The 54,852-nt window shown below is 64.7% G+C and carries 55 protein-coding genes, 1 tRNA gene and 1 pseudogene (2 of these 57 running past the window's edge); 21 read left to right on the top strand and 36 right to left on the bottom strand.

Translation table 11 applies throughout. The features are described 5' to 3' along the window. The 3 genes from rpsI to ACVWY3_RS09145 form a co-directional block, all read right to left on the bottom strand. Positions 1-405, bottom strand: partial view of a 30S ribosomal protein S9 gene (gene rpsI, locus ACVWY3_RS09155; RefSeq protein WP_018642439.1) — the 5' portion only. Its footprint begins 75 nt before the window's first position; only the first 405 of its 480 coding nucleotides appear in the window; the start codon lies at positions 403-405; its stop codon lies beyond the left edge, outside the window. Between the two features lies 1 nt (position 406). Beyond that, positions 407-871, bottom strand: a complete 465-nt coding sequence (rplM, locus tag ACVWY3_RS09150) for a 50S ribosomal protein L13 (RefSeq protein ID WP_018642440.1) — start codon at positions 869-871, stop codon at positions 407-409. A gap of 158 nt (positions 872-1,029) precedes the next feature. Continuing rightward, positions 1,030-1,458 carry a PaaI family thioesterase gene (locus ACVWY3_RS09145; RefSeq protein WP_283086642.1) on the bottom strand — a complete coding sequence of 143 codons (429 nt, stop codon included), beginning with the start codon at positions 1,456-1,458 and terminating at the stop codon, positions 1,030-1,032. An 86-nt stretch (positions 1,459-1,544) separates the two neighbouring features. On the opposite strand from ACVWY3_RS09145, the gene ACVWY3_RS09140 reads away from it, so the two are divergent. The 4 genes from ACVWY3_RS09140 (at position 1,545) to ACVWY3_RS09125 (ending at position 5,074) form a co-directional block, all read left to right on the top strand. Beyond that, complete coding sequence (locus ACVWY3_RS09140) at positions 1,545-2,369, top strand: enoyl-CoA hydratase (protein ID WP_456838152.1); 825 nt, start codon at positions 1,545-1,547, stop codon at positions 2,367-2,369. 147 nt (positions 2,370-2,516) lie between these two features. Next, entirely contained in the window at positions 2,517-3,101 is a 585-nt protein-coding gene (locus ACVWY3_RS09135) for a CoA-binding protein (RefSeq protein ID WP_456838151.1), read from the top strand. Positions 3,102-3,251: 150 nt separating this feature from the next. Beyond that, the gene (locus tag ACVWY3_RS09130) at positions 3,252-4,538 is read left to right on the top strand and encodes an O-acetylhomoserine aminocarboxypropyltransferase (RefSeq protein WP_456838150.1); all 1,287 of its coding nucleotides are present in this window, start codon (positions 3,252-3,254) and stop codon (positions 4,536-4,538) included. A 191-nt stretch (positions 4,539-4,729) separates the two neighbouring features. Further along, complete coding sequence (locus ACVWY3_RS09125; protein WP_456838149.1) at positions 4,730-5,074, top strand: hypothetical protein; 345 nt, start codon at positions 4,730-4,732, stop codon at positions 5,072-5,074. An 18-nt stretch (positions 5,075-5,092) separates the two neighbouring features. Here the strand turns inward: ACVWY3_RS09125 and ACVWY3_RS09120 are convergent, their stop codons facing one another. Continuing rightward, positions 5,093-6,175 carry a COX15/CtaA family protein gene (locus tag ACVWY3_RS09120; protein ID WP_456838148.1) on the bottom strand — a complete coding sequence of 361 codons (1,083 nt, stop codon included), beginning with the start codon at positions 6,173-6,175 and terminating at the stop codon, positions 5,093-5,095. A gap of 98 nt (positions 6,176-6,273) precedes the next feature. Between ACVWY3_RS09120 and ACVWY3_RS09115 the strand changes: the two genes are divergently transcribed. Then, the gene (locus ACVWY3_RS09115) at positions 6,274-6,495 is read left to right on the top strand and encodes a DUF2842 domain-containing protein (RefSeq protein ID WP_456838147.1); all 222 of its coding nucleotides are present in this window, start codon (positions 6,274-6,276) and stop codon (positions 6,493-6,495) included. Here the strand turns inward: ACVWY3_RS09115 and ACVWY3_RS09110 are convergent. After that, positions 6,479-7,528, bottom strand: coding sequence for a polysaccharide deacetylase family protein (locus tag ACVWY3_RS09110; protein WP_456838146.1), 1,050 nt, complete (start codon positions 7,526-7,528; stop codon positions 6,479-6,481). The genes ACVWY3_RS09115 and ACVWY3_RS09110 overlap by 17 nt on opposite strands. 129 nt (positions 7,529-7,657) lie before the next feature. On the opposite strand from ACVWY3_RS09110, the gene ACVWY3_RS09105 reads away from it, so the two are divergent. Then, on the top strand, positions 7,658-8,836 hold the full coding sequence (locus ACVWY3_RS09105; protein ID WP_456838145.1) for a GNAT family N-acetyltransferase: 1,179 nt from the start codon (positions 7,658-7,660) through the stop codon (positions 8,834-8,836). A 171-nt stretch (positions 8,837-9,007) separates the two neighbouring features. Here ACVWY3_RS09105 and ACVWY3_RS09100 read toward each other — a convergent pair whose 3' ends face one another. Continuing rightward, positions 9,008-11,284: a GumC family protein gene (locus ACVWY3_RS09100; protein ID WP_456838144.1), complete on the bottom strand. Its 2,277-nt coding sequence runs from the start codon at positions 11,282-11,284 to the stop codon at positions 9,008-9,010. 200 nt (positions 11,285-11,484) lie between these two features. Here ACVWY3_RS09100 and ACVWY3_RS09095 point away from each other — a divergent pair, with 200 nt between their 5' ends. From ACVWY3_RS09095 to ACVWY3_RS09085, 3 genes are all read left to right on the top strand, one after another. Beyond that, a complete protein-coding gene (locus tag ACVWY3_RS09095) occupies positions 11,485-12,618 on the top strand; it encodes a glycosyltransferase family 4 protein (protein WP_456838143.1) in 1,134 nt (377 codons plus the stop codon). 119 nt (positions 12,619-12,737) lie between these two features. Further along, on the top strand, positions 12,738-14,282 hold the full coding sequence (locus ACVWY3_RS09090) for an undecaprenyl-phosphate glucose phosphotransferase (RefSeq protein ID WP_456838142.1): 1,545 nt from the start codon (positions 12,738-12,740) through the stop codon (positions 14,280-14,282). A 108-nt stretch (positions 14,283-14,390) separates the two neighbouring features. Further along, on the top strand, positions 14,391-15,644 hold the full coding sequence (locus ACVWY3_RS09085; protein ID WP_456838141.1) for an O-antigen ligase family protein: 1,254 nt from the start codon (positions 14,391-14,393) through the stop codon (positions 15,642-15,644). Here the strand turns inward: ACVWY3_RS09085 and ACVWY3_RS09080 are convergent. Beyond that, positions 15,616-16,089, bottom strand: a complete 474-nt coding sequence (locus ACVWY3_RS09080; protein WP_456843322.1) for a MarR family transcriptional regulator — start codon at positions 16,087-16,089, stop codon at positions 15,616-15,618. The genes ACVWY3_RS09085 and ACVWY3_RS09080 overlap by 29 nt on opposite strands. A gap of 147 nt (positions 16,090-16,236) precedes the next feature. On the opposite strand from ACVWY3_RS09080, the gene ACVWY3_RS09075 reads away from it, so the two are divergent. Beyond that, entirely contained in the window at positions 16,237-17,433 is a 1,197-nt protein-coding gene (locus tag ACVWY3_RS09075; protein WP_456838140.1) for an FAD-dependent oxidoreductase, read from the top strand. Positions 17,434-17,591: 158 nt separating this feature from the next. Here ACVWY3_RS09075 and ACVWY3_RS09070 read toward each other — a convergent pair whose 3' ends face one another. From ACVWY3_RS09070 to ACVWY3_RS09060, 3 genes are read right to left on the bottom strand one after another with little or no spacing between them, the layout of a single operon-like run. Continuing rightward, on the bottom strand, positions 17,592-18,770 hold the full coding sequence (locus tag ACVWY3_RS09070; RefSeq protein WP_456838139.1) for a saccharopine dehydrogenase family protein: 1,179 nt from the start codon (positions 18,768-18,770) through the stop codon (positions 17,592-17,594). A 9-nt stretch (positions 18,771-18,779) separates the two neighbouring features. Next, positions 18,780-19,562, bottom strand: coding sequence for a DUF169 domain-containing protein (locus ACVWY3_RS09065; protein WP_456838138.1), 783 nt, complete (start codon positions 19,560-19,562; stop codon positions 18,780-18,782). A gap of 60 nt (positions 19,563-19,622) precedes the next feature. Continuing rightward, positions 19,623-20,390, bottom strand: a complete 768-nt coding sequence (locus tag ACVWY3_RS09060; RefSeq protein WP_456843321.1) for a YdcF family protein — start codon at positions 20,388-20,390, stop codon at positions 19,623-19,625. A 176-nt stretch (positions 20,391-20,566) separates the two neighbouring features. Here ACVWY3_RS09060 and ACVWY3_RS09055 point away from each other — a divergent pair, with 176 nt between their 5' ends. From ACVWY3_RS09055 to ACVWY3_RS09045, 3 genes are all read left to right on the top strand, one after another. Further along, on the top strand, positions 20,567-21,508 hold the full coding sequence (locus ACVWY3_RS09055; protein ID WP_456838137.1) for an acetamidase/formamidase family protein: 942 nt from the start codon (positions 20,567-20,569) through the stop codon (positions 21,506-21,508). A gap of 199 nt (positions 21,509-21,707) precedes the next feature. Then, entirely contained in the window at positions 21,708-21,905 is a 198-nt protein-coding gene (locus tag ACVWY3_RS09050; RefSeq protein WP_456838136.1) for a hypothetical protein, read from the top strand. A 72-nt stretch (positions 21,906-21,977) separates the two neighbouring features. Beyond that, positions 21,978-22,469 (top strand): GcrA family cell cycle regulator, encoded by a 492-nt coding sequence (locus tag ACVWY3_RS09045; RefSeq protein WP_456838135.1) that lies wholly within the window; start codon positions 21,978-21,980, stop codon positions 22,467-22,469. Between the two features lie 335 nt (positions 22,470-22,804). Here ACVWY3_RS09045 and ACVWY3_RS09040 read toward each other — a convergent pair whose 3' ends face one another. After that, positions 22,805-24,361: a porin gene (locus ACVWY3_RS09040; RefSeq protein WP_456838134.1), complete on the bottom strand. Its 1,557-nt coding sequence runs from the start codon at positions 24,359-24,361 to the stop codon at positions 22,805-22,807. A gap of 402 nt (positions 24,362-24,763) precedes the next feature. On the opposite strand from ACVWY3_RS09040, the gene ACVWY3_RS09035 reads away from it, so the two are divergent. After that, positions 24,764-25,270 carry a MarR family winged helix-turn-helix transcriptional regulator gene (locus ACVWY3_RS09035; RefSeq protein ID WP_167380687.1) on the top strand — a complete coding sequence of 169 codons (507 nt, stop codon included), beginning with the start codon at positions 24,764-24,766 and terminating at the stop codon, positions 25,268-25,270. Positions 25,271-25,284: 14 nt separating this feature from the next. Here the strand turns inward: ACVWY3_RS09035 and ACVWY3_RS09030 are convergent, their stop codons facing one another. Both ACVWY3_RS09030 and ACVWY3_RS09025 read right to left on the bottom strand, forming a co-directional pair. Then, positions 25,285-26,391 (bottom strand): alpha/beta hydrolase family protein, encoded by a 1,107-nt coding sequence (locus tag ACVWY3_RS09030; RefSeq protein WP_456838133.1) that lies wholly within the window; start codon positions 26,389-26,391, stop codon positions 25,285-25,287. A gap of 275 nt (positions 26,392-26,666) precedes the next feature. Then, positions 26,667-27,638: an SDR family oxidoreductase gene (locus ACVWY3_RS09025; RefSeq protein ID WP_456838132.1), complete on the bottom strand. Its 972-nt coding sequence runs from the start codon at positions 27,636-27,638 to the stop codon at positions 26,667-26,669. Between the two features lie 458 nt (positions 27,639-28,096). On the opposite strand from ACVWY3_RS09025, the gene ACVWY3_RS09020 reads away from it, so the two are divergent. After that, on the top strand, positions 28,097-28,336 hold the full coding sequence (locus ACVWY3_RS09020; RefSeq protein WP_027559556.1) for a hypothetical protein: 240 nt from the start codon (positions 28,097-28,099) through the stop codon (positions 28,334-28,336). Between the two features lie 120 nt (positions 28,337-28,456). Here the strand turns inward: ACVWY3_RS09020 and ACVWY3_RS09015 are convergent, their stop codons facing one another. After that, positions 28,457-29,431 (bottom strand): alpha/beta hydrolase fold domain-containing protein, encoded by a 975-nt coding sequence (locus ACVWY3_RS09015; RefSeq protein WP_456838131.1) that lies wholly within the window; start codon positions 29,429-29,431, stop codon positions 28,457-28,459. A 120-nt stretch (positions 29,432-29,551) separates the two neighbouring features. Between ACVWY3_RS09015 and ACVWY3_RS09010 the strand changes: the two genes are divergently transcribed. Next, positions 29,552-30,184 (top strand): TetR/AcrR family transcriptional regulator, encoded by a 633-nt coding sequence (locus ACVWY3_RS09010; protein WP_456838130.1) that lies wholly within the window; start codon positions 29,552-29,554, stop codon positions 30,182-30,184. Between the two features lie 397 nt (positions 30,185-30,581). Here ACVWY3_RS09010 and ACVWY3_RS09005 read toward each other — a convergent pair. The 7 genes from ACVWY3_RS09005 to ACVWY3_RS08975 all read right to left on the bottom strand — a co-directional run bounded on the left by ACVWY3_RS09005 (position 30,582) and on the right by ACVWY3_RS08975 (position 35,310). Continuing rightward, positions 30,582-30,659: transfer RNA gene (locus ACVWY3_RS09005), tRNA-Pro, on the bottom strand. A gap of 126 nt (positions 30,660-30,785) precedes the next feature. Beyond that, on the bottom strand, positions 30,786-31,358 hold the full coding sequence (locus tag ACVWY3_RS09000; protein WP_456838129.1) for a MerR family transcriptional regulator: 573 nt from the start codon (positions 31,356-31,358) through the stop codon (positions 30,786-30,788). A gap of 27 nt (positions 31,359-31,385) precedes the next feature. Beyond that, positions 31,386-31,727, bottom strand: coding sequence for an integration host factor subunit alpha (locus ACVWY3_RS08995; RefSeq protein WP_018456841.1), 342 nt, complete (start codon positions 31,725-31,727; stop codon positions 31,386-31,388). Positions 31,728-31,855: 128 nt separating this feature from the next. Next, complete coding sequence (locus ACVWY3_RS08990; RefSeq protein WP_027559561.1) at positions 31,856-32,836, bottom strand: beta-ketoacyl-ACP synthase III; 981 nt, start codon at positions 32,834-32,836, stop codon at positions 31,856-31,858. Continuing rightward, a complete protein-coding gene (gene plsX, locus ACVWY3_RS08985) occupies positions 32,833-33,894 on the bottom strand; it encodes a phosphate acyltransferase PlsX (RefSeq protein WP_456838128.1) in 1,062 nt (353 codons plus the stop codon). Before plsX ends, ACVWY3_RS08990 begins: the two co-directional genes overlap by 4 nt. 298 nt (positions 33,895-34,192) lie before the next feature. Further along, positions 34,193-34,762, bottom strand: a complete 570-nt coding sequence (locus tag ACVWY3_RS08980) for a YceD family protein (protein WP_456838127.1) — start codon at positions 34,760-34,762, stop codon at positions 34,193-34,195. Continuing rightward, positions 34,759-35,310 (bottom strand): ubiquinol-cytochrome C chaperone family protein, encoded by a 552-nt coding sequence (locus ACVWY3_RS08975; protein ID WP_456838126.1) that lies wholly within the window; start codon positions 35,308-35,310, stop codon positions 34,759-34,761. Before ACVWY3_RS08975 ends, ACVWY3_RS08980 begins: the two co-directional genes overlap by 4 nt. Before the next feature lie 98 nt (positions 35,311-35,408). On the opposite strand from ACVWY3_RS08975, the gene ACVWY3_RS08970 reads away from it, so the two are divergent. Beyond that, a complete protein-coding gene (locus ACVWY3_RS08970) occupies positions 35,409-35,894 on the top strand; it encodes an outer membrane protein assembly factor BamE (RefSeq protein WP_456838125.1) in 486 nt (161 codons plus the stop codon). Positions 35,895-36,011: 117 nt separating this feature from the next. Next, on the top strand, positions 36,012-37,013 hold the full coding sequence (locus ACVWY3_RS08965; RefSeq protein WP_456838124.1) for a Bug family tripartite tricarboxylate transporter substrate binding protein: 1,002 nt from the start codon (positions 36,012-36,014) through the stop codon (positions 37,011-37,013). 277 nt (positions 37,014-37,290) lie between these two features. On the opposite strand, the gene ltrA is transcribed toward ACVWY3_RS08965, so the two are convergent. The 13 genes and pseudogenes from ltrA to ACVWY3_RS08900 all read right to left on the bottom strand — a co-directional run bounded on the left by ltrA (position 37,291) and on the right by ACVWY3_RS08900 (position 49,868). Continuing rightward, positions 37,291-38,670, bottom strand: a complete 1,380-nt coding sequence (gene ltrA, locus ACVWY3_RS08960) for a group II intron reverse transcriptase/maturase (protein WP_456837647.1) — start codon at positions 38,668-38,670, stop codon at positions 37,291-37,293. Between the two features lie 473 nt (positions 38,671-39,143). Continuing rightward, on the bottom strand, positions 39,144-41,264 hold the full coding sequence (locus tag ACVWY3_RS08955; protein ID WP_456838123.1) for a sodium-translocating pyrophosphatase: 2,121 nt from the start codon (positions 41,262-41,264) through the stop codon (positions 39,144-39,146). 234 nt (positions 41,265-41,498) lie between these two features. Further along, entirely contained in the window at positions 41,499-42,497 is a 999-nt protein-coding gene (thiL, locus tag ACVWY3_RS08950) for a thiamine-phosphate kinase (RefSeq protein WP_456838122.1), read from the bottom strand. A gap of 175 nt (positions 42,498-42,672) precedes the next feature. Then, the gene (gene nusB / locus ACVWY3_RS08945) at positions 42,673-43,170 is read right to left on the bottom strand and encodes a transcription antitermination factor NusB (protein WP_456838121.1); all 498 of its coding nucleotides are present in this window, start codon (positions 43,168-43,170) and stop codon (positions 42,673-42,675) included. A gap of 3 nt (positions 43,171-43,173) precedes the next feature. After that, positions 43,174-43,665, bottom strand: a complete 492-nt coding sequence (gene ribH, locus ACVWY3_RS08940) for a 6,7-dimethyl-8-ribityllumazine synthase (protein ID WP_456838120.1) — start codon at positions 43,663-43,665, stop codon at positions 43,174-43,176. 155 nt (positions 43,666-43,820) lie between these two features. After that, positions 43,821-44,432, bottom strand: coding sequence for a riboflavin synthase (locus ACVWY3_RS08935; protein ID WP_456838119.1), 612 nt, complete (start codon positions 44,430-44,432; stop codon positions 43,821-43,823). Between the two features lies 1 nt (position 44,433). Further along, the gene (gene ribD / locus ACVWY3_RS08930; protein WP_456838118.1) at positions 44,434-45,582 is read right to left on the bottom strand and encodes a bifunctional diaminohydroxyphosphoribosylaminopyrimidine deaminase/5-amino-6-(5-phosphoribosylamino)uracil reductase RibD; all 1,149 of its coding nucleotides are present in this window, start codon (positions 45,580-45,582) and stop codon (positions 44,434-44,436) included. Continuing rightward, positions 45,579-46,061, bottom strand: coding sequence for a transcriptional regulator NrdR (nrdR, locus tag ACVWY3_RS08925; protein ID WP_011087793.1), 483 nt, complete (start codon positions 46,059-46,061; stop codon positions 45,579-45,581). The genes ribD and nrdR overlap by 4 nt, the downstream gene beginning before the upstream one ends. A 15-nt stretch (positions 46,062-46,076) precedes the next feature. Beyond that, positions 46,077-47,376: pseudogene (glyA, locus tag ACVWY3_RS08920) on the bottom strand (serine hydroxymethyltransferase). A 273-nt stretch (positions 47,377-47,649) separates the two neighbouring features. Further along, entirely contained in the window at positions 47,650-47,871 is a 222-nt protein-coding gene (locus ACVWY3_RS08915) for a hypothetical protein (RefSeq protein ID WP_027559576.1), read from the bottom strand. A gap of 37 nt (positions 47,872-47,908) precedes the next feature. Beyond that, complete coding sequence (locus ACVWY3_RS08910; protein ID WP_456838117.1) at positions 47,909-48,139, bottom strand: hypothetical protein; 231 nt, start codon at positions 48,137-48,139, stop codon at positions 47,909-47,911. Between the two features lie 203 nt (positions 48,140-48,342). Then, positions 48,343-48,861: a transcriptional regulator LdtR gene (gene ldtR, locus ACVWY3_RS08905; RefSeq protein ID WP_018320040.1), complete on the bottom strand. Its 519-nt coding sequence runs from the start codon at positions 48,859-48,861 to the stop codon at positions 48,343-48,345. 515 nt (positions 48,862-49,376) lie between these two features. After that, positions 49,377-49,868 carry a DUF6163 family protein gene (locus ACVWY3_RS08900; RefSeq protein ID WP_456838116.1) on the bottom strand — a complete coding sequence of 164 codons (492 nt, stop codon included), beginning with the start codon at positions 49,866-49,868 and terminating at the stop codon, positions 49,377-49,379. A 122-nt stretch (positions 49,869-49,990) separates the two neighbouring features. On the opposite strand from ACVWY3_RS08900, the gene hemB reads away from it, so the two are divergent. Further along, positions 49,991-51,052 (top strand): porphobilinogen synthase, encoded by a 1,062-nt coding sequence (gene hemB, locus ACVWY3_RS08895; RefSeq protein WP_456838115.1) that lies wholly within the window; start codon positions 49,991-49,993, stop codon positions 51,050-51,052. 302 nt (positions 51,053-51,354) lie between these two features. On the opposite strand, the gene ACVWY3_RS08890 is transcribed toward hemB, so the two are convergent. Beyond that, positions 51,355-51,990, bottom strand: a complete 636-nt coding sequence (locus ACVWY3_RS08890) for a DUF6151 family protein (RefSeq protein WP_456838114.1) — start codon at positions 51,988-51,990, stop codon at positions 51,355-51,357. Between the two features lie 180 nt (positions 51,991-52,170). Between ACVWY3_RS08890 and ACVWY3_RS08885 the strand changes: the two genes are divergently transcribed. Together ACVWY3_RS08885 and ACVWY3_RS08880 are read left to right on the top strand one after the other, a co-directional pair. Beyond that, a complete protein-coding gene (locus tag ACVWY3_RS08885; RefSeq protein WP_456838113.1) occupies positions 52,171-52,722 on the top strand; it encodes an RDD family protein in 552 nt (183 codons plus the stop codon). Between the two features lie 138 nt (positions 52,723-52,860). Continuing rightward, complete coding sequence (locus ACVWY3_RS08880) at positions 52,861-53,637, top strand: arginyltransferase (protein ID WP_456838112.1); 777 nt, start codon at positions 52,861-52,863, stop codon at positions 53,635-53,637. A 131-nt stretch (positions 53,638-53,768) separates the two neighbouring features. On the opposite strand, the gene ACVWY3_RS08875 is transcribed toward ACVWY3_RS08880, so the two are convergent. Then, positions 53,769-54,852, bottom strand: partial view of an Nramp family divalent metal transporter gene (locus ACVWY3_RS08875; protein WP_456838111.1) — the 3' portion only. It continues 269 nt past the right edge of the window; 1,084 of the gene's 1,353 nt are visible here — the last part of the coding sequence; the start codon falls outside the window, past its right edge; its stop codon occupies positions 53,769-53,771.

The following is a 54,852-nucleotide window of genomic DNA, read 5'->3' as shown; positions in this document are numbered from 1 at the left end:
GCGGGTGAGAAAGCCGCCCTTCTTGAGCACCGAGCGAAGCTCCGGCTCGAAATAGGTGAGCGCCTTGGAGATGCCGTGACGGACGGCGCCGGCCTGGCCGGACAGGCCGCCGCCGGCGACGGTGCAGATCACGTCGTACTGGCCCGAACGCTGGGCCACCGAGAACGGCTGCTCGATCATCATGCGCAGCACGGGACGGGCGAAATAGACCTCGACCTCGCGCGAATTGACCGTGACCTTGCCGGCACCCGGCTTGATCCAGACGCGAGCGACCGCGTCCTTGCGCTTGCCGGTGGCGTAGGCGCGGTTGAACTTGTCGACCTTCTTCTCGTGCTTGGGCGCCTCGGGCGCGGCCGCCGTCTTGAGCTGCGAGAGCTGGTCGAGCGACTGGATGGATTCGGCCATGTTATGCGGCCCTCGTGTTCTTGCGGTTCAACTTGGCGATGTCGATCTTCTCGGGCTGCTGCGCCTCGTGCGGATGATCGGCGCCGCCGTAGACACGGAGGTTGCCCATCTGCACGCGCCCGAGCGGACCACGCGGGATCATGCGCTCGACGGCCTTCTCGAGCACGCGCTCGGGATGACGGCCCTCGAGGATCTGGCGCGCGGTGCGCTCCTTGACGTGGCCGACATAGCCGGTGTGCTTGTAATAGGTCTTCTGCTCGCGCTTGCGGCCGGTGAGAACCGCATGCTGCGCGTTGATGATGATGACGTTGTCGCCGCAATCAACGTGCGGGGTGTAGGTCGGGAGGTGCTTGCCGCGCAGGCGCATGGCAACGATGGTGGCGAGACGGCCGACGACCAGACCCTTGGCGTCGATCAGCACCCACTTCTTCGTCACCTCAGCCGGCTTTGCCGAAAAGGTTTTCATGTCGGAGTTTCCGTGGACGGGAGATTTCGGCGCGAACACCGCACCGGACTGCGCGGTTTTCTAGAGAAGAGACGCGCCACGGTCAATGCCCGAAGATCAAAATTATGCCATCCAAAACAGTAGGTTAGAAATATGGTGCGATATTACCTGCGAAAAGCTCAAACATTTGGAATGGAATAGGTCGAGGTGACATGGGCGATCGGATCGGGCGAGGTGCCGGACAACAGGTTCACCTCCCCGACCGCCAGACGCTTGCCGAGCTTGAGCAGCCGGGCTTCCGCCAGCACGTCCTGCCCGGGCTGGCCCTTGCGCAGGAAATTGATGTTGAGATTGGTGGTCACGGCGAGCCCGATCGGTCCGATCGCGGACAGCAGCACCACATACATGGCGAAATCGGCCAGTGCCATCAGAGTCGGGCCGGAGACGGTTCCGCCCGGCCGCAGCATCCTTTCGCTGAAACGCTGGCGCAACAGGCAGGTCTGACCATCCGCGCTCTCAATCGTGATGTCGTCGCCGCTGAAGGCCTGGGGAAACTCGTCGCGGAGAAACTGCTCGACCTCCGCCACGGTCATTTTCGCTGCCGCCATGCTGTTCCCCACCCTCGCTTCACTTGCCCTGTTACATTAAGTTATCTGCGTCATCCCATTGCAATCATCCAACGGAAACCGCGTCAATGTCCGTTCAGGCCGCCCGCGCCCCCTCCCCGCACCCGCCGATCCTCCTGCGCGAGATCGTCGGCAGCGTTGCCGTGCTGACGCTGAACCGCCCCGCAGCGCGCAACAGCCTGTCGGAGGCGATGATCGGCCAGCTGCATGCGAGCTTCAACGCAATCTCCGAGGACAAGCGCATCCGCGCCGCCGTCATCGCGGCCAACGGCCCGGCCTTTTCCGCCGGCCACGACCTGAAGGAGCTCACCGCCCGGCGCACTGACCCGGATCGCGGCCGCGCCTTCTTCGCCGAGATGATGCACGCCTGCAGCGCGATGATGCAGGCGATCGTGCGTCTGCCCAAGCCCGTGGTCGCTGCCGTCCAGGGCATCGCGACCGCGGCCGGCTGCCAGCTCGTCGCAAGCTGCGATCTTGCGATCGCCTCGGAAGACGCGAAGTTCGCCACGCCCGGCGTCGACATCGGCCTGTTCTGCTCGACGCCGATGGTGGCGCTGTCGCGCAACGTTCCGCGCAAGCAGGCCATGGAGATGCTGCTCACGGGTGAGCCGATCACCGCCGACCGCGCCCGCGAGATCGGCCTCGTCAACCGCGTGGTGCCCGCCGGCACCGAGCTCGGCGCCGCGATCGAGCTTGCGCAACAGGTCGCGCTAAAGTCCGCCTACACCGTCAAGCTCGGCAAGGAGGCGTTCTACCGCCAGGCCGAGATGAGCCTTGCGGATGCCTATCGCTATGCCGCCGAGGTGATGACCGCGAACATGATGGCGCGCGATGCCGAGGAAGGCATCGGCGCGTTTATCGAGAAGCGTCAGCCGACATGGCGGGATGAGTAATGGGCGGCGTCATCGCTGCTCAACCCACATCGTCATTCCGGGGCGGCTCGCAGAGCCGAGCCCGTAATCTCGAGAGTCTCAGGTGCGCAATTGCGCACCATAGTTCGATGCTGGGCATCGCCCCGGAATGACGAACGAAAGAAAAAGATGAATCACGACGCCTATCCTGACAATTACATCCGCAGCATCCTCAACAGCGTGAAGTCGATCGCGATGGTCGGCGCCTCGCCGGTCAATGTGCGGCCGAGCTATTTCGCGTTCAAATATCTGGCGCAGCGCGGCTATGACATGATCCCGATCAATCCCGGCCATGTCGGCAAGGAGCTGCTCGGAAAACCCTTCGTCGCCTCGCTCTCCGACATCGGACGCCCGGTCGACATGATCGACATTTTCCGCAACTCCAGCCACATCATGCCTGTCGTCGAGGAGGCGCTGACGCTCGATCCGCTGCCGAAGGTGATCTGGATGCAGCTCGGCGCGCGTGATGATGCCGCTGCGGAAAAAGCGGAAGCGGCCGGGATCAAGGTCGTGATGAACCGCTGCCCCAAGATCGAATATGGCCGACTCTCGTCCGAAATATCCTGGATGGGCGTGAACTCGCGCACGCTCAGTTCCAAGCGTCCGCCGGCGCCGATGCAGGGCATGCGGCTCTCCCTCAATCGGATGAGCGTTGGCGGCGGCGACACAGCGGCCTCCGACCGCGCCGCCAAAAACAAGACCGAGCAAAGCTGAGACAATCGCGAAGGTTTCTTTTCGCGGACACGACAATGCGTAGCAAGATCGTCCCCAAATCATTCTGACGTGAAGCGGCAGCTTGACGGCGGCCACCGCGGCCATCAGCATGCCCCGCGAATTTTAGGCCACAAGAACAGGACGCCCTCAATGAGCGATCGCCTTCCGGGATTTTCAACCCTCGCCGTGCATGCCGGTGCACAGCCCGATCCGACCACCGGTGCGCGCGCGACTCCGATTTATCAAACGACGTCTTTCGTCTTCAACGACGCCGACCACGCCGCCTCGCTGTTCGGCCTACAGGCATTCGGCAACATCTATACCCGCATCGGCAACCCCACCAACGCGGTGCTAGAAGAGCGCGTCGCCGCGCTCGAGGGCGGCACCGCCGCGCTTGCGGTCGCCTCGGGCCACGCCGCGCAGGTCGTGGTGCTGCAGCAGTTGCTCCAGCCCGGCGACGAATTCATTGCCGCGCGCAAGCTCTATGGCGGCTCGATCAACCAGTTCACGCATGCATTCAAGAGCTTCGGCTGGAACGTGGTGTGGGCCGATCCCGATGACATCGCAAGCTTCGAGCGCGCGGTGACGCCGCGCACCAAGGCGATCTTCATCGAGTCGATCGCCAACCCCGCCGGCAGCATCACCGACATCGAGGCGATCTCGACGGTCGCCAGCAAGGCGGGCGTGCCGCTGATCGTCGACAACACGCTGGCCTCGCCCTATCTGATCCGTCCGATCGACCACGGCGCAGACATCGTCGTGCACTCGCTGACGAAATTTCTGGGTGGCCACGGCAATTCGCTCGGCGGCATCATCGTCGATGCCGGCACGTTCGACTGGTCGACCGGCGGCAAATATCCGATGCTGTCGGAGCCGCGGCCGGAATATCGCGGCATCCGCCTGCAGGAGACGTTTGGCAATTTCGCGTTCGCGATCGCCTGCCGCGTGCTGGGTCTGCGCGATCTCGGGCCCGCACTCTCACCCTTCAATGCTTTCATGATCCTCACCGGCATCGAGACATTGCCGCTGCGCATGCAGAAGCACTGCGACAACGCCAAGGCGGTCGCCGAATTCCTGGCCGGCCATCCGGCAGTGGCGTCGGTGAGCTATGCCGGCCTGCCAAACGACAAGTACAACCAGCTCGCGCGTAAATACGCGCCGCGAGGCGCGGGCGCGGTGTTCACCTTCAGCCTCAAGGGCGGCTATGACGCCGGCGTCAACCTGGTCTCGAAGCTGCAGCTGTTCTCGCACCTCGCCAATGTCGGCGACACCCGCTCTCTCGTCATCCACCCGGCCTCGACCACGCACAGCCAGCTCGATGATGCCGCCAAGGTCAGGTCCGGCGCCGGCCCCGACGTGGTGCGGCTCTCAATCGGCATCGAGGATAAGGAAGACCTGATCGCGGACCTGGAGCAGGCGCTGGGAGCGCCCCTCTGAGTCATTCCGGGGCGCGTAGCACGAACCCGGAATCTCGAAGTTGTCTGGCCATCTCTGGATTCCGGGTTTGGTCTTGTCGGACCATCCCGGAATCACAGCGGCGGCTTCTTAGTAACCACGCCGTTAACAGTCATTAACCATATCTGCCCCATACATCGTCTCTGGATCACCCTTTTGATTCGGAGCCGACGATGTTGCGCTGGACGCTGCCTGCCCTCGCGGCCATGCTGACGGTTTCGGCCGCTGTTGCCGCCGATTTGCCGGCTACGCCAAAGCGGCGGGCGGTCGCTGCGCCGCCCGAACCGCCAACGGTCTATGTCGAGACCGATCCGGATGCGCTGATCTCGCCGGCCTACGGCATCGGCAGCTACATCAGCAATCTGCCGGGGACGCCGCTGTTGCCCGGCTCCAGCACTTTGCCGGGCTATTACGGCCGTCCCTGGAGCTACGATTATCAGGGCGCATATTACGGCGGGAAGCAGGTCGACTATTTCTGGCGCCTGCCCTATGCGTGCGGCGTCTACGGCTATTGCTGATCAGGCGGCTGATAGTGATCAGCCGGCCTGGCTGACCGGAACCACTCGCGGCTGCGCTTGCGTCGATTGCCGCGCGGCGAGCCGCTCCACCTGCATCACCGCAAGCGTGAGCACCACGATCGCAACGGCCTGATGCGTCAGGGCAAGTCCGATCGGCACCTGGTTGAGCAGTGTCAGGATACCCAGCAGCGCCTGCAGGCTCACCGCTGCGAACAGCCAGAGCGCACCGCTGGTAGCGGAACCTGCGCGTGAACGCACCGAATCGAAGGCATGCAGCGCCGCCAGCGCGAACAGCGCATAGGCGGTCATGCGGTGCTCGAACTGCACGGTCAGCACGTTGTCGAACATGTTGCGCCACCATGGCGTCTCGAACCAGAGCCGCTCGCCCGACGGAATGAACGCGCCGTCGATCTCGGGCCAGGTGTTGTAGGCACGGCCCGCGCGCAGGCCCGCAACAAGCGCGCCGAAATAGATCTGCACGAAGGTCATGACGAGAAGCAGCGCGCTGGTGAAGCGCAGCCGCACGGGCGCTGCGATCCGCGGCCGCTCCTTAAGCCGCCGCACCGTCCAGACGATGCCGGCGAAGATCAAGAGCGCTAGCATCAGATGCGTCGCCAACCGATATTGCGAGACCTCGACGCGTTCGGTGAGGCCCGAGGCCACCATCCACCAGCCGACCGCGCCCTGGAGTCCGCCAAGCGCGAACAGCAGCCACAGCCGCCGCTTCAGCTCACCGGACAGCCTGCCGCGCCACAGGAAGAACAGGAACGGCAGGAAATAGGCGGCACCGATGAACCGACCGAGCAACCGGTGGCTCCATTCCCACCAGAAAATCTCCTTGAACTCGGACATGCTCATCCCGGCGTTGAGCTCGCGATATTGCGGGATCTTCTTGTAGGCCTCGAAGGCCTCGGTCCACTGCGCTTCCGAGAGCGGCGGGACGCTGCCCGTAACCGGTTTCCATTCGACGATCGAGAGCCCGGATTCCGTCAGGCGCGTCGCGCCGCCGACCAGCACCATCAGCGCGATCAGCGCGGCCACGGAGATCAGCCACCAGCGCACGGCACGATGCGGCTCGGACGGGGCGGAAATCGGCGTCATTTCAGGGGCTAAACCAGGTCTGTAGCTAAGAGACTTGAACCGGACTGCGTGCCCCTTATAGTCCCCCGCTCCCGCAGCGCAAGTTACGCGAAAGCGCCATGACGATCCGCACCCGCAAGTTCCTCGGCGCCATCCTGCTCCTGGTGCTGGCCACGGTCTGGGCCTTGCTCGGCATGGCCTTCGCGCAGATGCCGTGGATCGCCGAGTCCGGCTGGCGGCAGGCGGTCTACTACGTGGTGGTCGGCATCGGCTGGGTGCTGCCGGCGATGCCGATCGTGAGCTGGATGCAGCGGCCCGACCGGATCAAATCGAGCTCGTGACGCTGCTCGTCGGTTTCACCGGCGCAAAGGCGACACCCGACATCAGCACGCGCAGCATGCGCAGCGATTGCACGCGCCCGTCCCAGGAAATCCGCGGCAGCGCACGCAGATTGGTGCGGCCCTCTGCATCGACGATGCCCGGGATCGTCGACACCGCGCTGGCAAAACCGGCCTCCTCCGCCATCAGGACGTGGCTGCGCCGGAACGAGGCGCGGTCGCCGAACGGAAAGGCGAGATGCCTGACGTCGCGGCGGAAGGCGGCTTCCGCGACAGCCTTGCCCATCGTCATCTCGCGCAGCGCGGCCACATCCTTCATGTTGGCAAGAACGGGATAGTTTACGGTCGCGCTGCCGATCGTCACCAGCGGATCGGCAGCCAGCCTCGCCAGATCCTCCCAATCCATCGATGCTTCGCGCGAGAGCGCGGCCAGATCGATCCGGTAGCGCGTGCAGAGATCGGCCATCGCCACCGACAGCTCCGCCGGTGGCAGCGAGCGCAGCCAGTCTTCGAGATGCGAAAACAGCGCTCGCTTCTCGGCATTGCCCGTGACGGTGAAACGCTGCTCCTTCTCGCCCATCATCAGGCTGATGCGGCTCTCGCGCGCAATCACCTGCTCGAGCCCGAGCCACCAGGCTTCTCCGACACCGTCGGGAAAGCCGGTGGGAACGTAGACGGTGAACGGAACGGCGTGATGGGCCAGCACTGGATAGGCGAAGCTGATGAGGTCCTTGGGAGCGCCGTCGAAGGTGAGCGCCACGAAGCGGCGCTTCTCCCGCAGCGTCACCGCGCGGCGGCAGACCTCGTCCATGCCGAGGAAGTCATAGCGCCATCGCTTCAGCGCGCGAATGGCGCGGTCGAGGAATTGCGGCGTGATCTCGTCCGCTCGCAGCGGCTGGAATCCGCCGCGCCGCCGCGGCCGCACGCGCGAAAACCGCAGGATGGCGCCGGCGCCGCGGCGGCGCAGCGCGGCCTGCCCAGTGAACCAGGCCAGCTCGAGGCGCAGCCGCTCCAGCCATCTGTCGTCCGAGGCCAATATCCCACCTTCGCGTTCGCCGGCAGCCCGTTCCCGCAGCTATTGTCATTACCCTTTGTTGACGTTTGTTTGCAAAGGTCGGCCACAGGCCGAATTACGCATTTTTTCGTTTCTCGACAGGTTTCGCGAATGACCATGGCTGCGGCGATGCAAAGCCGGACGGCAGGATCGCCAGCGCGGTCGAAAGCGAGCCGTATCGCGCATGTCGACATCGTCACCGATCTTGCCGAGGCCGAGGCAACCTGGCGCGCATTCGAAGAGCCCGGCCACCTCTTCACGCCCTACCAGCGCTTCGACCTGCTGGGCCCGTGGCAGCGCCTGGCCGGCGGCGAAGGCTCGCGCCCCTTCATCGTCATTGCCCGCGACGCCGAGCGCCAACCGCTTCTGCTGTTGCCGCTCTCGCTGCGTCAGGGTCACGGCGTGCGCACGGCCTGTTTCATGGGCGGCAAGCATACGACGTTCAACATGGGCCTGTGGAACGCCGAATTTGCCGCGCAAGCCACCATCGCCGAAGTCGACGCATTGCTTGCGCCGCTGCGCGAGCATGTCGACGTGCTTTCGCTGACGCAGCAGCCGCTGCGCTGGAACGACCAGCAGAACCCGTTTGCGGCTCTGCCGCGGCAGACCGCAATCAATGGCTGCCCGCTACTGGTGATGGAGCCGGGTGGCCCACCCGCATCGCGGATCAGCAACTCCCTCCGCCGCCGCCTCAAGAGCAAGGAGAAGAAGCTCCAGGCGCTTGCCGGCTATCGCTATCATCTCGCCACCACGGATGCGGACGTCACCCGCCTGCTCGACTGGTTCTTCCGCGTCAAGCCGGCGCGGATGGCGGAGCAGAAGCTGCCGAACGTGTTCGCCGAGCCCGGCGTCGAAGCGTTCATCCGCAGCGCGTGCCTCGCCCCGCGCGGCGACGGCCGCGCCATCGAGATCCACGCGCTCGAATGCGACGACGAGGTGATCGCGATCTTCGCCGGCGTCGGCGACGGTCAGCGGTTCTCGATGATGTTCAACACCTACACCATGTCCGAGCACGCCCGCTACAGCCCCGGGCTGATCCTGATGCGCTACATCATCGACCGCTACGGCGAGCGCGGCTACCGCTCGCTCGATCTTGGCATCGGCTCGGACGATTACAAGCGGATGTTCTGCAAGGATGATGACGACATCTTCGACAGCTTCATCCCGCTGACCTCGCGCGGCAAGCTCGCGGCGATGGCGATGTCCTCGCTCAGCCACGGCAAGCGACTGGTGAAGCAGAACCAGATGCTGTTCGATTTGGCGCGCCGGGTGCGCCAGGCATTCGGGTAGAACGCTACGACCTCAAATATGGTGGGCAAAGCGAGTTGTCCGCCATAGCTCCGAGAGTGAGGACGGAAGCGTCCTCACCAGCTGCGTTTCAATCGGAAGATGGTGGGCATGGCGCGGTGCGCCTTTGCTCACCCTACGATTCAAATTTCGCGGAGAGATAGCCCTCGCCCGTCACGCCGCCACGACACGTGGCGCTTCCGGTGCATTGGAAGGCCGCACCGGCCTAGTCAGCATCGTCACCTCGCTGAAGCCGACGCCCCTCAGTTGCTCGCACATCAGCGCACGGGCATCCTGCGCCATCGCGGCATCCGGCACCACGACAGCGCGGGCATGCGTCGTCAGCAGTTCTGCTGGGAGATCCGAAGCGCTGCCGGCGTCGAGCAGCACATGGTCATAAGCACGGAGCAGCGCGTCGACCGCGAGCGTCACCCGCGGCGATTGCAGCAGGCTGCGATCGAAGCCGGGACGACCGGCCATGACCAGGTGCAGCCGCGAGAGCTTGTCGCGGGTGATGACCTGCGCGAACGAGGCTTCGCCCTGCATCAGCTCGGCAAGGCCAGGCGCTGTGGTGTCGACGGATACGGCGGCGATGGTCAGCGACGACCCGGCAAGGTCGACCATGACGACGCGCGCCTCGCGCGCCAGATGCCGGGCGAGCGTCAGCGTCGACAGCGTGATGGCCTCGCCCGGCGCAGTGCCAAGCACCGTAATCTTCTTGGCCGCTCCGCCAGCGGCACGCAGACGGTCCGCCAGGTGTTCGATCTCGGCGAACTCGCTGATATCGGCATCGGCCGTCATCTCCGGCTGGAGCGGCGCCGGCTCCGCCATCACTGGATCGACGAGCGGTTCGATGACCGGCTCGACGACCCGCTCCTGGCGCACCGGCGCCGGTGCCGGGACGATCGCCGCCACCGCGCGGGGCGCGGTCTGGCGCAGCAGCTCGCCGGTGACGACGACGCCGGACGAGAGCAGCAAGGTCGCGATCGTCGCGATCAGCACGATCGGCAGCTTCTTCGGATAGGCCGGCGTGTTCGAGACGATGGCACGCGAGATGATGCGGCCGTCGGTCGGCGCGGTGTCGATGGTCTCGCGGGTATTGGCCTCGCGGTATTTGGCGAGATAGGTCTCGAGCAGGTCGCGCTGCGCCTTGGCTTCGCGCTCGAGTGCGCGCAGCTGCACGTCCTGACCGTTGGTCGAGGTCGCCTGCTTCTTGAGCTGCTCGAGACTCGCCAACAATTCCTGCACCCGGCCGCTGGCCAAGCGCGCGTCGTTTTCCAGCGAACGGGCGATCTTGGCAGCCTCGTCGCGGATCTGGTTGTCGAGATCGGCAAGCTGCGCCTTCAACTCCTTGATGCGCGGATGATTGCCGAGCAGCGTCGAGGATTGCTCGGCCAATTGCGCCCGCAGGGCTACGCGCTGCTGGGATGGCCCGCGAATCGATTCCGAGTTCAGCACCTCGGAGGCCTCGATCGGCTTGCCGCTCTGGAGCATCTCGCGGATCAGGCGCGCCTTGGCTTCGGCATCGGCCTTCAACGCGCGCGCGTTGTTGAGCTGGGTGTTGACCTCGCCCATCTGCTGGTTCGACAGTGTGGTGTTGTTGGTACCGACGAACAGGCTCGACTTGGAGCGGAAATCCTCGACCTTGGCTTCCGCCTCGGAGACGTTTCGCCTGAGCTCGTCGATCCTGCTGGCGTACCACTGGCTCGCGTTCTTGGCTTGATCCTGGCGCGCATCCTGCTGGAGCACCAGATAGCCATCGGCGATCGAATTGGCGACGCGCGCGGCAAGGTCCGGATCGGCGGACTGGAATTCGACCACGATCACGCGAGACTTGTCGACGGCGTAGGCCTGGAGGCGCTCGTAATAGGCATCCAACACGCGCTCTTCCGGCGTCATCGAGAACGGATCGCGGCCGATGCCGACCAGCGCCGCGAGCGATTTCAGCGGCGAGACGCCTTGCAGCACCGGATCGAATTCGGGCCGCTCGGCAAGCTTGTTCTTCTTGATAATCTCGCGCGCGAGATCGCGCGACAGCACAAGCTGCACCTGGCTGGTGACGGCTTCGGCGTCCAGCGCCTGCCGCTCCTCGGTGCGGTCGCTGTTCGGCCGTAGGAACACGTTCTCGCGGCCGTCGATCAGAATGCGGGCCTCGGACTTGTAGCGCGGCGTGACGAGATTGACGGCGGCGATCGAGGCGACGAGCGCGAGCACCGTCGGCACGATGATCCAGCCGCGCTTGCGCGCCAGCGCCGCGCCAAGCGCGTGCAGGTCGATGTCACCGGATTCGACTGGCGCCTGCTTCGGGACGACGGGCGCAGGCTTTGCTTCGACCCTGGACGCAGGCTCTTCCACTGCAGCTTCGGCCGCCTTAGGTTCGGCCTTGGGCTTCGAAACGGCCCGCTCGATCACAGCCTTGTCCTTGCCGGCACGCCAGAACGCTAAACGCATCGAACACTCCCGCAGGGCAATGCTGCGACTCTACCTCAACCATGGGGATTACACTCCATTAAGGTTGCCGCTGGGTTAATCGCGCGGCGCAGCGGCTGGCAGCTTCGCGCTCGTCACCGTTTGTTAACCACGAGGGCTCTTAATCCGTCTCGATATTTCGAGAATTGTTCGAGCATCGGGTTCGCGCGCTGGTTCTGATCATGCCCCCCTCTCCCGACCGGCCGCTCCGCATCCTGCACGCCGTACGCGCGCCCGTCGGCGGCATCTTCCGTCATATCCTCGACCTCGCCAACGGCCAGGTCGACCGCGGCCATTATGTGGGCATCCTCGCCGATAGCCTCACCGGCGGCGAGCGCGCCGAGAAGGCACTTGCCGAGCTCGCCCCGCGGCTGAAGCTCGGCGTGCATCGCCTTGCGATCCGCCGCGAACCGTCGCCCGATGATTTTCTGGTGTGGCTGCGGATGCGCCGCCTGATCGCCGCCCTCAAGCCCGACGTCCTGCACGGTCACGGAGCCAAGGCCGGAGCCTTCGTCCGCATGCGGCGGCGCTCCGACGACACCATTCGCATCTATACCCCGCACGGCGGCTCGCTGCATTACCCTCTCCACACGTTCAAGGGCGAATTCTACGCGCGGCTGGAGCGCGCGCTGATGGATGCGACGGACTTGTTCCTGTTCGAGAGCGCCTTTGCCCGCAACACCTATCAGCGCATTGTCGGCACGCCCAAGGGCGTGGTGCACTGCGTCTTCAACGGCGTGACGCCGGAGGAGTTCGAGCCAATCGTCATTGCGGAGGACGCCACCGATCTCGCCTATGTCGGCGAGTTCAGGCGCATCAAGGGCGCGGATCTGCTGGTCGACGCGGTGGCGCGTCTGCACGCTGGCGGCAGAAAGGTCACGCTGACGCTCGGCGGCGATGGTGAGGAAACCGCGGCCTTGAAGGCGCAGGTCGAGAAGCTCGGCCTCGCCGGTGCCATCCGCTTCATCGGCCACGTCAAGGCGCGCTACGGCTTCTCCAAGGGCCGGCTGCTGGTGGTGCCCTCGCGCGGCGATTCCATGCCCTATGTCGTGATCGAGGCGGGAGCGGCCGGTATTCCGATGATCGCGGCCCGGGTCGGCGGCATCCCCGAGATCTTTGGTGCCGACAATCCGGCGCTGTTCGCGCCGAGCAACGCCGAAGCGATGGCGGAAGCAATTGCAGCCGCGCTGGACGATCCACAAGCAACCGCGCAGCGTGCATCCTCTTTGCGCGAGCGCATCTCCGCGCATTTCTCTCAGCAGGCGATGGTCGACGGCGTGCTCGCAGGCTATCGCGACGCATTTGCCAATCATTAACCATTGTTCGGCCCGCTTTAGAGAATCTTCCGATTTGTTCGATAATCGAAGCGCCAGGGGATGCTCACCCGGGGCGCAAGGTCGCTGCCCGCGGGTTTTTGGAATGGACGTGGACGCCCGTGGAACCGCTCAACGCACGCTCGATGCTCGATGCCGCGACCAGCGCCGCCGGCCCGGTTGACAAGCCCTTCGTCGAACGGCGCCGCCGGCTCTCGCCGGCCGCGCTCGAGGTCGTCAACCAGAAGGTCGCTCGCGCCTATTCGCCGATCGTGATCACAGGCTTCGTGCGCGCGGCGGACTTCACGCTGCTGAGCCTTGTCGGCGCCGGACTATATGTCGGCTATGTCATGCCGCTGTCCGGCTTCAGCTGGATCTATCCTGCGCAGATCGTTGCCGTCGCGATCGCCGCCGTGGTCTGCTTCCAGGCCGCCGACATGTACCAGGTGCAGCTGTTCCGCGGACATCTGCGGCAGATGACGCGGATGATCTCGTCCTGGTCGTTCGTCTTCCTGCTGTTCATCGGCGTCTCCTTCTTCGCCAAGATCGGCAGCGACACGTCGCGGCTCTGGCTTGCCGCCTTCTTCTTTCTCGGCCTCGCCGCGCTGATCGGCGGACGTCTCCTGCTGCGCTCGCTGGTGCGCAACTGGGCCCGTCAGGGCCGGCTCGACCGCCGCACCATCATCGTCGGCTCCGACCGCAACGGCGAGGAGCTGGTCGAGGCGCTGAAGGCGCAGGAAGATTCCGACATTCACGTGCTCGGCGTGTTCGACGACCGCAACGACAGCCGCGCGCTCGACACCTGCGCCGGCGCTCGCAAGCTCGGCAAGGTCGATGACATCGTCGAGTTCGCGCGCCGCACCCGCGTCGATCTCGTGCTGTTCGCGCTGCCGATCTCGGCGGAGACGCGCATCCTGGAAATGCTGAAGAAGCTCTGGGTGCTACCGGTCGATATCCGCCTCTCCGCCCATACCAACAAGCTTCGCTTCCGGCCCCGCTCCTATTCCTATCTCGGGGAGGTGCCGACGCTGGATGTGTTCGAGGCGCCGATCACCGACTGGGACCTGGTGATGAAATGGCTGTTCGACCGCGCCGTCGGCAGCCTTGCGCTGCTCGCGGCGCTGCCGGTGATGGGACTGGTGGCGCTGGCGGTGAAGCTCGACAGCCCCGGCCCCGTGCTGTTCCGCCAGAAGCGCTTCGGCTTCAACAACGAGCGCATCGACGTCTACAAGTTCCGCTCGATGTACCACCATCAGGCCGATCCGACCGCCTCGAAGGTCGTGACCAAGAACGACCCGCGGGTCACCCGCGTCGGCCGTTTCATCCGCAAGACCAGCCTCGACGAGCTGCCGCAGCTCTTCAACGTGGTGTTCTCCGGCAATCTCTCCCTGGTCGGGCCGCGCCCGCATGCGGTGCAGGGCAAGCTGCAGAGCCGCCTGTTCGACGAAGCCGTCGACGGCTATTTCGCCCGCCATCGCGTCAAGCCCGGCATCACCGGCTGGGCCCAGATCAACGGCTGGCGCGGCGAGATCGACAACGAAGAGAAGATCCAAAAGCGCGTCGAATTCGACCTCTACTACATCGAGAACTGGTCGGTGCTGTTCGACCTTTACATTCTGCTGAAGACGCCGATCTCGCTGCTGACCAAGAACGAGAACGCGTATTGAGTTGAGGTGCTCTGTCAAGTCCTGCGAAGGCGGGCATCCCGCCCGCTCAAGCCGGGTAATGACAGCTGTGTTTGTGGCGTGCAAGTTGCGTAAGCGTATGAGCGTGTAATGGCGTATGCGGCGACAGCCGGGGGAGTGAAATTGGCCGCACCGGCTGCGCCCGGCGTGCTGGCGCTCCAGCGCGCGCTGGTGTGGCTGGTCGGCGCCTTCGGCGCTATCGTCTTCATCGAGCCGAGCCCCTACGAGATCGCGACGCTGCTTGCCACCGTGACCTTCTTCGCCACCGGCCTGCGGCTGAAGCTCGTGCTGATGCCGCTGGTGCTGATGCTGGTCCTGCTCAATGTCGGCTACACCATCAGCGCAATCCCGCTGTTCGAGCAGAGCGAGGTCGTGAGCTGGATCGCGACGTCCTGGTACATGGCGGTCACCGTGCTGTTCTTTGCGATGGTCACTTCAGAGGATACCGCGGCCCGCCTCGACATGCTGCGGCGCGGCCTCGTTGTCGGCGCGATGGTTGCCTCGCTCGCGGCGATCGCCGGCTATTTCCACCTGATTCCCGGCGGCGACGATCTCCTCACCCTCTACGGACGCGCGCGCGGCACGTTCAAGGATCCGAACGTGCTCGGCGCCTTCCTGATCCTGCCGGCGCTGTTCGCGCTCCAGAGCGTGGTCTCCGACAAGCTGGCCAAGGCGTTCCGCAACGTCATCGCCTTCGGCATCATGTCGCTGGCGATCCTGCTCGCCTTTTCCCGCGCCGCCTGGGGCGGGCTGGTGCTGACCTCCGCCTTCATGCTGGCGCTGATGGTCCTGACCAGCCGCACCAACGCGCAGCGCTCGCGCATCATCATCATGGCGATCGTCGCGGCGGTGCTGGGCCTCGCGCTGATTGCCGTGCTCTTGTCATTCGACTCCATTGCCGAGATGTTCAAGCAGCGCGCCAGCTTCGACCAGAGCTATGACGAAGGCCGCTTCGGCCGGTTCGGCCGGCACATCCTCGGCGCGGAGATGGCACTGGACCTGCCGCTCGGCATCGGTCCGCTGCAATTCCACCGCTTCTTTCCCGAGGACACCCACAATTCCTATCTCAACGCCTTCATGTCGGGCGGCTGGCTCTCCGGCGTGTGCTATCCCGCGCTGGTCTTCACCACCGTCATCGTGGGCTTCCGCCACGTCTTCGTTCGCGTACCCTGGCAGCGCGCTTATCTTGCGATCTTCTCCGCCTTCGTCGGTACCGTCGGCGAGAGCTTCGTAATCGACACCGACCACTGGCGGCATTTCTGGATGATGCTCGGCGCGATGTGGGGCATGATCGCCGCCGCGCAGGCCTACAAGACTACGGACGAGGACGCTTCTTCAGCTTGAGCTCGGGCCGCTTTTCCGGTGGCGTGTCGAGCAGACCTTTCAATGCAGCGGTCGCCGCGAGCACGCCCTTGTAGCCCTCATTTGCAAAGCGAAGCAGTAGACGCAGCTCCTCGTCGGAATAGGCGCTGAAGACTTTCTCCATGGCCTGCTGCATCGGCACGTAGAGCTGGCCGATCGTCATGGCCTTCTCCGGCACGACCGAAATGAAGACCTTGCGCCGATCTTTCTCGTCGCGCTCGCGCCGCACGAGGCCAGCCTTCTCGAGTCGATCGACCACACCGGTGATCGCGCCCGTGGTCAGGCCGGTGACCTCGGCAAGCCGGCCCGCGGTGACGCGGCCCTCCAGATACAGAATGTCCATGCATTCGAGGTCGGAATTGGCAATTCCGGCAACGTTCGCAACGGTCTGGCCATAGAGCACGCCCTGCGCGGACGACCTGCGCATCGCCTCCTCAAGCTCCTGCAACAATGCCGCGCGCGCTTTCGTCCTTGACAAGGCCGCCCTCATATCTTAGTCAATATATATCTTAGTCCCTAAGAGATTTAGCGACCGTAATTTCTCCTAGCACCACGGAAACGTCGCGAGCAAGCCATGTCCTATCGTCCACGCAAGGCCCTCATCATCGGTGCCGGCATCGCCGGGCCCGTCACTGCCATCCTGCTCCGCCGCGCCGGTATCGAATCCGCCATCTACGAGGCCTGGCCCTATTCGAAAGGCATCGGCGGCGGGCTTCAGATCGCCCCGAATGGCATGCAAGTCATGGACGAGATCGGCCTTGCGGGCGAGCTGATCAGCCGCGGCTCGGTCGCGGAATCCTTCGACTTCTACTCGCAAGGCGGAGAGCGGCTCGGCTCGATCAATCGCGACATGGAACGGCGCTTCGGCCAACCGGCGGTCAATGTCTGCCGCGGCACGCTGAACGAGATGCTGATCGACAAGGCCTGGTGCTCTTGCGTCTCGCTCTATTTCGAGAAGCGCCTGATCAAGATCGAGGATCGCGGCGACCAGCCGATCATTGCCTATTTCGCCGATGGCACCACCGCCGAAGGCGACTTCCTGATCGGCGCCGACGGCGTGCATTCGATCACCCGGCGCCAGGTGGTGCCGGACGGACCGCAACCGTTCAACACCGGCCTGATCGGCTTTGGCGGCTTCGTGCCGCACGCCGTGCTCGATGGCCGGCCGATCGGCCGGCACGTCGAGACCACGTTCGGCCAGAGCGGCTTCTTCGGTTACGGCTATTGCAGCCCCGATCCGACCGACGGCGTAATGTGGTGGAGCACGCAGCCCGTTCACGGCATGGATGCGGCGATGTTCCGCGCGCTCGACCAGGCGACGCTGAAGCAGCATCTCCGCGACTTCCATCGCGGCTGGCACGATCCGATCCCCGAGATCATCGAAGCCGCGGACAACATCGTCGTCACCGACACGCTCGACGTCGCGACCCTGCCGACCTGGTCGCGCAAGCGCTCGCTGCTGATCGGCGATGCCGCGCATGCGACCAGCCCCCATGCAGGTCAAGGTGCCTCGCTCGCGCTCGAGGATGCGATGAGGCTCGCGCGCCTGATGCAGGACGGCCAGGAGCTCACCGCCACTTTCCAGGCCTTCGAGGCCGAGCGGCGCCCCCGCGCGGAGAAGATTGTCGCCATCGCCCGCCGCAACGGCAACAGCAAGCGCGAGTTCAGCGCCGCCGGCGCGTGGATCCGCAATCAGATGATGAAGTGGCTGCTGCCGCTGGGTGCGAAGGGCATGGATTTCATGTACGCGTATGACGCGCGGGCGATATAGCTCGTTTCTCTCCCTCTCCCCGGCCTTGCGGGGCGAGGGTTGGGTGAGGGGCTCTCTCCGCGAAAACGATGAGTGCTGAACTCGCGGACACTCCCCCTCACCTGCCACGCATTCCGCGTGTCGGCCTCCCCCCAAGCGGGAAGAGGCGAAGGGAGCGTCTATCCCTCCACCTCAAACCTCAGCCCGGCGTGATCGACCAGCCGCTTGATGAGCTTGTGCTGCATCGCTGCGCCCGGAGTCCAGAAGCCCGCGGCGACGTCCGTCGCATCGCGCAGCATGCAGATCGCGCATTCGGCGATCATCTTCGAGGTCGAGCCATAGCCGGGATCGCGGTCGCCGGTGACGCCGGCACGGACTTGACGGCCATCCGGTGCGATCGCGACATAGAGCAGATTGAAGAGACCCTTCTCCCGCTCTTCCTTCGACGGCCCCTCGCCGGGCTTCGGCGCGTTCGGGCCGGTCTTCTCGGCGTTGGCCGCCATCACGCGCTTCGCGTTGGCCTCGCCTTTCTCGCCCGGACCGGTCAGGACCATCTCGTCGTAGACGAAGTCCTGGCCGTAGGGGAACCCCATCAACATGTTGGAGCGGTGGACGTTGCGCGTGTTGATCAGCGCCATCATGAACGGCGCGGCCCAGGATTGCAGGTCTTCCTCGAGCACCGCCCTGTTGCCCTTCGGCTGTTTCGGACCGGTGAAGCCCGGCGTCAGCGCGAACGGATCGTTCAGGATCGCGACGAGGCTGATATCCTTTGCGACCGCATCGAAGGTCGCCTTCGCGCTCGCCGCCGTGCCGCCCGAGAGCGTACCGCGCATGTGGCGCACGCGCCCCTTCACGCGCGCGGCGGGTGCACCAAACACGCGCCTCGCCTCGTCCTGCACGAAGAACGTACCGAGCTCGAACGGCACGGAATCGAAGCCGCACGAGAACACGATGCGCGCGCCGCTCTTTTTCGCAGCCGCCTCGTACTTGTCGATCATTTGGCGCATCCAGACCGGCTCGCCGCAGAGATCGAAATAATCCGTACCGCCGGCAACGCAGGCCGCGAGCAGGTCCTCGCCATAGAATTGATACGGACCGACCGTCGTGATCACCGACCTCGTCCGTGCCACCATCGTCTTCAGCGAGGCGGCATCGGACGCATCGGCGACGAGCAGCGGCGTCTCCGCGGGCGCGCCGATCGCATCGCGCACCGACTTCAGCTTATCGAGGCTCCGGCCTGCCATCGCCCATTTGAGCTGCTTGTCGTCCTTGTAATGCGCCGCCAAATATTCGGCGACGAGCTGGCCGGTGAAGCCGGTTGCGCCGTACACGACGATGTCGAATTCTTGAGAGCTCATGGTCGTCCCTTACTTCTTCGCGTAACTCACGCCCATGCCGGCACGGACGTCGCTTTGAATACCATAGGGCGGGATTGGATAGCGCAGGCCGTTCTTGGCGAGCGCCTTCATGCCCTCGATCGCCTTGGCCAGATGTGTTGGCTTCAGCGCCATCAGCATCTCCTCGTCCGGCACGCCGCCATAGCGCCGTTCGGCATAGCATGGCAAGGACAGGCTGGGCTCGCCGGTCTTGAGCGCCCTGCCCCAGGAATCCGCGCAAGCGGTCTCGCCGACCACGCCCCATTCGAACTTCTTGTAGCCGGTATATTGCAGGCCGTTGATCAGGATGATCATCTGCCCGGGCGTCGCGTAGACGAGGCAGATGTCGGGCGGATCGAGCCGGCCGCTCTGGAGCGGACTGACCGCGAGCGCCTGATACTGTCCGAACGGCACGACGTCCAGCGCCTCCTGGCGCTTGCGCGCATCTTCCGCCGTGCCGTGCCAGACGCCGACATAGTTCTCGCCGGCGAGCCATTTTTCGTCCTGCGGCGCGAGGCCGATCACCGCGCGGCACTGCGCGCCGACCAGATCGTCGCCGGTGATGCCGACGGTCCAGCCCAGACGCGCGGCCATGCTGACGATCTGGTCGGTGGTATGGATCGCGTTCGGCCGCCGGATTTTCGGGATCGCCTCCATCTCGGCGGCTTGGGCGAACAGCTTCATGCCGATCACTGTCGTCTTCAGCCGCAACAGGCTGTTGAGATCGGCGACGAGGCCGGCAAGATCGATCCTGTCTGCGCTCTGCTGCTGCATGGCATCCTCCGGGCCGGCAATCGCGCGCCGGTGCTGTGTTCTTGTTTTGCAGCTCCCGTTCTAGTCCTTGCCCGGTCCCGGAAGCAACTCGGCGGTCCGTCCCGTGACGCGGTACGCCAAAAGGCCGATCCATTCGCGCATGGCGACATCGGTCTTGCTGAGGCCTTCCGCGCCGTTGCGGGTGAAGGCGAAAACCGCGTCGCGCCCGCCCATCCGCCAGTCGACGGGGTAGGCCTCGACGTCAAATCCGGTCTTGCGGAAGACCCCCATCGCGCGCGGCATGTGGAAGGCCGACGTGACCAGGAGCCAGCGCTCGCCCGGCCTCGGCATCACCAGCTGCTTCGTGAAGACCGCGTTCTCCCAGGTGTTGCGGGACTCGCGCTCGACGATCAGCCGCTCCTTCGCTATGCCGAGACTCTCCAGGATCGGCGCGGAGTAATCGGCTTCCCTGGGTCCGGTCGAGATCAGATTCGCCGAGCCTCCGGTGAAGACGACGCGTGCATTCGGATAACGGCGTGCCAGCTCGGCCGGCGCAAAGAAGCGATCGGCGGCGTGCGAGACCACTGGCGTGCGGTGCGCAGCCGACAAATCGGTATCGACGGAGCCGCCGAGCACGATGATGCCGTCCGGCGCGCTGCGTGAGGAGTCCCACGCCGGAAACCGCGATTCCAAGGGATACAGCAGCAGATTGCCGAGCGGCGAAAACGCAGACAGCGCCAGCAGGACCAGCGTAGCCACGGCCAGCTTGCGGCCGAGCGATGCAAAGCGCGTCATCATCAGCAGCAGAGACAGGATTCCGAGCTCGACCAGCAGATTGATCGGCAACAGCGCTGTGCCGAGCGTCTTGGAAAGAACGAAATACAGGGGAGCCTCGCTGGAATGATCATGCCGGACTTGACCGGCCCATCCTTCTTCAGAAAATCTTCTTGAAAGAGGATCGATCGCCGGGTCAAGCCCGGGCTTAGCAGGTTCTCATGACGAGCTCTGATGCAACCGGACGGACAATGACCCATCATCACCTGCATTCAAGCCCCGAGACCTGCCATTGGGGCTTCTTCGAAGCCGCCCTCAAGCCCGTCCTCACCATCGCGAGTGGCGACGAGGTGACGGTCGACACCATCAGCGGGGGCCCGGACGTGCTGCCCGACCGCGACAAGTTTCACATTCCGCCGGAGATGCACGAGGTCCATGCCAAAAACGAGCGCATGCTGCCCGGCCACATCCTCACCGGCCCGATCGCGGTCGAGGGCGCCGAGCCGGGCGACGTGCTCGCGGTCGAGATCCTCGACGTCCAGCTCCGGCAGGACTGGGGCTGGAACATGATCAAGCCGTTGTCGGGCACCCTGCCCGACGATTTCCACGCCACGCGCATCCTCAACATCCCGCTGGACCGGACGCGGATGGTCGGCCGCATGCCGTGGGGCCTCGACCTGCCCCTCAAACCGTTCTTCGGCGTGATGGGCGTGTCGCCGCCGCCGGCCTGGGGCCGCATCTCCTCGCTGGTCCCGCGCGCGATGGGTGGCAATCTCGACAACAAGGAGCTTGGCGCGGGGGCGACACTGTACCTGCCGGTGTTCGTGCCGGGTGCGCTGTTCTCCTGCGGCGACGGCCATGGCGTGCAGGGCGACGGCGAAGTCTGCGTCACCGCGATCGAGACCGGGCTCCGGGGCCGCTTTCGGCTGACCCTGCGCAAGGATCTCAGGTTCGACTATCCCCGCGCCGAGACGGCGACGCACTACATCACCATGGCGATGGACCCCGACCTCGACCAATGCGCGGTCCGCGCGCTGCGCGACATGATCGTGCTGCTCGGCGAGGTGCGAAACCTGTCGCGCGAGGATGCCTACACGCTGTGCAGCCTGGCGGCCGATCTGCGGGTGACCCAGACCGTCAATGGCGCCAAGGGCATCCATTGCATGATCGAAAAGGCGATCGCGCACGGCTGAGCTGCGCCCGCTTCCCTGACCTGCTGACGCCACGTCGCCGCCCGGCCTCCCGCGCGGCGTGCAACGTCGTGCCAAATTTTATGTGTGATTCCAACGGGCTGAGCAACGAACTCAGCCTGAATTTGACTTCCACCCTTGAACCTAAATAGAGTCTTTATCGTTACTTTTATGTACCCGAGTAAGAGGCTAGCGTTCGGCCATGGCCACCGAAAAAGCCGAGACTGACCGCATTCCAGTGACCTTGGCGCTCTCGACCATCAACTATCTGGAGAAACTGGTGAGACAGGGCACCCACGGCACCAGCGTTCCCGGCGTCGCACGGACATTGATCGAGGAAGGCATCCGTCTCGCCATCAAGGACGGGCTTTTGTCGATTCGCGACAATGGCAGGACGTGAGGGCGCGCCCGACGTGATGCGGACGGATCTTGCGAAGCGGATGGCCGGCATCTGCAACCTGGGACCGATACAATGCCTGTTCTCTCACCGACTTCTTCGCCGACTTGGACTGACGAACGAATTGAACTTCTGAAGCAGCATTTCGAAGCCGGGCTCTCCTGCCGCCAGATCGCGGCCGATATCGGCGTCAGCCGCAATGCCGTCATTGGCAAGCTGTCCCGGCTCAATCTGACGCGCAGCCGCGCGGTCGAAGAGCGCCGACTCGAGCGAAGCCTTGCGCCACACGCCCGCGCCACACGCGCCGTACCGCGCCTGCAGTATGAGATGCTCGCCACGATCTACGGCGCGACCGACGCGCCCGTGATGGCCGGGCCGATCGACAACACCAATCGCTGCTCGCTGCTGGAGCTGTCCGAGAACCGCTGCCGCTGGCCGATCTCGACGCCGGGCGAAGAGGATTTCTGCTTCTGCGGCAACACCGCGCCCGACGGCCGGTCCTATTGCGCCGGCCACAGCCGCCTCGCCTACCGGCCGAATTCGCGTGCCCGCATGATGCGGGGTTAACTTGTTGTCTGGCGCGTTTTCCTGACGCGAACCGGTATCCGGTTGGCTTGAAAACGCCATCCCCAAAACGAAAAACCTCCGGCGGGGCATCACCGGAGGTCTCTGGAGGCTTAGCGTGAAGCTAAGAGCCGTGACTTTCGTAATCGGCTAAAGAGAGAATAGCTGATCAACTCAGGTAAGTAAATAAGTTTGAGGACGATCGAATCGCATGGCTCCTCTTCATCGTCCGCAGAGGCTGCCGGATTTTCCGAAAGCAGATCCTGCCGCAAGGCTCTCGCAAAAAGCCCCGGCGGTCTCCCGCCGGGGCTAAGGTCGGATCCGAGAGAACCTCGAGCTTACCAGTTGCGCTGGGCGCGCAGCAGCAGGCTGTAGGTGTCCTGGTCCTTCAGCTCGTAGGTGGCCGCCGGCTTGGCGACGCTCGTCAGAGCACCGGTCGTGATCGTGCCCGAGTACTTCTGGTCGAGGTGGCTGTAGGTGAAGTCAGCCGAGAAGGTCAGGTTCTTCACCGGCGTCCAGCGGGTGATGACGCCCACCTGGCCGATGTTGAAGTCCGGGTTGCAGGTGCCGGTCAGGGTGGCGAACGCGGCGCTGCCGCAGATCAGGCCCTTGGCCGTGCCGCTGTAGTTGACCGCAGCCCACGCGCCGTACAGCGCCGTGTTCCAGTACGGGCTCCAATTGTGAGTGTAGGCACCACGGAAGCCGTAGGTCTTGGTCAGCTCCATGCCGCCGCCGGGGCCGAACACCGCGTCAGACACGCCGGCAAAGCCGATGCTCTGATAGGCCGCGTTCGAGCTGCCGAACATCGAGTAGCTGGTCGCGGCCAGCTCCTGGAAGTTGTAACGGCTCGCACCGTCGGTGTAGACGCCGGAGATGTTGATCACGTCGCCTGCGCCGGTCGGGATGTTCTTGATCTGCAAGGCGAGCTGAACGGCCCAGCCCCACTTGTCTTCAGGGTGACCGGTGGCTTCGGTCGCACCGTAGTAGGCGGCGTGGTTGTCATGCGCGGCGACCGACGCCTGGAAAAGACCCCAGGCCTGATCGACGCGGACCATGCCGACGATGTCGGGCGCACGGCTGCCGCCGAGGTTGTTCGAGCCGTAAGCGCCACCCAGCACGCCGGTGGTGCTCATGCCGGCAGTGTTCCAGATGTTGGTCTGGAAGACCTGCGTCTGGTCCTGAAGCGAGAACGCCGCCGTCACGCCCTGACCGAAATCAGCGGTGTAGGTGGCCTGAACGACGCCGTTGGTGGTGCCGCTGCCGCCGACGAGCTGGTCGAAGTTGTTGCCGGGATAGTTGATCCAGGGCGCGTCGAACTGCGACACGGCCTTACCGAGGGTGAAGCCGGCGAACTGGATGAAGGCGTAGTAGACGCCGAGCGCGCCGCCCGAGATCGCACCGTCGGTACCGTTGACGGCACCGCTGGTCGAACCGACGAGGCCCGTGCCCGCAGCGTTGAGGCCGAGCGTGCCGCTGTACTGGGTCGCGCCCGTGGCCGAACCCGTGCCGACATAGTTGCCGGTCGTCCAGGTGAAGACCGCGTCGAAATAGGTGCGGACCACGCCGTACTCGGTCGCGGTGCGCGTGTCGATGTTGAGGTCTTCACGAGCGCGCATCGAGTAGTAGTTAGTCAGGCGGTTGTTCGCCGCGAACACGTTGTTGTACTGGGCGTTGTAGTTGCCGCCGGCGTTGAGCGCCACTTCGGCACGCAGATAGCCGCCCAGCTTGATGCAGGTGTCGCTGCCCGGGATGTAGTAGAAACCCGCGCCGTAAAGCGAGCAGACCTTCACGTACTCGACCGCCTTGGCCTTGAGCGGAAGATCAGCCGCCTGAGCTCCACCGACGGCGATTAGACCCGCCGCAGTGCCGAGCAAAAGGCTCTTCACCACTTTCATTGAAAACCTCCAAGTTCTCATTTTACGGAGACCGGACCGTGAGGCCCCCCAGATCCCCATCTCTTCAAATCCGCTCGGCCGCTTCGCGCTTTCGGACACACCCGCATTCGACGCGAGGGACGTGAGCGAACCACCTGCAACGGGACGATCGAGTACCCCCACCGTCACGGAGCAATATGCCTGCGCCGTTCCGCTAATCAAAATACTTTATCTGCTCAGCTTTGTAGTTTCACTAAACCTGTGCTCCGCGGGCAACACCCGGGTCGACTGATCTGCTGAGCCGGTCATCTTTGTAATTTTAGTGACAAAATTACCCTGCTCTGCACTTGCGTCAGAGCAGGCTTGCGTGGACTATGGCCTTCTACGACACCAGCCAGAAGATCAGATCACGGGAGTGACGCTGTGTCCGCAACGAGGAAGGAAGGAGCGCGTCTGCGCTCCATCGGAAATCTCGATATCATCCGGCGTTTCACCTGGGAGATATCGTCGATCAACATGTATCTGGAAGAACTGCGTCAGTTCTGGGCCAGAACGCTCGGCATCAGCGGGCCGCAATGGTTGATCCTGATGGCGATCTCCGACCTCGACAAGGACGACGGCATCCCGGTCAACGTCGTCTCCAAGCTGCTCCACGTCGATCCGTCCTTCGTCACGACCCAGTCCAAGCTGCTCGAGAAGAAGGGCCTGTTGCGCCGTCGTCCCTCCCCGACCGACGCCAGGGTGGTCCGCCTCTCCCTGACCGAGAAGACGCAGAAGCACCTGGCGAGCCTCAACGAGCAGTACAAGACCATCAAGGAATTCGTCTTCCAGGAATTCGACGAGAACGAGCTCACCGAATTCACCGCCAAGCTCGCGACGCTGAAGACCCGCCTGGAAAAGGCCTGCGTCCGTCTCAGCCTCGACTTCTGAGCGGGCTGCCGCCGCTAGATGCGCGCGCCGCCGAGCCGCGATTCGAGCCAGTCGAAGATGTATTCGTTGGCAAGGCTCGGGTTGTCCGCATGCGCCTGCGCTGCGCCGGTCTCCGTCGCGGTGAACACCTTGAGCATGACATCCGAGCTGCCGAGCCGCGAGTTCTGCACGATCTGACGGGCCCGATCGGCCTTCAGCCAGCCGTCCTCGCCCAGCGTGATCAGCACCGGACAATCGGCGCTGGACGCCATCAGCGGCGCATGGGGCACCGGGACGATGCTGACGTCGCTCATCGCGAACCGGCTGGCGAAGAAGGCGCGCTCGTGCAGGTCCCACAGGCCGCCGTCGCAGACGGCGGCGGCAAGGCGCGGCTCCTGCAACACGGCGCGCGCCACGAAGGAAGAGCCCCAGCCATCGGCGACGATCGCGACGCGATCGAAATCGACGTCGCGGCGGGTCTCCAGATAGTCCATGACGCCGGGAATCGCGCTCTCGAGATCCCGCCGCCGCAACAGCACGTCGAGATAATCGTCGCGCTGGTCGCCGAACAGGTCCAGCGCCAGCATCGAGAAGCCGCGCTCGCGCGCATGCGGCGCGAGCTTGAACAGGAACTCCTCCTTGCGGTGGCCGGGCTCGCCGATACAGATCACTGTCGGCGCCCGCCCGCCTGCCGCCGCGGGCAGGAAGTAGCCCTGCAACGCATGATCCTCGACCCATGGTATCGTCACGACTTCGCCGGACGGGTTGCGCGCCGTGAGATAACGACGGGCGCATTCCTGCATCGCCAGCACCGCAACCCAGCGGCGCTCGTCGGCCGGATCCAGCGGCATCGCCGCCGCGCCATAGTAATTCATCGCTCGCAGCCAGTTACGCTGCGCCGTCGCCATGTGGCCTTCGGCGAAGGCGGCTTCGGCACGCTGACGGTTCACTTGCGCGAGCTTCTTCCACTCGCGATGCCAGGATTGCTCGTCACCACGCTTGAGCCGCCGCGCGATCATCAGACATTCCGCGATCGTGGCGCCGCCCTCCTGGGCCGCGGTGAGGAGCCGCGTGAATTCAGCGGAGATGTCCTCTCTCTCCGGGCAAAGGGTCCAGTCGTCGGAGAGGCATGCGGGTATCATCGGGAGCTACGCTCTATCGTCGCGTTACCCCTGATTCACTAAACTATTTTGGTTCCTTGACCAAGCCGCCGTGCGCCGAATGAGACCCGTTTGACATCACCATCGCTTGAACGATGCTTGATGAGCGGCCGCGTCGCATGCGTGACATTCCAATTCGTCATAAGGCGCCGAACATTGGCAGGAGGTGGCACGCAAAATCACCGGCGCACCTCTTGCCATGACGCGCATCATACATACATCCGCGCGCCATCGTTGACGGTGTCGGCCAGGCAGGTTCAGCCGAGACGCCAGCCGACCTGCTGCGTGAAACTTTCGTAGAAGGCGCGGTCATAGGCTTGCTCCGGCGTGGCCCGGACGCGCTCGTCAAGGCGCCTTGCATCCTCGCCCACAAGAATGCGCCATTGCTCCGCCTTGACCCCGTCGAGAATGATCTTGGCGGCCTGCGCGGCGGTCGTCGGCGCATCCTCGAGGAAGCTGCGGGCGCGCTCGGCGAACACCGCCTGGATATCCTCGTCCGACATCTTGTCGGCATCCGGCACGCCGGCCGCGACCATGCGCTTGCGGGTCAGCGCGACCTCGTCGGGGTTGAGCCGTTCCGAGCCGTCGGCGCTCTGCACCTTGCGCGAATTCGAAACGATCGAGGTGCCGATGTGGCCTGGCATCACCACGGAGCATTTGACGTGCGGCGCATGCAGGCGCAGATCGTTGATCAGCGCCTCGGTAAATCCCTTCACCGCGAACTTGGCCGAGCTGTAGGCGGTGTGCGCCTGGTTCATGCCGATCGAGGCCCAGAAGCCGTTGACGCTCGCGGTGTTGACGATGTGGGCCTCGTCGGCCGCGACCAGCATCGGCAGGAAGGTGCGAACACCGAGATAGACACCGCCCCAACAGATGTTGAAGGTGCGCTCCCACTGCTCGCGCGTGTTGGTGAACAGGCTGCCGCCGCCACCGATGCCGGCATTGTTGAACAGAAGATGGATCCGGTCCGTCTGCAGCTGCTCGGCGAGCTCGTCGCGAAAACGCTTGAGGTGATCCTCGATCGCAACGTCGGCGACATGCGTCGTAATGCGCAGTCCCTGCGGCAGCTTCTCGAGCTCGCAGAGCCGTTTGGTTTCGGCCATTGCCGCTTCCGAGACGTCGCACATCGCGACATTGCAGCCCTCGGCAACCAGCTGCCGGGCGAGCTCGCGTCCCATTCCCGTGCCGCCGCCGGTGATGACGGCGATCTTTCCTGTAAAATCCTTCATGGGACTTCGGGCCCTCCCCTTGTCGGTCTGTTTCTTTACAGCTGGCGCCGCCGACAACGGCGCGCGCAAAATGTAGCAGCGCCGCATCCGCACGCAAAAGCTGATCGACGCGGCGCGCCGATCAAACATCGCGCCTTATTTCGAGGCACGGACTATTCCGCGCGAATCCGAGCCGTGACGATCTCGGCACGAACCGCAGCTGCCGGCTGACCAGGCGATGCACCGGGGGCGTATCGCGGCAGTGGCCGCTGTGGCGCGCCCGCCACACGCGGTTTATCCCGCCGGTTCCCCGTATTTGTCCGGCTTCGGTTTAAGGGCAGCTTTTTTACAATCCGAATCGCCACATGGAATCCGGACGCTGGGTCGAGTCGGCCAGGCCACGTGTTGTTTGTGTCACAGGCTCTGGCACTCCGCTTGCATCCCCTTCGTGGTCAGAAACTACCGATGAGGTGACTGGAATGTTCGTGACCGTCGTAGCCGTGCTCTGCCGGCTTGGTGCATCCGCCACAGGCGGCTGTGTCGAAGAGATCGTGACCGACAGCAACATGACGCCCGAGATGTCGATGATGCAGTGTGCGGTCGGCGCACAGGCTCCGCTTGCCAAATGGATGGGCGAGCATCCGATCTATCACGCCAATTGGCGGCTCGAGCGCTACAAATGCGTGCCGGGCCACTACGAGATCAAGGGCCACGCCTAAGGCCCCGCAAAACGACGTCCATCGAGGAAACGCCCGGGGCTGCCTTGTCCCTCCGCGCGCATACTGCCAGCGCCGGACTCATCGAGACGGCGCCTCGCGTGACAATGATCACGCTTCCCCTCAAGCTACCGCTCGCAAAATGATCGCACGCGCCTGCCGCCCCTCCGGCGTCGGCATCAGCGCATAATTGTGCGGCTGGTCACGGAGCAGATGCAGCTCGACCGGCACGCCCACCGCCCTCGCCCGCTCCGCAAGATCGACGCTGTCGGGGTAGAGCAGATCGCGCGTCCCCGAGAAAATGGTCATCGGCGCAAGCGCGCGGAAGGCGCCGTTGAGCGGGCTGACGAAGGGATGGCCGACATCGAGCTCGCCGGCATAGAGGCGCCCGGCTTCGACGATCCCGGGAATGTCCTGGATCGGGTCGCGCGCCGCGATCTCGACCTGCTCCGGGCGGCTGACCGAGGCCTCGGCCGCAGGCGAGATCAGCATCAGCCGGTTCGGCTGCCGATGGCCGCGGTCGCGCAGCCACTGGCATGCGGCGAGCGCGAGGCCCGCGCCGGCCGAATTGCCGACCACCGTGACCTTTGCCGGCCCGGCATCCTCCAGCAGCATCCGCAGCAGCTCGGCCGTCGCCGGCACGACGTCCTTGGCGGTGGCCCGCGGCGCCAGCGGATAGATCGGCACGACGCAGACGACGCGCGCCTTGCGCGTCATCTGGCCGATGAAGCGCCAATGCGCCGGTACGATCTCGTTGATGTAGCCGCCGCCATGCAGGAACATGACGAAGTTGCAGCCCTCATGGCCCGACGACGGCGCCGTGTAATAGACCGGCCAGCCGCCCATCTTGGTCAGCGTCGCCTCGACGCCGCGGCCAAGTCCCGTCGGCTCGAACGATGCCGGCTGCAGCGCGAGCTTCTGCACATGGGCCTGCACCGCCTCGGCTGACGCGAGCTGCTCCTTGTACGGAAGCTGCCGCAGCAGCAGGTTGAAGGCGCGGCTCTGCAGGCTTGGCGCGGGATCGCGCGGCGCCCCAGCACCGAACACGCAACCGCCTGGGCAAAGCTGCAATGCCGATACAAGTCTTGCAACGCTCATGGTCCGTCCTCCGCCTGGCTGCATCCATATGGCGACGAAGCAGCTTGCCGGAAGGCCGCGCTTCGCCGATATAATGCGAGCGAACGCTCGTTTTTTCTACTCGCATTCGGATTCGACGCCATGGCGCGCAAGCCGCCGACAAAACCCCGGAAAAATGCCTCGCAAGCACGCTCGCGCGCCACGGTCGACGCGCTGATCGAGGCAACCGCTCGCATTCTGGTCCGCGAAGGTTTTGAGAAGACGAGCACCAACCGCATCGCCGAGGTCGCCGGCGTCAGCGTCGGCTCGCTCTACCAGTATTTTCCGAGCAAGGAGGCGCTGGTCGCCGCCGTGATCGACCGTCACAACGACGAGATCATGCACATCGTCCGCGCCGCCTTCGTCGAGGTCGCGGACATGCCGGTCGAGAAAGCGGTGCGCCGGCTCGTCACCGTCGCGATCGAGGCCCATCACATCGATCCGGACCTGCATCGCGTCCTCGCCGAGCAGATCCCGCGCTCGGGGCGGCTCGCCGAAGTCGAGGCCTTCAATCACGAGGTCCACGCCCTCGTCCGCGACTATTTCGAGAGCCGTCGCACGGAGATGCGCAAGATAGACCTCGATATGGCAACCTTCATCTGCGTCAGCGCGATCGAGGCGGTGGCGCACAACACGGTGCTGCATCAGGCCGAGATGCTGTCGGAGAAAACGGTGAAGACGCTGGTCGACGAGACCACAAGGATGGTAGTGGGCTATTTGCGTCCATCCGGGTAGCACGCGTCATCTGTTACAGATTTGTCGCACTTCAAGAACGCGTGCGCGAGCCTCGTCGAGGTCTTGAACTTGGCAGAAAAGCCCCACCTATCCGGCGAGCGGCAAAATACCTGAGAAAGTCAGCTAATGCAGTCACCAGAATGGAAGGCGATGGCCATTGCCGGAGCGATTGCGCTCCTGTCGGTGTCCCTGCTGGCCGCCGACGCAACGCTCGACCTGAGCGCCAGCGGGTTCACCAAGCGCCTCGAAAGCGCGCGGGCGTCCATCGTGGATGTGGTGGGACCGCGCCAGCTCGCCTTCGCCGTCCGGACCTGGACCCGCGGCAAGCCGCTGCCCGAGCCGCAGTGCCAGCACAGCGCCGCGATCGCGCAAAGCTTCGGTCCATTTGAGAAGAAAATGGTCGGAGCGAGAGGATTTGAACCTCCGACCCCTAGTCTCCCAGACTAGTGCGCTAACCGGGCTGCGCCACGCTCCGAATGCCGTTCCATTAGCTAGGATCGCCGCTTTGCGCAAGGCGAGGTCACACCATTTTGCTGGTTCGGTCCAATAGGCCGTGGGCCAATGTCCCGGGAACTGTCCGCAAAGTCGGCGAAAGGCGCCCTCACCCGTCCTTCAGCGCCTGATCCAGCATCTCACGGCAGGCGACGAGGTCGGCGAGCGCCCGGCCCAGCCGCTCGCGATCCAGCGCGCTGGGGCCGGAGGGCGCGGCGCCGCCCTTGCGGAAGGTGGTGAGGATTTCCTCGTCGTCGACCTCCGTGAAGCGGAAGTCGATGCCCTCTTCCTCATCCCCCTGGTAGTCGTCATCATCGGCGTCGGTGATGCCCGTGATGGGGGCCTCGTCGTCCGGCTCCATCAGGCTCTGGCCGATGGCGTCCTCGATGGCCCCGAACGAGACGGCGGCCGCACCGTCAGCGAGGCCCTGCACCGACTTGACGCCATGCTCCTTGAGGATCCGCTGCACGCCACGGATGGTGTAACCCTCGCCGTAGAGCAGCCTGCGGATGCCCTTGAGCAGGTCGACGTCGTCGGGGCGGTAGTAGCGGCGGCCGCCGCTGCGCTTCATCGGCTTGATCTGCGAGAAGCGGGTCTCCCAGAACCGCAGCACGTGCTGCGGAATGTCGAGTTCCTGCGCTACTTCGCTGATGGTTCGGAACGCATCCGGCGCCTTGTCCAAATGCCAAATCCTTATCCGACGGGCGAATTACGCCTCGGGTTGAGCCTTGCTGGCGTCGCCGTTGGTGCGATGCTGGGCGTTGATGCGCTGCTTCAGGATCGCCGACGGCTTGAACACCATCACCCGCCGCGGCGAGATCGGCACTTCGGTACCGGTCTTCGGATTACGGCCGATGCGCTGACCCTTCTTGCGCACCATGAAGGAACCGAACGAGGACAGCTTCACCGTCTCGCCCTTCTCCAGGCAGTCGGTGATCTCCTTCAGCACGAGTTCCACGAAGGCAGATGATTCCGTGCGCGACAGCCCCACCTTCTGGTAGACGGCTTCGCAGAGATCGACACGCGTTACGGTTTTACTTTGATCGGTCATCGCCCTGCCCCACATCACGGCGAACAATTGTTGTCTGAAATTATGAGCTTACGGCACGGCGGTCAACAGCGCTCATCAATGCAGACGCATCGATAATCGGCGCTGATTCCGGCAAAATTTTATCGACGCTACCAGCGCACCAGCGCGGAGCCCCAGGTGAAGCCCCCGCCCATCGCTTCCAGCAGCACCAGGTCGCCGCGCTTGATGCGGCCGTCCTTGCGCGCCACCGACAGCGCCAGCGGGATCGAGGCCGCCGAGGTGTTGCCGTGACGGTCCACCGTCAGCACCACCTTCTGCGGTGCGATATGAAGCTTGTGCGCGGAGGCGTCGATGATTCGCTTGTTGGCCTGGTGCGGCACGAACCAGTCGATGCTGTCGGCATTGAGCCCGGTCGCCTCGAAGGCATCGACGATCACGTCGGTGATCATGCCGACCGCATGCTTGAAGACCTCGCGGCCCTCCATGCGCAGATGGCCGACGGTCTGAGTCGAGGACGGACCGCCGTCGACGAACAGTTTTGCTTTGTGGCGGCCGTCGGAGCGCAGATGCGTGGTCACAACGCCACGGTCGGTCGCGGCCTTGCCCGGCTGCTCCTGCGCCTCCAGCACCACGGCGCCGGCACCGTCACCGAACAGCACGCAGGTGCCGCGGTCGTTCCAGTCGAGGATGCGCGAGAAGGTCTCCGCGCCGATCACCAGCGCGCGCTTGAAGGCGCCGGTACGCAGGAAATTGTCGGCGGTGGCAAGTGCAAACACGAAGCCCGAGCACACCGCCTGGAGATCGAACGCGGCGCCATGATTGATGCCGAGTCCATGCTGCACGGCGACGGCCGTTGCGGGAAACGTGTTGTCGGGCGTCGAGGTCGCCAGCACGATCAGCTCGATCGACTGCGCATCGATGCCGGCATCGGTGAGCGCGGCCTGCGCCGCCTTGATCGCCAAATGCGAGGTGAACTCGCCCTCGGCCGCGATGTGCCGCTCACGAATGCCGGTGCGCTGCACGATCCACTCGTCGGACGTGTCGATACGCGCCGCCAATTGGGCATTGGTCACCACCTGCTCCGGCAGGTAGGAGCCGCAGCCGAGCACGACCGAACGAATTTGAGTCACGAAACAGCCTCCTGCGCGGACTGCACGGAAGTGAGTGCACCGCCCTCGCGGTTGAGCATCTGATTGATCTTGTTCAGGAGATCGTAGTGAGCCATCTCATAGCCAACATCGATCGCATAGGCAAAGCCTTCGGCGTTGATTCCGCCATGGCTCTTGACCACCAGTCCATTGAGCCCCAGCAACACCCCGCCGTTGGACTTGTTGGGGTCCATCTTGTCGCGCAGGGCCTTGAAGGCGCTGCGGGCAAAGAGATAGCCGAGCTTGGACAGCCAGCTCCGTTGCATCTCGTTGCGGAGTAATTCCGCCATCTGCCGCGCGGTTCCCTCGGCGGCCTTGAGCGCGATGTTGCCGCTATAGCCTTCGGTCACGATGACGTCGGCCACCCCCTTACCGATGCCATCGCCCTCCACGAAGCCGATATAGTCGAGTTCCGGCAGGTTCCGCGCGCGCAGGATTTCACCGGCCTCGCGGATCTCCTCGTGTCCCTTGATTTCCTCGGTGCCGATGTTGAGCAGGCCGACCGTCGGGCGCGGCTTGTTGAACTGCACGCTCGCCATGGCCGCGCCCATCACCGCGAGCGCCACCAGATGCCGCGCATCGCCGCCGATCGTGGCGCCAAGGTCGAGCACGACGGATTCACCGCGCCTGGTCGGCCAGATCGCGCTGATGGCCGGGCGGTCGATGCCCGGCAGCGTCCGCAGGTGGAAGCGCGACATCGCCATCAGCGCGCCGGTATTGCCGGCGGACACCGCGACATCCGCCTCGCCCTTCTTCACTGCGTCGATGGCGAGCCACATCGAGGAGGTCTTGCGGCCGCGCCGCAGCGCCTGGCTCGGCTTGTCGGAGCCGCTCACGGCAACCTCGGTGTGGATAATCCTCGAGGCGGCCTTGAGGGCGGGATGCTTCTCGAGCTCGGGCTCGATCCTGGCGCGGTCCCCGACGAGCAGGAATTCGGTGTTGCGATGCCTGCCAAGCGAGATGGCGGCGCCTGGAATCACCACGGCGGCGCCGGCGTCGCCCCCCATGGCGTCCAGCGCGATGCGAATCTTGCTTAGCATGAAAGTCCTGGAAACCTGGTCTGGTGCGGTCTTGAACGAGCGGGGCCGCGAAATGGGTTCGCCAACGATTTGGCGACCGGCCAAGCGCCACGCCGCACCCGGACCGCGGCGCGACAATAGCGTTTTGTTATCCCGAAACAACCTCTTGCCCCCAGCCTTTTGTATTCAGGACGATCAGCTGGCAGGTGATCGAATTCGCCGTAAACAACAATAAATTCAAATAGATATGACTATTCCTCAAACCATCCTGACAAACGCCTCGCACCCCCTCGCAAGGCGATCACCTTGAAATGCCGATTTATCGGCCCTTCTTCGCGTCCTGGAGCGCCTTCAGCGCCGCGAACGGATGATCCTCCGGGTCGGGAGCGGTAACTTCCGCCTCGAACACGGCCCCGGGCTTGCGGGGATAGGGATCGATCGCCAGGAACAGCGCGTCGGTGGCGAGCCGGCCGAGATCGATGATGCCGCCAACGATGGCCTCCGGCGGATCGACGACCTCCGGAGGCTCCTCGTCGTCCTGGCCCTCCTCGATCAGGTCGGCAAGGCGGCGCGCCTCGGCCTCGGGAGCGAAGATCAGGTCCACCTCCTCCTCGATGTCGTTCTCGATCGGATCGAGCGTCACGACGCAGGTCTGGCCGATCCGGGCGCGGACTTGGCCGGTGACCTGATAGCGGCCGCCGCTTTTCGGCACGACGTCGAAGCTGGCCTTGGCGGACAGGATCTCGCGAAGGCCGGCGAGCTCGGCCATGGCCTGCCGTTCGGCGGCCGACGCCTCGAGTTCGCGATACACGCCGGTGTCGGGAATCTGCGCGACGATGACGGGAGACCGCCAGGGATCGGGCGCGGCTCCGGTGTGCGGTCGGCTCATGGTTTGACATCCTCGGAAAGCGCTGGCGGAAACTTGAACGACGCGCGCAGCAGCGCGGCCTCGCTGGTCCGGCCGAGATCGGCCTCCGTGGCTAGGGCATAAGCCGCGAGCCGCCGCGCCTGGTCCAGACCGGACCCGTTCAAGATATTCTTGCAGATCGCCGCCGCCAGCGCCTCGCCGCCGGCTTCGATCGCCTGGTCGTAGGCCTGCACCCGGCCGTAAAACGCCTCGCCGAAGGCCCGCATCCGCTTCGGCACGGTCTGGTCGCCGACCCCCATCTCGCGCAGATTGTCGTCCATGTCCTCGCAGAAGCGGTCGAACAGCGCCTGCGACAGCTCGGTGGTGCCCTGGACAGTGCGCAGCCGGCGCAGCACCAGCCAGAGATGCAGCAGCAACAGGTCGAAACGCCCGTTAACCGTATCGGACACGCCCAAGTCGCGGTAAAATATGGGTTCTCGCGCCTGCGTCACGATCATGCCATAGATGGCTTCAATGGTGCCGGCCGGGGCTAGCCGGGGTTTCCTGAAGTGATTGAACGGCCAAAGCATTGTGGTTTCCGCAAGCGGGCGCGCGCGTGTTGCATTCAGAGCCTCCGCCCGGTACTTCAGCGCCTCGCGCGACGCAAGGGGACGGAATCAGTTCCGCTATGACGATAACGAACCAGACCAGCCCGCGCGCAAGCCAGCCGCGCGGCCTTCATGCACGCTGGCGCGGCTTGCGCATGGCTGCCGCCGTGGCTCTGGTCGGCCTGGCGCTGGTGGGCTGCACCGGCGAGCAATTCCAGAAGGGCTACATCCTTCCTCCCGGCGCGCTGGAGCAGATTCCGATCGGCGCAAGCCAGGACCAGGTGCTGATCGTGATGGGTACGCCCTCCACGGTCGCGACCCTCGACGGCGAAGTGTTCTACTACATCTCGCAGCGCTCGGAGCGTCCCGTCGCCTTCATGAACCAGAAGGTGGTCGATCAACGCGTGATCGCGATCTATTTCGACAAGAACCGGCGCGTGCGTCGGCTGGCGAACTACGGCCTCCAGGACGGCAAGATCTTCGACTTCATCAGCCGCACCACGGCGACGTCGGGTCAGGAGATGAGCTACCTCGCGCCGCTGTTCAAGCTGCTGAGCTTTAACTGATCCTTCAGCCTGCGGCGTCCTGTCGCTGTCCGCGCGGCGCTCGCCGCCGCCCGCGACTTGCCGTTGCGCGCAGCCTTCCCTACGCTCCCTGTAAAACAAGAAGCAGGGAGTGGATTCGTGCCCAATCGTTTGTTGTCCCGCCGTCGCGTGCTGACCGCTGCTGCCGGCCTTTCGGCTGCGGCGATCCTACCGCGATCGAGCCTCGCCGACTGGAAGCCGACCGAGAACGTCCGCATCATCGTGCCGGCCGCAGCCGGCGGCTCGACCGACGTCATGGGCCGGCTCTTGGCCGCGCATTTGCAAACCGTCTGGGGCCAATCGGCCGTCGTGGAAAACCGCTCCGGCGGCGGCGGCACGATCGGCACGGCCGAAGCGGTCCGCGCCAAGCCTGACGGACACACCATCCTGATCGGCAATCCCGGGCCGAACGCCATCGCCTACAGCATCTTCAAGAACCTCACCTACAAGCCGGACCAGCTCCAACCGGTCTCCAACATGATCCGGATCCCGAACATCGTCTCGGCGCATCCGAAGACCGGCATCAAGTCGATCGCCGAGCTGATCGCGTATCTGAAGGCCAATCCGGATAAGCTCAGCTACGCCTCCTCTGGCGTCGGCCAGAGCCCGCATCTCACCGGCGCCTGGTTTCTCCAGCTCACCGGCCTGAAAATGACGCACATCCCGTTCCGCGGCGCCGGTCCCGCGCTCCAGGCCGCGCTTGCGGGTGACATCCAGATCCTGTTCGACAATCTCTATCCGAGCCTGCCGCAGGTGCAGAACGGCACCCTCACGGGCCTCTGCGTCACCACGCCAGAGCGCAGTGACCTCGCGAAGGACCTGCCGACCATGCGCGAGAGCGCGCCGGAGCTCGCCAATTTCGACGTGTCTTCCTGGTTCTCGGTGTTCCTGCCGAAGGGCGTCCCCGCGCCCGTGCTCGACGCACTCAATCTCCAGGTCAAGGCGATGCTGGAGCGCGACGACATCAAGAAGCAGATCGCCGCCATGGGCGCCCGCGCCGACTACGGCACGCCGCAGCAGTTCGCCGCCTTCGTGGACGCCGAGACGAAGAAGTTCGCCGGCATCATCCAGAAGGAAGGGCTGCAGATGGACGTGCAGTAGGCGCGCTCAAGAGAGGTCGGCACAAGGAGAGCGCGCAACACACCGCTGTCATTCCCCGCGCAGGCGGGGAATCCAGTACCCCGCGCCTTATCCGTATGCCATCATCGCCTCTGGAATACTGGATCGCCCGCCTGCGCGGGCGACGATGGCGAGGTTGAAGCTGCGCAATGATGGGATGGCTGATATCGGCCTCTCCAATCGGGATAGGGGGGAGTCTCGCGACTCCTCCCCTCCCACACCACCGTACATACGGGTCCGTATACGGCGGTTCGGCGGATTATGCAGGCCACTGTCCCGTGACGGAAGCCAAGCCGAGCGAAGCGAAGAAGCTATTTGGCAGAGCAATGGCGAGCGCGGGGCTGTTCGCGAGCCGCCAAGGGCCATGCGGGGCGCCGGCAGTTTGCGCTGCCAGATCCCGGCCGACGCCACGGCGTCGCAGCTCGGCGAAGCGAGCGGGTCCATACTTCCATTGCTTCCAGACGACGGCGCGCAGCCGCCGCCTGATCCACCGGTCAAGCACGCGCAACACCGACGGGGTTTGGCAGAAGCCGAAGTAGCCGCGCCACCCGATCAGGTAGGCTGACAACTCCTTGGTAATCTGCACGAGGCTTCGACCGCACGTGCGTCGCGTCAGCTCCAGAACTTTTACCTTGAAGCGGGCGAGCGCCTGCGGCGCGATGCGCCGTCGCGGTGGTTCACTTCCGCCGGTAAAGCTGAAGCCCAGGAACTTGCGAACGCTCGGTTTGGCGACCGCACTCTTGGCCTTGTTGATCTTGAGCTTGAGGTGCTTTTCGAGGAACCGTTCGAGGCCGGCCAACACCCGCTCGCCCGCCTTCTGACTGCGTACATAGATATTGCAGTCGTCGGCGTAGCGCACGAAGCGATGGCCGCGTTTCTCCAGTTCCTTGTCCAGCACATCCAGCATCAGGTTCGACAACAGCGGCGAGAGCGGTCCGCCTTGCGGCGTACCCTCCTCCGTCGGGCTGACCAGCCCTGCCTCCATCACACCCGCAGTCAAGAAGCCACGGATGAGCTTGAGGAGGCGCTTGTCAGCGACCCGTTTGGCAATGAGCCCCATCAGGATGTCGTGGTTGACCCGGTCGAAGAACTTTTCCAGATCGATGTCGACGACGACGGCGTAACCGGATGCGATGTAGGTCTGCGCCCGTTCCACCGCCTGATGCGCCGAGCGGGTCGGCCGGAAGCCGAAGCTCGCTTCGGAGAACGTTCCGTCCCAATCTGCCTGCAACACCTGCATCACCGCCTGCTGGATGAAGCGGTCGAGCACCGTCGGGATGCCGAGCGGCCGCAGGCCGCCCGACGCCTTCGGTATCTCCACCCGCCGCACCGGCTGTGGCTTATAGGTGCCGTCAAGCAACTGGGCGCGGATCGTGAGCCAGTGCTCCTTCAGATAGGCCGATAGCTCGCCGACGGTCATCCCATCGACGCCTGCCGCACCCTTGTTGCGCTTCACTTGCGCCAATGCTGCTTGCAGATTCTCACGCTCGACGACTACTTCCATCGACGGTCCTGCGACCGCCGGGCGTTCGAGGCTGGCTCTCACCGCGCTTGCTTCGGTCTCTCCGGCGGCGGAGCTTGCGGCTTCACCGCCTGCTCCGGTGCCCAAGTTCAGTTCGACCTGATTCTTCTGCCGCATGGCTCGCGCGAGATCGTTGCTCTACTAACCACTTCCACCGTTCGGGCCTTCGGCGGCACACGCCACCTACTATGCCCTCAGCTGACTTCTGCGCTGCGGTCGGGCCGCCTTACGACGACCTCAGTCCCGTTGCCGGGACACAACGCAGACCTCCCGAGGTAAGACCGACCGCCTTCACCGCGCGCCCGCCGAATTTACCACCCCGACCCTTGATGACCCTGGACTTCGCGATCAGTTGCTCGCTCGTCCGGCCGGGTAGGCCTCGTTATCCGGTGTTTGTCCATCGGGCCGCGGCTTTGCTCCACGCTTTCTTCAGACCCCACCTCGCGGTGACGCCCTTGCGCTTCGCTAATCCTTCGCCGCCATCAGGCTGGATAGAGGACTTCCACCTCCAAGCTGTCGTTCATACTCGGCACACAGCAAAAACCCCGCGGCTTGCGCCACGGGGTTTGTCTTGTGCAGCCTTGGCCAGCTCAGTGCGCCAGGATCGCCAGCAGCAAGAGCGCCACGATGTTGGTGATCTTGATCATCGGGTTCACGGCGGGGCCGGCCGTGTCCTTGTAGGGATCGCCGACGGTGTCGCCGGTCACCGCGGACTTGTGGGCGTCACTACCCTTGCCGCCGAAATGACCGTCCTCGATGTACTTCTTGGCGTTGTCCCAGGCGCCGCCGCCGGAGGTCATGGAGATCGCGACGAACAGGCCCGTCACGATCACGCCGAGCAGCATCGCGCCCACCGCCGAGAACGCCGCCGACTTGCCGGCCGCGCCGCCCCCCGCGATCGCGTAGATCACGAAATAGACGACGATCGGCGACAGCACCGGAAGCAGCGAGGGGATGATCATCTCCTTGATCGCCGCCTTGGTGAGCAGGTCGACCGCCTTGCCGTAATCGGGCTTGTCCGTGCCCTGCATGATGCCCGGCTTCTCGCGGAACTGACGCCGCACCTCCTCCACGATCGCCCCGGCCGCGCGGCCCACAGCGGTCATGCCCATCGCGCCGAACAGATAGGGCAGCAGGCCGCCGAACAGCAGACCGACCACGACATAGGGATTGTTGAGCGAGAAGTCCGGATTGACGCCGGCGAAGTAGGCGTGATGCGCGCTGTCGCCAACGAAGAACTTGAGGTCCTGGTTGTAGGCCGCAAACAGCACCAGGGCGCCGAGACCGGCGGAGCCGATCGCGTAGCCCTTGGTCACCGCCTTGGTGGTGTTGCCGACCGCGTCGAGCGCGTCGGTCGACTTGCGCACCTCCTTCGGCAGGCCCGCCATCTCGGCGATGCCGCCGGCGTTGTCCGTCACCGGACCGAAGGCGTCGAGCGCGACGATCATGCCGGCGAGCGCCAGCATGGTGGCGGTCGCGATCGCGATGCCGAACAGGCCGGCGAGGCTATAGGTGACCAGAATGCCGGCGATGATGACGATCGCGGGCAGCGCGGTCGCCTCCATCGAAACGGCGAGACCCTGGATCACGTTGGTGCCGTGACCAGTCACCGACGCCTGGGCGATCGACTTCACCGGGCGATAGTCCGTGCCGGTGTAGTATTCGGTGATCCAGATGATCAGTGCGGTGACGACGAGGCCGACCACGCCGCATTCGAACAGCGCCATGCCCGTGTAGTCGACGCCCTCGAGCTTGCCGAAGCCGATCAGGGCGTAGATCACCCCGCCGATGCCGATCAGTGACAGGATGCCGGTTGCGATCAGGCCCTTGTAGAGCGCGCCCATGATCGACTGACTCGGCCCGAGCTTGACGAAGAAGGTGCCTATGATCGAGGTGATGATGCAGATGCCGCCGATCGCGAGCGGCAGCGTCATCATGTTGGCGAGGATCGGCGTCTTGGCAAAGAAGATCGCCGCGAGCACCATGGTCGCGACCGCGGTCACCGCATAGGTCTCGAACAGGTCGGCGGCCATGCCGGCGCAATCGCCGACGTTGTCACCGACGTTGTCGGCGATCGTGGCAGGGTTACGCGGATCGTCTTCGGGAATGCCGGCCTCGACCTTGCCGACGAGATCGCCGCCGACGTCCGCACCCTTGGTGAAGATGCCGCCGCCGAGACGGGCGAAGATGGAGATCAGCGAAGCGCCGAAGCCGAGCGCCACCATGGCATCGACCACGGTGCGGCTATCGGGCGCGAGCTTCAGCGAGTGGACCAGGAAGCCGAAATAGAGGGTGACGCCGAGCAGCGCGAGACCGGCCACAAGCAGGCCCGTGATCGCGCCGGCCTTGAAGGCGAGCTCGAGACCGCCGGCAAGCGAGGTCGTCGCCGCCTGCGCGGTGCGCACATTGGCGCGCACCGAGACGTTCATGCCGATGAAGCCTGCGGCGCCGGACAGGATGGCGCCGATGGCAAAACCGATCGCGACATAGAGCCCAAGGAAATAGGCAAGCAGCAAGAAGATGGCGATGCCGACGATCCCGATCGTGGTGTATTGGCGCCGGAGATACGCCTGTGCACCTTCGCGCACGGCAGCTGCGATCTCCTGCATGCGCGGCGACCCCGCATCCGCGCCCAACACCGAAGACGTCGCCCAAATCGCGTAGACGACGGAAAGCACTCCGCAGAGCACTATCAACCATAATGCTGTCATGTGATTTTTTGCCTCAGATCCTTGATGTACCCCCGGCGCCTTTTGTTGTCCGTCATGCGGTGCAGCGCCTTGATTTTGAACAAGGCCGCCCCCTGCCCGAAGGGGGCGGCCTCAGTCGCCAGCGAGCTTGCCAAAATCAAATTGAGGGTGCAACGCCGGATCAGGCCTAAGAAGCCGATCTCGGCAAGTATTTAGGCCTGCTTCCGAGAGCCTGGCCGCCGTTTCGAGCAATTCCTAGAAGTGGCTATAGGACAGCCGTCGCAAGGTCAGTTCCGTGCCCTGCTCGTTCAGGAAGCGCGGCCGCTCATGGCCGGCGACGATCGTGCCGATCGCAGTAACCGCTACCCCGGCGGCCCGTCCCGCGGCAATCAGCACATCGCTGTGGGCAGGCGGCGCGGTGCACAGCACCTCGTAGTCGTCGCCCCCTGCAAGCAGCGTCTCAACACAAACGGCATTGCGCGTGACCAGGTCTGCCGCCGCCGCCGACAGCGGCACGCTCATGACGTCGATCCTGGCCGAAACGCCGGACGCCGCACAGAGCTTTGTCAGATCGCCGGCGAGCCCGTCGGAGACATCCATGGCCGCCGACGCGTGGTCACGCATGCTCTCCGCCAGAATATTGCGCGGCTGCGGCACGCGATAACGAGAGATCAGAGTTTCCCTTGCCACGGGATCGGACGCGAGCGCGCCGGCCGCAGCCCCACCCGTAAGCACGTCGAGGCCGAGCGCGGCATCTCCGATCGTCCCCGTCACCAGGATGCGGTCGCCCGGCTTCGCGCTGGTGCGGCCGACCATCCGGCCCTTCGGCACGCGCCCGAACGCCGTGATCGAGATCATCTGCGGCCCCGGCGTCGACACGGTGTCGCCGCCGAGCAGCGGGCATGCGAAGGTTCTTGCATCCTCGCCGAGCGCATCCGCGAATGGCCGGAGCCATGCATCCTCCTGGCTGCGCAGCGCCAGCGTCAGTACGAAGCCGGCGGGCACAGCCCCTTTGGCGGCGAGGTCCGACAGGTTCACCCGCAGCGCTTTTCGCGCGATCGTGTCGGGCGGGTCGGTGGCAAGATAGTGCACGCCTTCAACGACGGCGTCGGTGGTGACGACGATGTCGTCGCCGGATGAGGACAGGACCGCGGCATCATCGATCAGCCCGAACGCACCGGGATCGGTCGCCAGCGGCTTGAAATAGCGTGCGATGAGGGAGTCTTCGGCGGAGGGATTGTGCTGGTTTGCCACTTGCCCTAACCCCACTCTCCGCTGTCATCGCCCGGCTTGAGCGGACGATCCGGTATTCCAGAGACAGTCGTGTGACATCGATAGGCCGCGGCGTACTTCATCACCCGCCTTCGCGGATGACGACAGCGGAGTATGGGGCAGCCGTCTCGCATCAATTCACCGCCCTTGCGGGAAATTACCCCCGCCCGAACTCGTCACCGCGAAACTGGCGGCCTATCTGATCGAGCACGGCATTGACCATACCGGTCTCCTCACGATCGACGAAGGCGTTGGCGACGTCGACATATTCCGACACCACGACGCGGCCCGGCACGTCCTTGCGATGCTCCAATTCGTACGCCCCTGCCCGCAGCACCGCGCGCAGGATCGCCTCGATCCGCTTCAGCGGCCAGCCCTTGGACAGCGCGTCGTCGATCAAGGGATCGAGCCTCTTCTGGTCGCGCACCACGCCGGAAACGACATCGCGGAAGAACGCGGCTTCCGCCGGCAGGTAGGTGTCGCCCTCGACCTCGTTGCCGAGCCAGTGGCTCTCGAACTCGGCGAAGATGTCGTTGATGCCGGCACCGGCGATATCCATCTGGTACAGCGCCTGCACCGCGGCAAGCCGCGCAGCACCACGCCGGTTTGCTTTCTTCTCGGTGGCAGAAGCCGGCTTTTTGGTGTTGTCAGCCATTGCTCAGGCCCGCGCCAGACGGCGTTTGATGCGCAGCATCGCAAGCGCGGCGCGCGCGGCGTCGCCGCCCTTGTTCAGCTCGCTGGCGCGCGCCCGCGCCCAGGCCTGATCCTCATTGTTGACGGTGAGGATGCCGTTGCCGAGCGGCAGCTTGCGCGCCACCGCGAGGTCCATCAGCGCGCGCGAGGATTCCTGCGAGACGATCTCGAAATGGATGGTGTCGCCGCGGATCACGCAGCCGAGCGCGATCACCGCGTCATAGGGATTGCCGTTCGCCGCCGCCGCATCGACCGCGATCGCCACCGCCGCCGGGATCTCCAGCGCGCCAGGAACCGTGATGACGTCATGGGTCAGGCCGGCCGCCTTCAACTCGGCGACCGCGCCGTCCAGCAGCGCGTCCTGGAGATCGTCATAGAACCGCGCCTCGACAATCAGCGCGCGCGCGCCGGAGATGTCGGTCTGGTCCTTCAGGGGTGCGCGCCGCGCATCTGCCATTGGTCAATCCGTCCTATTCTGGGGTTGGCGCTATGTAGTCGCCGCAGGCCTATAAGCCAAGTTTTAAAGCGCTGTCATTCCGGGGCGGCTCAAAGAGCCGAACCCGGAATCTCGAGATTCCGGGTCTGGTCCTGCGGACCATCCCGGAATGACGGCTACGCCGTCATTTCCGTCAGCCGCGCCGCGTAGCGGGCCATCAGATCGACCTCGATATTGACCTCGTCGCCCGCCTTCCAGCCGCCGATGGTCGTGACATCAAGCGTGTGCGGGATGATCAGCACCGAAAAGGTCACGTCCTTCACGGTATTGACCGTCAGAGAGACGCCGTCGAGGGTGACCGAGCCCTTGCTGGCGATGAACCGCGCCAGCTCCCGCGTGGTCGAGAGCTCGAACCGCGCCATGTCAGGCAAGTCCTCACGGCTGACGAGGGTTGCAATGCCGTCGGCATGGCCCGCGACGATATGGCCACCGAGCTCATCGCCAATCTTCAGCGCACGCTCGAGGTTCAGCCGCGTGCCCACCTTCCAGTGCTTGGCCGTCGTCAGCGCCAAGGTCTCGGCGGCGGCATCGACGTCGAACCAGGTTTTGCCGCCTGCGCCGCCGGAAGCGACCACGGTCAGGCAGACGCCGTTGCAGGCGATCGAGGCGCCGTCGGCGATGGTGGTCTGATCATAGCTGCAGGCGATGCGCAGCCGGTGCAGCTGGCCCTGCGCCGTCGGCGTGAAGCCGACGATCTCGCCGATATCGGTGACAATGCCGGTGAACATGTTAGGCGCGCTCGTAGATGGTGAGAGTATCCTTGTCGAAGGTCTCGCTAGCACGAACCTTGTAGGCCTGCGACTGCGTGATTTTCGACAGGGGCATTGCATCGAGCGCATCCACGCCGTCGGCACCGACCGCTTCCGCCCCGCGGAACAGCCAGATCTCGTCGACGAGGTCGGCCGCCACAAGAGACGCCGCGACGCGGCTGCCGCCCTCGACCATCAGCCGCGAGATGCCCTTCTCGGCCAGCGCATGCAGCACGGGGGGAAGATCGAGCCCGGACGCGCTGCCCGCGGCGACGCGAATGATCTGCGCGCCGGCTGCGCCAAGCCGCGTCGCGGCCGCCGCCTCGGCAAGCTCCGAGCCCACCACCCAAAGCGGCGTCTCGCGCGCCGAGCGCACGAGCTGGCTCGATGCGGGAATCCGCAGGCTCTGGTCCAGCACCACGCGCACCGGCGAGCGCGCCGCCATGCCCGGGAGGCGGCAGTTGAGCTGCGGATCGTCCGCCAGCACCGTGCCGATGCCAACCAGGATGGCGTCGCTCTGCGCGCGCAAGAGATGCACGCGGTCGCGCACGGCATCGCCGGTGATCGCGACCGGCTTGCCGCCGGCTGCGCCGATCTTGCCGTCGGGCGAGACCGCGAGCTTCAGGATCACATGCGGACGGTGATCGCGGATACGGCGGAAATGACCGGCGTGATCGAACGCGGCCTCCGCCGCACACAGGCCGACATCCACCTTGATACCGGCGGCGCGCAGCCGCGCATGGCCTTGGCCTGCGACTTCCGGATTGGGGTCCTCGATCGCCGCCACCACCCGTTTGATGCCGGCCGCGATCACTGCGTCCGCACACGGCGGCGACTTGCCGAAATGCGAGCACGGCTCCAGCGTGACGTAGAGTGTGGCGCCGCGCGCCGCCTCGCCGGCGCGCCGCAGCGCTTCAGGCTCGCCATGCGGCCGTCCGCCGGGCTGGGTCCAGCCGCGGCCGACGATCACGCCATCCTTGACGATGACGGCGCCCACGGCCGGGTTCGGCCAGGTGCGCCCCAGCCCGCGCCGGCCGAGCGAGAGCGCCAGCTCCATGAAGCGTCGATCGGCGTCTTTGGCCTCGCGGGCCTTCTGCGCGAACTGATCTTCCAGGATGCGGAAGATCATTTGCGGATCGCGGCGAGCCGCGCTTCCTCCTCACCGGAGAGCTCGCCGAGCACGTCGGCGAAATCCTTGGCCTCGCGGAAATTGCGGTAGACGGAAGCGAAGCGCACATAGGCGACGTCGTCGAGCGTGCGCAGATGCTCCATCACGGTCTCGCCGATCACCTCGGACGAGATCTCGGCCTCACCCCCGGTCTCGAGTTCGCGCACGATGGTGGAGACCATCTTCTCCACCCGCTCCGGCTCGACCTGCCGCTTGCGCAGCGAAATCTGCACCGAGCGCATCAGCTTGTCGCGGTCGAACGGCACGCGGCGGCCGTTGCGCTTGATCACCGTGAGCTCGCGCAGCTGCACGCGCTCGAAGGTGGTGAAGCGGAAATTGCAGGCGACGCACACGCGCCGCCTGCGGATGACGGAAGAATCCTCGGTCGGACGCGAGTCCTTTACCTGCGTATCGAGACTGTTGCAGTTCGGGCAGCGCATCCGTTTGCCTTGACCTTACTGGTAGATCGGGAACCGGTCGGTGAGCGCCTTGACCCGTTCCTTGATCGCTGCCTCGACCAGCGGCGCCTTGCCGTCGTCGGACTGTGCGATCGCGTTGAGGACCTCGGCGATCATTCCTGCGACCTGCTGGAATTCAGCGACACCGAAGCCACGGGTCGTCGCCGCAGGCGTGCCGAGACGCAGGCCCGAGGTGACGAAGGGCTTTTCGGGGTCGAACGGAATGCCGTTCTTGTTGCAGGTGATGGCGGCGCGAACCAGCGCCTTCTCCGAGACATTGCCCTTCAGGCCCTTCGGCCGCAGGTCGACCAGCATCAGATGGTTATCGGTGCCGCCCGAGACAATGTCGAAGCCGTGGCTCTTTCATCGCCTCGGCCAGCGCCTTGGCGTTCTCGACGACGTTCTTCGCATAGACCTTGAAGTCCGGACGCAGCGCCTCGCCGAAGGCGACCGCCTTCGCCGCGATCACATGCATCAGCGGGCCGCCCTGCAGACCCGGGAAGATCGCCGAGTTGAGCTTCTTGGCGAGCACCTCGTCGTTGGTGAGGATCAGGCCGCCGCGCGGACCGCGCAGCGACTTGTGCGTCGTCGTCGTCGTGACGTGGGCATGGGGCACTGGCGAAGCATGCACGCCGCCGGCGACGAGGCCCGCGAAGTGGGCCATGTCGACCAGGAGGTATGCGCCGACGCTGTCCGCGATCTCGCGGAAGCGCTTGAAGTCCCAGGCGCGCGAATAGGCCGAGCCGCCGGCGACGATCAGCTTCGGCTTGACCTCTTCAGCCTGCTTCTGGACCGCGTCCATGTCGATGATCTGGTCCTCGCGGCGCACGGTGTAGTGCGCGGCCTTGAACCACTTGCCGCTCATGTTGACGGGCGAGCCATGGGTGAGATGGCCGCCGGCGGCAAGATCGAGACCCATGAAGGTGTCGCCCGGCTGCAGCAGCGCCAGGAACACCGCCTGGTTCATCTGGCTGCCGGAGTTCGGCTGCACGTTGGCGAAGTTGGCGCCAAACAACTTCTTGGCGCGATCGATCGCGAGGTTCTCGGCGACGTCGACCCACTCACAACCGCCATAATACCTCGCGCCCGGATAACCCTCTGCATACTTGTTGGTCATCACCGAACCCTGCGCTTCCAGCACGGCCCGGCTGACGATGTTCTCGGAGGCGATCAGCTCGACCTCGTGGCGCTGCCGGCCGAGCTCGCCCTTGATGGCGGCGGCGATTTCCGGATCGGCCTGCTCGAGCGAGGCGGTGAAAAACGAATCGGGCGCAGAGGCGGTTTTGGCGAGGGTCATCTTGCGAATATCTCCACCGCCGCAGCCTTTTGGCAGGCTACGGGCGGGTCTGGTGTGACGATCGGAAGCACGCGCGATCTACCACATCGCCCGCAATAGGCCAAGCTTTTGCGGGTCGGGCTCGATATTTATGCAAGATATGGTGGGGATTGAAGGTTTTCCGCCCCAAGGCGACTTCTATGAAACCGCTCCCTTGCCGATCTGTCCGAAGAGGCCGCTTTGGACCTTGAATCCACCATGCCGGTCCAAACCGATGAGGGCCAGATCGCCCCCTTAAAGTCCGGTATATCCCGCCTTCACCGGGTCCACGCTGCCGTCGAGCTGGCGCAGATAGGTCAGGCCGCATACCGTCAACCTGTGGGTGTCCTTCTCGCCGGCTTCCACCAGAATATTGAGGTAGTTCGTCACCTTCATGCGCGCCTCCTCGCTGGCCGCAGCGGTGCGGTTGGCGAGCAGGTCATAGGTCTGCATGATGCGATCGATGGCAGCTTCCATGGCACCCTCTGGTTCTTCCAATTTCGGGGAGGTTTGATCAGGCAACCGCGCGCGCCTCGGCCTCGAACCGGACGATGGCCTTGTTGGCGAGCCTGATCTTGTTGAATTCGCCGTGCTGGAGCAGCTTGACGATGATCCCGAGCAGGCGCTCGTCGGTAACGAGGGAGTCGGGGATCGCGCCGGAACGGCGCAGGTAATTCGCGGCAATGGCGTAGGCCTCGCTCACGAGTTCCACGTTCATCGCCTGAAGCCCGCGCTCGACCAGCATCGACATTTCTCCGATCTGAAGGAGATAAGCGCTGAGCCTGACCGTGGTTCCGCCGCGCCGGCCGATTTTTTTCGCAAGCGCACAAAAGCAAAACGCACCGGTCCGGCGGGAAGCCGGGCCGGCGCGCTTGGGGAAGTTGAGGCACGTTCGGGAGGCTTGCCGGTCTTGTTGCGGGCCGGCTTGGCCTTGATCCCTCGGAAAACTCAGAGCCGGTACAGGATCTGGTCGGTCCAGAACCGCTCGAGACGGTGCAGCGACTTGTTGAGCGTGGAGAACTCCTCGCCCGAGATGCCGCCGACCTGCTCGACCGTCTTGACGTGCTTCTGATAGAGCGCGTCGACGATGCGGCGGACTTCCTGGCCCTGCGGGGTCAGGCGGATGCGCACCGAGCGGCGATCAACGCGGGAGCGCTGATGATCGAGGAAGCCGAGCTCGACGAGCTTCTTCAGATTGTAGGAGACGTTGGAGCCGAGATAGTAGCCGCGCGTGCGCAGCTCGCCAGCGGTCAGCTCCTTGTCGCCGATGTTGTAGAGCAACAGCGCCTGCACCGAATTGATGTCCGCGCGGCCGCGGCGATCGAACTCGTCCTTGATGACGTCGAGGAGACGGCGATGCAGCCGCTCCACCAGAGTCAAAGCTTCCAGATAGAGCGACTGCACCGAACCTTGCTGGCCGGAGACGCGCTCTGCCGTATCTGCCGCAGTTGCGACGGCTTTCATCATGACACTTCCCCTGTTGTCGTTTTTATCGACACTTATTCGACGAAACTTGTGTCCCGCCTGATAGGGGCAACTTAAGGGGGGCGTTTGAAGATCGGCTTAAATAAGAGAATAAAGAGATCATGAATTTAAGACAGTGAATTGCGGATTAAGCCTGTGCCACAAGGACTTTTCGCAACCCTCTGTTGACCTTCGCAAGGTCCTGTTCACCCTCCGTCCGCCACATCTGTCGCATTCCAGAACAGCCCCGCCCCGTTTCGAAACGGCTGCGTAACAGCTGTGGCGGAACAGACTGGTCAATGAAAACTTACCGCGAATTTTAGGCATCCAGCGTCAACCAATCGCGCGTGAAAGCTCTCGTGTCCCGGACAAGCGAAGCGCAGAGCCGGGACCCAGCAAGCCACAAACGAGATCGAGGAGACATGGGCCCCGGCTCTGCAATGCACCACGCCGCAAACGCGGCGTGCTGCATTGCGTCCGGGGCACGACAGTATTTCGATATCGGCGACGACGTCCCGCTACGGCGGCCGCTCGCGTGCGGCCATCCAGGCGAGCGCGAGATAGGCGGCGAGCATGAACGCCTCGGCCCCGACGACGATCAGGCTGCCTCCGTAGATGCCGGGGAACATCAGCTCGATCACCGCCATCGACACCACGGTGGTGAGCCACACCACCGCGCCCCACGGCGTTGCCAGCCACAGACCGACCGCAGCGACGAGCTCGATCACGGCGAAGTAGACGGTCGCGGCCTGCCAGGCCATCGCCTGATTCTCGAACGCTTCGTCCTCGCCACCGACGAAGCCGGTCACCTGCGCCCAGTGATAGAGGCCTTTCAGGATCGAGAGCAGCGCCATCACCCGCAGGAACAGCACGAGCCGGCGCGTCCAGACATTGTCGTCGGACTCGGATCGGTCCGACGAGATCGCCGCGACGGAGATCGCATGGTCGCGGGCAGCGTCCCTGGCAAGGGCGCTGTCGCGGGCCGCTTCACGGGTGGAGATCTCGGACATGCCCCCTTCTGGCTGCTTTGCCCCGCAAAATCAATCGGCTGCCATCCATTGCGGCAGGTCAAGCCGCGGTGGCAGGAACCATGCGAGCTGGTATAAGAATAATTCCAGCCGGAGGAAGAGTGATGGCGATCAAATACGGACGTCCGATCGAATTGCGCGAGGTGTCGCGCGGGACCGGTACCTCGTCGCCCCATGCCCTCGATCTGACCGTCCGCCCGCGCCGCAACCGCAAGGCCGAATGGGCCCGGCGTATGGTGCGCGAGAATGTGCTCACCACAGACGACCTGATCTGGCCGCTGTTCCTGATCGACGGCAACAACAAGCGCGAGCCGGTCGCCTCAATGCCGGGTGTCGACCGCCTCAGCGTCGACCAGGCCCTGCGCGAGGCCGAGCGCGCGATGAAGCTGACAATCCCCTGCATCGCGCTGTTTCCCTACACCGATCCGTCCTTGCGCGACGAGGAAGGCTCTGAAGCGACCAATCCGGATAATCTGGTCTGCAAGGCGGTGCGCGCGATCAAGAAGGAATTCCCTGACCTCGGCATCCTCTGCGACGTCGCCCTCGATCCGTTCACCAGCCATGGCCATGACGGCCTGATCTCCGACGGCAAGATCTTGAACGACGAGACGGTCGCCGTGCTGGTGCGCCAGGCGCTGGTGCAGGCCGAGGCCGGCTGCGACATCATCGCGCCCTCGGACATGATGGACGGCCGCGTCGCCGCCATCCGCGAGGGGCTCGATCGCGCCGGGCTGCTCGACGTGCAGATCATGGCCTATGCGGCAAAATACGCCTCCGCCTTCTATGGCCCGTTCCGCGACGCCATCGGCTCCGCCAAGACACTTACCGGCGACAAGCGCACCTATCAGATGGACAGCGCCAACACCGACGAGGCGCTACGCGAGATCGAGCTCGATATCGCCGAGGGCGCCGACATGGTGATGGTGAAGCCCGGCATGCCCTATCTCGACGTCGTCCGCCGCGTGAAGGACACGTTTGCGATGCCGACCTTCGCCTACCAGGTCTCCGGCGAATACGCGATGATCGCGGCGGCAAGCGGCAACGGCTGGCTCGACGGCGAGCGCGCGATGATGGAGAGCCTCCTCGCCTTCAAGCGCGCCGGCGCCGACGGCGTCCTCAGTTATTTCGCGCCGAAGGCGGCCGAGAAGCTGCGCACGCAAACGTAGGTCTCGTGGGCTGGGCAAAGCGACTTGTCCGCCGTAGCTGGAAGAGCGAAGGCGGAGGCGTGACCACCAACATCGCGCGAGGCCGAGCAATCGTGGGCACGGCGCTAGGCGCCTTTGCCCACGCAACGGTTCCTTCGTGCCCCGGACGCAATGCAGCCCGGCGCTCTTGCGACGTGATGCGTTGCAGAGCCGGGGCCCATCTCACCGCGATCTCGCTTCTGGCCTTCTGGGTCGCGGCTCTGCGCGCCGCTTTGCGGCGCTTGTCCGGGACACGAGCGCGGAGTTGCGCAACGCTGCAACACTCACCCCGCCGCTTGCGGCGCCGGCTGAGGCCCACATAAGGGACGCAGCGCCTCGCGTTGCTCGCGCGACAGCACGGTGATCGGATAGATCGGCTCGCGTGCCTCGCGCTTGAAGAACGGGTGCGGCCATGTCTTTCCCCGCAGCTTCCAGCCAAGCACCTTGCCGATGGCGCGCAGGATGATGGAGACGTTAAGTCCCGTTGAGCCCGCGGGCGGCCCGCCGACCGCGTACTTGCCGAGAATGGCGCCGATCGGCGCTCCCGCGACATCGTCCACTGCCGGCGTGCCGCCCGCGAACGCCTCGGCGATGATGCCGACAAAGGGAACGCTCGGCGAGAGCGTGTTGCCAACGGGTGTGTTGCAGCAGCTTGCATACCAGCGATAGAGGCCCTTCGGGCTCAGTCGCAGCCCTGCGATCCGATCCTGTCCCTGCACAAACGTAAGCGTCGACGGCGCGATCTGGACAATGTCGCTGCCGCCTTTCGCATTCAACAGATCGGCGCGGCCGAGCTGGTGGGCAAAGGCCTGGCAGTCGTCGCAGTAGCAGACCACACGATTGACGGTCCGCGGCGACACGCGCGTGACCACGGCACGGACTCCGCCGCAGCGGCAACGTAGTTCGAGCTGACGGTCCATCGAAAGTGTCTCTGTGCGGGTCCTGCCGCCCAGCATGGTGCAAATCGCGGAGCGCGCAAGCGCCCTCGGCCGCCGAATCGCCGGAATATTTTGCGCTCATGAGGAGCCAACAGCCTTGGCGTGTGGCCGGACTGTTCCCATGTGCTGCGGGTGAGAGAGCCGAAAGCGGAAGGGAAGCTCATGTCTTATTCTTCGGGTTCGCCAAATGACGGCGGCGCCTGGCGCAATGACGGCGCGGTCCAGCCGCACGCCTATGATCCCTATCTGCATCCGGAACTGTTCCGCGGCGTCGCGACGCGGCGGGTGTTTGCCTTCCTGATCGACATGATCGTGATCGCGGTGCCTGTCATCCTCGGCTACCTCTTCATCGCGCTGTTCGGCCTGGTGACGCTCGGCCTGGGTTGGGCGCTGTTCTGGTTGGCCTGGCCCGCCTCGGTGATCTGGGCCATCGTCTATTATGGCGCCTGCATCGGCGGTCCGTCCTCGGCGACGATCGGCATGCGCGTGATGGATCTGGAACTGCGCACCTGGTACGGCGCGCCGGGTTATTTCGTGCTCGGCGCCACCCACGCCGTGCTGTTCTGGGTCACCGTCTCGTTCCTGTCGCCCTTCGTGGTGCTGGTCGGCCTGTTCAACGGCCGCCGGCGTCTGTTGCACGATTTCGTCTTGGGAACGGTCGTCATCAACAATTCCGTCCGCGCGCCGGTGTCGCAGGCGGCCAGGACTTGGTGAGTACCTTGTGAGCCATATGGTGAGGAGCTGGCAATATGTGCCTGCTAGTCTGGCGAACCTGTCCTGCCGCGCAGGCCGATTGACCGGAAGCCTTGGTAGCGCGATGCTGAGATCCAGTTCGGAGGCCCACGACGTCCCTTGACCCAGCACTCGCGCGATACCCCGCAATTTTACCTCACGGCGCCCTCGCCCTGCCCCTATCTGCCGGGCCGGCACGAGCGCAAGGTGTTTACGCACCTCGTGGGTGACCGCGCCGGCGACCTCAACGACCTTCTGACCCATGGCGGGTTCCGCCGCAGCCAATCGATCGCCTACCGCCCGGCTTGCGACCAGTGCCGCGCCTGCGTCTCGGTCCGGGTGATCGCCAACGAGTTCCGTCCCTCACGCAACTTCCGCAAGGTGCTCGCGCGCAACGCCGACATTATCGGCGAGCAGCGCAGTGCGGTGCCGACCTCTGAGCAATATTCGGTGTTCCGCGCCTATCTCGACGCCCGGCACCGCCATGGTGGCATGGCCGACATGACCGTGCTCGACTACGCCATGATGGTCGAGGACAGCCATGTCGAGACCCGCATCATCGAGTACCGCAAGCGCGGCCCCGACAGCGGCATCACCGGCCGCGGCGAGGAGCTGATTGCGGTCGCGCTCACCGACGTGCTCAGCGACGGCCTGTCGATGGTCTATTCGTTCTTCGACCCGAGCCAGGTCAGCCGCTCGATGGGCACCTTCATGATCCTCGACCACATCGCCCGCGCCCGCCGGCAAGGCCTGCCGTACGTTTATCTCGGCTACTGGATCGAGGGCTCCAAGAAGATGGACTACAAGGCCCGCTTCCTGCCGCAGCAGCGCCTCGCTCCCTCAGGCTGGCTGCGCATCGACGCACAAGGCGATACGGCGACCGAGCCGCAGGACTGATCTCGACACACTCGTCGTCATGACATCCAGTACGCCGGCTTCTCGAATCAACAACAACTGTCGCTGGAATACCGGATCGCCCGCCCCAGTGCACAAGCGCGCACAAGGCGGGCGATGACAGCGGTCCTGGATCAGCTAAACAGCGTATCCGCCAGCAGCTTCGCGTTCAAAACCACGATCACGCCTGCGACGATCCAGGCGACCGCGGCAACTGACATGGGTATCGCGAACTTGCCCATCTTGCGGCGGTCGGAGACGAAGCGGACCAGCGGGATGACGGCGAAGGGTAGCTGCATCGACAGCACGACCTGGCTGAACACGAGCAGATCGGCCGTGCCACGCTCGCCATAGATCGCGGTCACGATGATCACCGGGACGATGGCAATGCCGCGCGTGAGCAGGCGGCGCGCCCAGCTCGGCAGGCGCAGGTCGAGAAAGCCTTCCATGACGATCTGGCCGGCGAGCGTCGCGGTCACCGTCGAATTGAGGCCGGAGGCGAGCAGCGCCACCGCAAACAGCGTCGAGGCGATGCCGAGGCCGAGCAAGGGCGAGAGCAGCTCGAAGGCCCGGCCGATCTCGGCGACATCGGAATGGCCGCTTCTGTGGAAGGTCGCAGCAGCTACGACGAGGATCGCGGCGTTGATGAACAGCGCCAGCATCAGCGCGATCGTCGAATCCGTGGTCGCCCATTTGATCGCTTCGCGGCGGCCCGCGTCGTCGCGCTCATAGGCGCGCGTCTGCACGATCGAGGAGTGCAGATAGAGATTGTGCGGCATCACGGTCGCGCCGATGATGCCGATTGCGATGTAGAGCATCTCCGAATTGGTGAAGATCTCGGTCTTCGGCACGAAGCCGTGCAGCACTTCCGCGATCGGCGGGGCTGCGGCGACGATCTGGACCGCGAAGCAGACCGCGATCACCGCGAGCAGCGCCATGACGAAAGCTTCGAGGAAACGGAAGCCGCGGTTCATCAGGAGCAGCAGCAGGAAGGCATCGAGGGCGGCGAGCAGCGCACCGCCGATCAGGGGAATGCCGAACAGCAGTTTCAGCGCGATCGCAGTGCCGATGACCTCGGCGAGATCGCAGGCGATGATCGCGGCTTCGCAGGCGAGCCAGAGCAGGAAGTTCACGGCCGGCGAATAGGTCGCGCGGCAGGCCTGCGCGAGGTCGCGATCGGTGACGATGCCGAGCCGCGCCGCCAGCGACTGCAGCAGG

Source organism: Bradyrhizobium sp. USDA 4486 (assembly GCF_054057995.1).
The sequence above is the reverse complement of the archived record's forward strand: the minus strand, read 5'-3'. Positions and strand labels throughout refer to the sequence as shown.

What these genes read in the sequence shown, in the direction of transcription:
- rplM (WP_018642440.1), bottom strand. Translation starts at nt 871, where the DNA reads ATGAAAACCTTTTCGGCAAAGCCGGCTGAGGTGACGAAGAAGTGGGTG.
- ACVWY3_RS09145 (WP_283086642.1), bottom strand. Translation starts at nt 1,458, where the DNA reads ATGGCGGCAGCGAAAATGACCGTGGCGGAGGTCGAGCAGTTTCTCCGC.
- ACVWY3_RS09140 (WP_456838152.1), top strand. Translation starts at nt 1,545, where the DNA reads ATGTCCGTTCAGGCCGCCCGCGCCCCCTCCCCGCACCCGCCGATCCTC.
- ACVWY3_RS09135 (WP_456838151.1), top strand. Translation starts at nt 2,517, where the DNA reads ATGAATCACGACGCCTATCCTGACAATTACATCCGCAGCATCCTCAAC.
- ACVWY3_RS09130 (WP_456838150.1), top strand. Translation starts at nt 3,252, where the DNA reads ATGAGCGATCGCCTTCCGGGATTTTCAACCCTCGCCGTGCATGCCGGT.
- ACVWY3_RS09125 (WP_456838149.1), top strand. Translation starts at nt 4,730, where the DNA reads ATGTTGCGCTGGACGCTGCCTGCCCTCGCGGCCATGCTGACGGTTTCG.
- ACVWY3_RS09120 (WP_456838148.1), bottom strand. Translation starts at nt 6,175, where the DNA reads ATGACGCCGATTTCCGCCCCGTCCGAGCCGCATCGTGCCGTGCGCTGG.
- ACVWY3_RS09115 (WP_456838147.1), top strand. Translation starts at nt 6,274, where the DNA reads ATGACGATCCGCACCCGCAAGTTCCTCGGCGCCATCCTGCTCCTGGTG.
- ACVWY3_RS09105 (WP_456838145.1), top strand. Translation starts at nt 7,658, where the DNA reads ATGACCATGGCTGCGGCGATGCAAAGCCGGACGGCAGGATCGCCAGCG.
- ACVWY3_RS09100 (WP_456838144.1), bottom strand. Translation starts at nt 11,284, where the DNA reads ATGCGTTTAGCGTTCTGGCGTGCCGGCAAGGACAAGGCTGTGATCGAG.
- ACVWY3_RS09095 (WP_456838143.1), top strand. Translation starts at nt 11,485, where the DNA reads ATGCCCCCCTCTCCCGACCGGCCGCTCCGCATCCTGCACGCCGTACGC.
- ACVWY3_RS09085 (WP_456838141.1), top strand. Translation starts at nt 14,391, where the DNA reads ATGGCGTATGCGGCGACAGCCGGGGGAGTGAAATTGGCCGCACCGGCT.
- ACVWY3_RS09080 (WP_456843322.1), bottom strand. Translation starts at nt 16,089, where the DNA reads ATGCGCAGGTCGTCCGCGCAGGGCGTGCTCTATGGCCAGACCGTTGCG.
- ACVWY3_RS09075 (WP_456838140.1), top strand. Translation starts at nt 16,237, where the DNA reads ATGTCCTATCGTCCACGCAAGGCCCTCATCATCGGTGCCGGCATCGCC.
- ACVWY3_RS09070 (WP_456838139.1), bottom strand. Translation starts at nt 18,770, where the DNA reads ATGAGCTCTCAAGAATTCGACATCGTCGTGTACGGCGCAACCGGCTTC.
- ACVWY3_RS09065 (WP_456838138.1), bottom strand. Translation starts at nt 19,562, where the DNA reads ATGCAGCAGCAGAGCGCAGACAGGATCGATCTTGCCGGCCTCGTCGCC.
- ACVWY3_RS09055 (WP_456838137.1), top strand. Translation starts at nt 20,567, where the DNA reads ATGACCCATCATCACCTGCATTCAAGCCCCGAGACCTGCCATTGGGGC.
- ACVWY3_RS09050 (WP_456838136.1), top strand. Translation starts at nt 21,708, where the DNA reads ATGGCCACCGAAAAAGCCGAGACTGACCGCATTCCAGTGACCTTGGCG.
- ACVWY3_RS09045 (WP_456838135.1), top strand. Translation starts at nt 21,978, where the DNA reads ATGCCTGTTCTCTCACCGACTTCTTCGCCGACTTGGACTGACGAACGA.
- ACVWY3_RS09040 (WP_456838134.1), bottom strand. Translation starts at nt 24,361, where the DNA reads ATGAAAGTGGTGAAGAGCCTTTTGCTCGGCACTGCGGCGGGTCTAATC.
- ACVWY3_RS09030 (WP_456838133.1), bottom strand. Translation starts at nt 26,391, where the DNA reads ATGATACCCGCATGCCTCTCCGACGACTGGACCCTTTGCCCGGAGAGA.
- ACVWY3_RS09025 (WP_456838132.1), bottom strand. Translation starts at nt 27,638, where the DNA reads ATGAAGGATTTTACAGGAAAGATCGCCGTCATCACCGGCGGCGGCACG.
- ACVWY3_RS09020 (WP_027559556.1), top strand. Translation starts at nt 28,097, where the DNA reads ATGTTCGTGACCGTCGTAGCCGTGCTCTGCCGGCTTGGTGCATCCGCC.
- ACVWY3_RS09015 (WP_456838131.1), bottom strand. Translation starts at nt 29,431, where the DNA reads ATGAGCGTTGCAAGACTTGTATCGGCATTGCAGCTTTGCCCAGGCGGT.
- ACVWY3_RS09010 (WP_456838130.1), top strand. Translation starts at nt 29,552, where the DNA reads ATGGCGCGCAAGCCGCCGACAAAACCCCGGAAAAATGCCTCGCAAGCA.
- ACVWY3_RS08995 (WP_018456841.1), bottom strand. Translation starts at nt 31,727, where the DNA reads ATGACCGATCAAAGTAAAACCGTAACGCGTGTCGATCTCTGCGAAGCC.
- plsX (WP_456838128.1), bottom strand. Translation starts at nt 33,894, where the DNA reads ATGCTAAGCAAGATTCGCATCGCGCTGGACGCCATGGGGGGCGACGCC.
- ACVWY3_RS08980 (WP_456838127.1), bottom strand. Translation starts at nt 34,762, where the DNA reads ATGAGCCGACCGCACACCGGAGCCGCGCCCGATCCCTGGCGGTCTCCC.
- ACVWY3_RS08975 (WP_456838126.1), bottom strand. Translation starts at nt 35,310, where the DNA reads ATGCTTTGGCCGTTCAATCACTTCAGGAAACCCCGGCTAGCCCCGGCC.
- ACVWY3_RS08970 (WP_456838125.1), top strand. Translation starts at nt 35,409, where the DNA reads ATGACGATAACGAACCAGACCAGCCCGCGCGCAAGCCAGCCGCGCGGC.
- ltrA (WP_456837647.1), bottom strand. Translation starts at nt 38,670, where the DNA reads ATGCGGCAGAAGAATCAGGTCGAACTGAACTTGGGCACCGGAGCAGGC.
- ACVWY3_RS08955 (WP_456838123.1), bottom strand. Translation starts at nt 41,264, where the DNA reads ATGACAGCATTATGGTTGATAGTGCTCTGCGGAGTGCTTTCCGTCGTC.
- nusB (WP_456838121.1), bottom strand. Translation starts at nt 43,170, where the DNA reads ATGGCTGACAACACCAAAAAGCCGGCTTCTGCCACCGAGAAGAAAGCA.
- ribH (WP_456838120.1), bottom strand. Translation starts at nt 43,665, where the DNA reads ATGGCAGATGCGCGGCGCGCACCCCTGAAGGACCAGACCGACATCTCC.
- ACVWY3_RS08935 (WP_456838119.1), bottom strand. Translation starts at nt 44,432, where the DNA reads ATGTTCACCGGCATTGTCACCGATATCGGCGAGATCGTCGGCTTCACG.
- ribD (WP_456838118.1), bottom strand. Translation starts at nt 45,582, where the DNA reads ATGATCTTCCGCATCCTGGAAGATCAGTTCGCGCAGAAGGCCCGCGAG.
- nrdR (WP_011087793.1), bottom strand. Translation starts at nt 46,061, where the DNA reads ATGCGCTGCCCGAACTGCAACAGTCTCGATACGCAGGTAAAGGACTCG.
- ACVWY3_RS08915 (WP_027559576.1), bottom strand. Translation starts at nt 47,871, where the DNA reads ATGGAAGCTGCCATCGATCGCATCATGCAGACCTATGACCTGCTCGCC.
- ACVWY3_RS08910 (WP_456838117.1), bottom strand. Translation starts at nt 48,139, where the DNA reads ATGCTGGTCGAGCGCGGGCTTCAGGCGATGAACGTGGAACTCGTGAGC.
- ldtR (WP_018320040.1), bottom strand. Translation starts at nt 48,861, where the DNA reads ATGATGAAAGCCGTCGCAACTGCGGCAGATACGGCAGAGCGCGTCTCC.
- ACVWY3_RS08900 (WP_456838116.1), bottom strand. Translation starts at nt 49,868, where the DNA reads ATGTCCGAGATCTCCACCCGTGAAGCGGCCCGCGACAGCGCCCTTGCC.
- hemB (WP_456838115.1), top strand. Translation starts at nt 49,991, where the DNA reads ATGGCGATCAAATACGGACGTCCGATCGAATTGCGCGAGGTGTCGCGC.
- ACVWY3_RS08890 (WP_456838114.1), bottom strand. Translation starts at nt 51,990, where the DNA reads ATGGACCGTCAGCTCGAACTACGTTGCCGCTGCGGCGGAGTCCGTGCC.
- ACVWY3_RS08885 (WP_456838113.1), top strand. Translation starts at nt 52,171, where the DNA reads ATGTCTTATTCTTCGGGTTCGCCAAATGACGGCGGCGCCTGGCGCAAT.